The sequence below is a fragment of the Pelagicoccus sp. SDUM812002 genome (assembly GCF_031127835.1).
Lineage (GTDB): Bacteria > Verrucomicrobiota > Verrucomicrobiia > Opitutales > Opitutaceae > Pelagicoccus.
This window is the reverse complement of the sequence record NZ_JARXHX010000024.1, coordinates 1-57671: the sequence shown is the minus strand read 5'-3', so window position 1 is coordinate 57671 and position 57671 is coordinate 1. Positions and strand designations below refer to the sequence as shown.

42 protein-coding genes (1 of these 42 running past the window's edge) are annotated in these 57671 nt (G+C 53.5%); 22 read left to right on the top strand and 20 right to left on the bottom strand.

Annotation, left to right across the window (positions count from 1 at the left end):
• Positions 1–760: the 3' portion of a mechanosensitive ion channel domain-containing protein gene (locus QEH53_RS21475; protein ID WP_309025284.1), read on the top strand. 731 nt of this gene lie to the left of the window's left edge; only the last 760 of its 1491 coding nucleotides appear in the window; its start codon lies off the left edge, out of view; its stop codon occupies positions 758–760.
• A 78-nt stretch (positions 761–838) separates the two neighbouring features.
• Here the strand turns inward: QEH53_RS21475 and QEH53_RS21470 are convergent, their stop codons facing one another.
• From QEH53_RS21470 to QEH53_RS21460, 3 genes are all read right to left on the bottom strand, one after another.
• Positions 839–3193 carry a glycoside hydrolase family 127 protein gene (locus QEH53_RS21470; RefSeq protein WP_309025283.1) on the bottom strand — a complete coding sequence of 785 codons (2355 nt, stop codon included), beginning with the start codon at positions 3191–3193 and terminating at the stop codon, positions 839–841.
• Between the two features lie 274 nt (positions 3194–3467).
• Entirely contained in the window at positions 3468–4448 is a 981-nt protein-coding gene (locus tag QEH53_RS21465) for a malate dehydrogenase (protein WP_309025282.1), read from the bottom strand.
• A gap of 139 nt (positions 4449–4587) precedes the next feature.
• Positions 4588–5649: a 3-deoxy-7-phosphoheptulonate synthase gene (locus QEH53_RS21460; protein ID WP_309025281.1), complete on the bottom strand. Its 1062-nt coding sequence runs from the start codon at positions 5647–5649 to the stop codon at positions 4588–4590.
• A 257-nt stretch (positions 5650–5906) separates the two neighbouring features.
• Here QEH53_RS21460 and QEH53_RS21455 point away from each other — a divergent pair, with 257 nt between their 5' ends.
• From QEH53_RS21455 to QEH53_RS21445, 3 genes are all read left to right on the top strand, one after another.
• Complete coding sequence (locus QEH53_RS21455; RefSeq protein ID WP_309025280.1) at positions 5907–6851, top strand: hypothetical protein; 945 nt, start codon at positions 5907–5909, stop codon at positions 6849–6851.
• Complete coding sequence (locus QEH53_RS21450; protein ID WP_309025279.1) at positions 6844–7047, top strand: hypothetical protein; 204 nt, start codon at positions 6844–6846, stop codon at positions 7045–7047. Before QEH53_RS21455 ends, QEH53_RS21450 begins: the two co-directional genes overlap by 8 nt.
• A gap of 132 nt (positions 7048–7179) precedes the next feature.
• On the top strand, positions 7180–7494 hold the full coding sequence (locus QEH53_RS21445) for an HU family DNA-binding protein (RefSeq protein WP_309025278.1): 315 nt from the start codon (positions 7180–7182) through the stop codon (positions 7492–7494).
• Positions 7495–7665: 171 nt separating this feature from the next.
• Here the strand turns inward: QEH53_RS21445 and QEH53_RS21440 are convergent, their stop codons facing one another.
• From QEH53_RS21440 to QEH53_RS21430, 3 genes are read right to left on the bottom strand one after another with little or no spacing between them, the layout of a single operon-like run.
• Positions 7666–8589 carry a prepilin peptidase gene (locus tag QEH53_RS21440; RefSeq protein WP_309025277.1) on the bottom strand — a complete coding sequence of 308 codons (924 nt, stop codon included), beginning with the start codon at positions 8587–8589 and terminating at the stop codon, positions 7666–7668.
• Between the two features lie 9 nt (positions 8590–8598).
• Entirely contained in the window at positions 8599–9522 is a 924-nt protein-coding gene (gene aroE / locus QEH53_RS21435; protein WP_309025276.1) for a shikimate dehydrogenase, read from the bottom strand.
• Positions 9523–9575: 53 nt separating this feature from the next.
• Complete coding sequence (locus QEH53_RS21430; protein WP_309025275.1) at positions 9576–10535, bottom strand: transglutaminase-like domain-containing protein; 960 nt, start codon at positions 10533–10535, stop codon at positions 9576–9578.
• Positions 10536–10736: 201 nt separating this feature from the next.
• On the opposite strand from QEH53_RS21430, the gene QEH53_RS21425 reads away from it, so the two are divergent.
• The gene (locus QEH53_RS21425) at positions 10737–10946 is read left to right on the top strand and encodes a hypothetical protein (RefSeq protein ID WP_309025274.1); all 210 of its coding nucleotides are present in this window, start codon (positions 10737–10739) and stop codon (positions 10944–10946) included.
• 22 nt (positions 10947–10968) lie between these two features.
• On the opposite strand, the gene QEH53_RS21420 is transcribed toward QEH53_RS21425, so the two are convergent.
• Positions 10969–11349: a response regulator gene (locus QEH53_RS21420; RefSeq protein ID WP_309025273.1), complete on the bottom strand. Its 381-nt coding sequence runs from the start codon at positions 11347–11349 to the stop codon at positions 10969–10971.
• Between the two features lie 205 nt (positions 11350–11554).
• On the opposite strand from QEH53_RS21420, the gene QEH53_RS21415 reads away from it, so the two are divergent.
• A complete protein-coding gene (locus tag QEH53_RS21415; protein ID WP_309025272.1) occupies positions 11555–12232 on the top strand; it encodes a hypothetical protein in 678 nt (225 codons plus the stop codon).
• Positions 12222–13607, top strand: coding sequence for an exodeoxyribonuclease VII large subunit (gene xseA / locus QEH53_RS21410; protein WP_309025271.1), 1386 nt, complete (start codon positions 12222–12224; stop codon positions 13605–13607). Before QEH53_RS21415 ends, xseA begins: the two co-directional genes overlap by 11 nt.
• On the opposite strand, the gene QEH53_RS21405 is transcribed toward xseA, so the two are convergent.
• Positions 13593–14006 (bottom strand): hypothetical protein, encoded by a 414-nt coding sequence (locus tag QEH53_RS21405; RefSeq protein WP_309025270.1) that lies wholly within the window; start codon positions 14004–14006, stop codon positions 13593–13595. The genes xseA and QEH53_RS21405 overlap by 15 nt on opposite strands.
• A 523-nt stretch (positions 14007–14529) precedes the next feature.
• Between QEH53_RS21405 and QEH53_RS21400 the strand changes: the two genes are divergently transcribed.
• From QEH53_RS21400 to QEH53_RS21390, 3 genes are all read left to right on the top strand, one after another.
• Positions 14530–15105, top strand: a complete 576-nt coding sequence (locus QEH53_RS21400; RefSeq protein WP_309025269.1) for a hypothetical protein — start codon at positions 14530–14532, stop codon at positions 15103–15105.
• Positions 15106–15160: 55 nt separating this feature from the next.
• Entirely contained in the window at positions 15161–15670 is a 510-nt protein-coding gene (locus QEH53_RS21395) for a glycine zipper domain-containing protein (protein WP_309025268.1), read from the top strand.
• A 160-nt stretch (positions 15671–15830) separates the two neighbouring features.
• Positions 15831–16277: a peroxiredoxin gene (locus QEH53_RS21390; protein WP_309025267.1), complete on the top strand. Its 447-nt coding sequence runs from the start codon at positions 15831–15833 to the stop codon at positions 16275–16277.
• On the opposite strand, the gene QEH53_RS21385 is transcribed toward QEH53_RS21390, so the two are convergent.
• The 4 genes from QEH53_RS21385 to QEH53_RS21370 form a co-directional block, all read right to left on the bottom strand.
• Positions 16274–17890 carry a family 20 glycosylhydrolase gene (locus tag QEH53_RS21385; RefSeq protein WP_309025266.1) on the bottom strand — a complete coding sequence of 539 codons (1617 nt, stop codon included), beginning with the start codon at positions 17888–17890 and terminating at the stop codon, positions 16274–16276. The two genes, QEH53_RS21390 and QEH53_RS21385, sit on opposite strands and share 4 nt — an antisense overlap.
• A gap of 24 nt (positions 17891–17914) precedes the next feature.
• A complete protein-coding gene (locus QEH53_RS21380) occupies positions 17915–18613 on the bottom strand; it encodes an HAD family hydrolase (RefSeq protein WP_309025265.1) in 699 nt (232 codons plus the stop codon).
• A gap of 7 nt (positions 18614–18620) precedes the next feature.
• Positions 18621–19355 (bottom strand): pseudouridine synthase, encoded by a 735-nt coding sequence (locus QEH53_RS21375; RefSeq protein ID WP_309025264.1) that lies wholly within the window; start codon positions 19353–19355, stop codon positions 18621–18623.
• A gap of 185 nt (positions 19356–19540) precedes the next feature.
• Complete coding sequence (locus tag QEH53_RS21370) at positions 19541–20524, bottom strand: DUF4097 family beta strand repeat-containing protein (protein ID WP_309025263.1); 984 nt, start codon at positions 20522–20524, stop codon at positions 19541–19543.
• A 559-nt stretch (positions 20525–21083) separates the two neighbouring features.
• Here QEH53_RS21370 and QEH53_RS21365 point away from each other — a divergent pair.
• Positions 21084–23525 (top strand): hypothetical protein, encoded by a 2442-nt coding sequence (locus QEH53_RS21365; RefSeq protein WP_309025262.1) that lies wholly within the window; start codon positions 21084–21086, stop codon positions 23523–23525.
• A gap of 221 nt (positions 23526–23746) precedes the next feature.
• Positions 23747–26548 carry a TonB-dependent receptor plug domain-containing protein gene (locus QEH53_RS21360; RefSeq protein ID WP_309025261.1) on the top strand — a complete coding sequence of 934 codons (2802 nt, stop codon included), beginning with the start codon at positions 23747–23749 and terminating at the stop codon, positions 26546–26548.
• Between the two features lie 18 nt (positions 26549–26566).
• Here the strand turns inward: QEH53_RS21360 and QEH53_RS21355 are convergent, their stop codons facing one another.
• The gene (locus QEH53_RS21355; protein WP_309025260.1) at positions 26567–27559 is read right to left on the bottom strand and encodes a small ribosomal subunit Rsm22 family protein; all 993 of its coding nucleotides are present in this window, start codon (positions 27557–27559) and stop codon (positions 26567–26569) included.
• Positions 27560–27676: 117 nt separating this feature from the next.
• Between QEH53_RS21355 and QEH53_RS21350 the strand changes: the two genes are divergently transcribed.
• The gene (locus QEH53_RS21350; protein WP_309025259.1) at positions 27677–29413 is read left to right on the top strand and encodes an ABC transporter ATP-binding protein; all 1737 of its coding nucleotides are present in this window, start codon (positions 27677–27679) and stop codon (positions 29411–29413) included.
• 304 nt (positions 29414–29717) lie between these two features.
• Positions 29718–30638: an alpha/beta hydrolase gene (locus QEH53_RS21345; protein ID WP_309025258.1), complete on the top strand. Its 921-nt coding sequence runs from the start codon at positions 29718–29720 to the stop codon at positions 30636–30638.
• A gap of 118 nt (positions 30639–30756) precedes the next feature.
• Here the strand turns inward: QEH53_RS21345 and QEH53_RS21340 are convergent, their stop codons facing one another.
• Entirely contained in the window at positions 30757–31818 is a 1062-nt protein-coding gene (locus tag QEH53_RS21340) for a lactonase family protein (protein ID WP_309025257.1), read from the bottom strand.
• A gap of 84 nt (positions 31819–31902) precedes the next feature.
• A complete protein-coding gene (locus QEH53_RS21335; protein WP_309025256.1) occupies positions 31903–39510 on the bottom strand; it encodes a S8 family serine peptidase in 7608 nt (2535 codons plus the stop codon).
• A 274-nt stretch (positions 39511–39784) separates the two neighbouring features.
• Between QEH53_RS21335 and QEH53_RS21330 the strand changes: the two genes are divergently transcribed.
• Complete coding sequence (locus QEH53_RS21330; protein ID WP_309025255.1) at positions 39785–43609, top strand: hydantoinase B/oxoprolinase family protein; 3825 nt, start codon at positions 39785–39787, stop codon at positions 43607–43609.
• A 6-nt stretch (positions 43610–43615) separates the two neighbouring features.
• On the opposite strand, the gene QEH53_RS21325 is transcribed toward QEH53_RS21330, so the two are convergent.
• From QEH53_RS21325 to QEH53_RS21315, 3 genes are all read right to left on the bottom strand, one after another.
• Entirely contained in the window at positions 43616–45922 is a 2307-nt protein-coding gene (locus tag QEH53_RS21325) for a PAS domain S-box protein (protein ID WP_309025254.1), read from the bottom strand.
• A gap of 268 nt (positions 45923–46190) precedes the next feature.
• The gene (locus tag QEH53_RS21320; protein ID WP_309025253.1) at positions 46191–46670 is read right to left on the bottom strand and encodes a DoxX family protein; all 480 of its coding nucleotides are present in this window, start codon (positions 46668–46670) and stop codon (positions 46191–46193) included.
• A gap of 75 nt (positions 46671–46745) precedes the next feature.
• A complete protein-coding gene (locus tag QEH53_RS21315; protein WP_309025252.1) occupies positions 46746–47441 on the bottom strand; it encodes a pirin family protein in 696 nt (231 codons plus the stop codon).
• A 48-nt stretch (positions 47442–47489) separates the two neighbouring features.
• Between QEH53_RS21315 and QEH53_RS21310 the strand changes: the two genes are divergently transcribed.
• The 7 genes from QEH53_RS21310 to QEH53_RS21280 all read left to right on the top strand — a co-directional run bounded on the left by QEH53_RS21310 (position 47490) and on the right by QEH53_RS21280 (position 55938).
• Positions 47490–48425 (top strand): LysR substrate-binding domain-containing protein, encoded by a 936-nt coding sequence (locus QEH53_RS21310; RefSeq protein ID WP_309025251.1) that lies wholly within the window; start codon positions 47490–47492, stop codon positions 48423–48425.
• 88 nt (positions 48426–48513) lie between these two features.
• On the top strand, positions 48514–50919 hold the full coding sequence (locus QEH53_RS21305) for an ABC transporter permease (RefSeq protein ID WP_309025250.1): 2406 nt from the start codon (positions 48514–48516) through the stop codon (positions 50917–50919).
• A 76-nt stretch (positions 50920–50995) separates the two neighbouring features.
• Positions 50996–51568, top strand: coding sequence for an RNA polymerase sigma factor (locus tag QEH53_RS21300; protein ID WP_309025249.1), 573 nt, complete (start codon positions 50996–50998; stop codon positions 51566–51568).
• Positions 51565–52329, top strand: coding sequence for a hypothetical protein (locus QEH53_RS21295; protein WP_309025248.1), 765 nt, complete (start codon positions 51565–51567; stop codon positions 52327–52329). Before QEH53_RS21300 ends, QEH53_RS21295 begins: the two co-directional genes overlap by 4 nt.
• Before the next feature lie 30 nt (positions 52330–52359).
• A complete protein-coding gene (locus QEH53_RS21290) occupies positions 52360–53151 on the top strand; it encodes a DUF4097 family beta strand repeat-containing protein (protein WP_309025247.1) in 792 nt (263 codons plus the stop codon).
• Between the two features lie 86 nt (positions 53152–53237).
• On the top strand, positions 53238–54089 hold the full coding sequence (locus QEH53_RS21285) for an RluA family pseudouridine synthase (RefSeq protein WP_309025246.1): 852 nt from the start codon (positions 53238–53240) through the stop codon (positions 54087–54089).
• A 211-nt stretch (positions 54090–54300) separates the two neighbouring features.
• A complete protein-coding gene (locus QEH53_RS21280) occupies positions 54301–55938 on the top strand; it encodes a methyl-accepting chemotaxis protein (protein WP_309025245.1) in 1638 nt (545 codons plus the stop codon).
• 10 nt (positions 55939–55948) lie between these two features.
• Here QEH53_RS21280 and QEH53_RS21275 read toward each other — a convergent pair whose 3' ends face one another.
• Both QEH53_RS21275 and QEH53_RS21270 read right to left on the bottom strand, forming a co-directional pair.
• Entirely contained in the window at positions 55949–56668 is a 720-nt protein-coding gene (locus QEH53_RS21275; protein WP_309025244.1) for a LytTR family DNA-binding domain-containing protein, read from the bottom strand.
• Positions 56669–56750: 82 nt separating this feature from the next.
• Positions 56751–57563, bottom strand: a complete 813-nt coding sequence (locus QEH53_RS21270; RefSeq protein ID WP_309025243.1) for a DUF1080 domain-containing protein — start codon at positions 57561–57563, stop codon at positions 56751–56753.
• Positions 57564–57671: the final 108 nt, after the last annotated feature.

Sequence of the window (57671 nt, the reverse complement as noted above, 5' to 3'; positions counted from 1 at the left end):
GGGAGAGGGGCGCGTAAAAAAGGCGCCGTCTTTGACGCCTGCGCTGCAGATGCTGGTGATCAAGGTGCTGAAGGCGCTGGTCGTGGTAGGGGCGATCCTCTTTGGAATCAGTTCCATGGGGATCGATCTTTCAGCGCTTGCCTTTATGGGCGGTGCGGTCGGCCTCGGCTTAGGTTTTGGTTTCCAGAAGGTGATTTCGAATCTGATTAGCGGAGTTATTCTTTTGAGCGATCGCTCGATCAAGCCGGGTGATGTGATCGAAGTAGACAACACGTATGGATGGATAAACAAGCTGAGCGCTCGTTACGTATCGGTAATAACGCGCGACGGCATGGAGCACTTGATCCCGAACGAAACGCTGATCACGGAGAAGGTGACGAACTGGTCGTTTAGCGATGACTTGGTACGGGTCAGGATTCCGTTTGGCGTCTCCTATCACGCCGATATCCACAAAGTGATGGATCTAGCGGTGGAAGCGGGAAAGAACAGTCCGCGTGTAGTGGATGACAAACCTCCGGTTTGCTGGCTACTTGGGTTTGGCGATAGCTCGGTAGACTTTGAATTGAGAGTTTGGATACGCGACCCTGCGAATGGTTTGAACAATTTACGCAGCGGGATCTACGTGAAACTTTGGGATAAGTTTAAGGAACACGATATCGAGATCCCATTCCCTCAGCGGGACATCAACCTGCGAGGTGGAATGCCTATCGAGGTTGTTATGCGACAGCAACGTGAGCAAGCCGGGACGGACGAAGCTTGAGGAGGTCAAACTATTGGGTTCGGTTTTTGGGTATATCGATCCTGTAGCGCGGACGGCGTGGAAGCCGTCCCTCCAAAATTAGTCCTCGACGAGACGTAGGGCGATTCCGAATACCATGGGAGTGGTGCGTTCATCGATGGCTTCGATGCGTACGGTGAGGTCGTCCCTTTCGGCAGTGAGCTCCTGCGGTATATCGAAGCTGATTTCTGTGAAAGCGTCGGGGAGTTGAGCGCTTAGCTCGAGGGTGCCGATCTCAGTGCCATTGACTAGGATTTTGCAGCCTTTTCCCCACTCGCTTCCGAGGTACTTGATAGCGAGCGCTAGAGGCTCGTTACCTGGGGCACGAAGGTCATATTCAAACCATTGGGTCGTCTCGCGGAAGCGTTGTCCGAGGATTGCGCCGCTGCGGGCACCTTCGCCGCGATAGTCGTGCTCTACTTCGGACTGTTGTTCGCCGGGAGCGATGCTGTCGACGGTGCGTGCTGCGAGTGCGAGTTCGATGGCTTCTTTTTTGGCTAACTCTTCTTGTATCGAAGCATAGTGGTCTGCATCGACGGATTGCCAGTAGGTCGAATAACGGGATTCGTGGATCTGGTTGAAGGGCTCGAGGATGATGGGTTCTTCGGGCTGAGGGCGAACGTCGCCAGTGAGCTCGAAGCGAAGCGACTTTCCGTCGACGGGCTTGAGTCGGGCGGCAAGGTCGCTGGGCTCGCCTACGAGCATAGGGGCTTGGTCGAGGGGAAGGTAGGCGCCGGGGGCGACGTGTTCCATGCGTCCGGAGCCGGCGAAAAGACCGGGAGTCTCGCCTTCGGCAACCTTCTGGGCGAGGACGATGGGTCCGTAGAGGAAGGAATAAAAGGGTGAGCCGTCTGGAAGCTGCTCAGCGCGAACTTGCATGGGTAGCGCTATGTCTAGGGTGTCGCCCGCCTTCCACTTGCGGGTCACGCTGGCGTATCCGAAATCGTCGACGGGAGCTTTGACGGGTTTCCCATTGAGGGTGACGTTATAGGCGTCGGTGGCCCAGGAGGGACGTCGGATTTTCAGGGTGAATTTCTTTTTGGGAGCGGATTCGATTTTTATTGTGGAGCTCTCAGTCGCAGGAAAGTCGGTGGTTTGGCTGATGCGAAGGCCTCGTTCTTGCCAGTCAAGAGAGCTCGCCAGGAAGAGGTTTACGAAAAGGGTGTCATCTTGTTTAGCGTATACGAATTCCGAATACCGTCCTGGGTTTTCGATGCCGGAGCCGACGCAGCACCAAAACGCGTCTTCCGGTACGGAGTAGACGCGATAGTGGCGGGGGCGCATGGGTGTGAAGTAAACGAGGCCGCCAGTTTCTGGGTGTTGGGCGGAGAGGATGTGGTTGTAGAGGGCGCGCTCGTAGTAGTCGGTGAATTCTGCGGAAGGCTCGGACTGGAAGAGCAGGGTGGTGAGCCGGAGCATGTTGTGGGTGTTGCACGTCTCAGGTCCCTCGCGGGACTCTAGCATGGAGCGGAAGTCGTCGGCGGGATGGAAATGCTCGCGCACGGAGTTGCCACCGATGGTGACGGAGCGATGGTTGACGACGGTATCCCAGAAGAACTCGGAGGCTTTGTGTAGCTTTTCGTCATCTGCAGCGAGAGCGGTACGCTGGAAGCCGATGACCTTGGGGATTTGAGTGTTGGCGTGGAAGCCGGTGAGCTTGTCCTCGCCTTCGAGCAGTGGGTCGAGGAGCTCGTGGTGTGTGAAGCGATAGGCGAGTTCGAGGTATCGTTTGTCACCAAGCTTTTGATACATCTCGGCAAAAATTTCGTTCATGCCGCCGTGCTCTGTGTAGAGCATTTGTTGAAGCTGCTCTTCGGTGAGCTTGGAAGTGGCTTGGTAGGTCCAGTCGGTGAGATCGAGCAGCATGTCGCGGGCTTGCTCGCTGTTGGCTACGAGCCAAGCATCCTTAAGGCCGGCGTAGGTTTTGTGTAGATTGTACCAGGGTACCCAAGCACCATTGAGGGAGAAACGGTCAGCCTGAATTTTGCCGGCTTGAAGCTCGGCGATAAACTCCTGGGAGTTAGGAACCCCGCCAAGGTACCCAGTACCGATGGCGTCTTGGCAGCGCTTGAGCTCGTCGAGCATGTAGTTGAGACGCTCGGCGAGGAGTGGATTGTCGCTTTGGAGAGAGAGGGTGGCGTAGGCGGAGAGGAAGTGTCCGGCGGAGTGGCCGTCGAGGCCTGAGGATTCCCAGTTTCCGTATTTAGGAGCTTTTGGCTCTAAGTCAGCCGCAATTAGAAATGGGGCGAGTAAGCGGTCGGGGTCGTGGGCCAGTACGTAGTCGATGTCGGCCGCGATCGAGTCGCGGAATGGACCGTCCGCGATGGTGACGTCACTGGGGTGGAATAGCTCCGCAGAAGGCAGTGATGCGGCGTTGACGGCTGCGAGGGTGAGGGCAATGACAAGGTTTCGCATGGGGATGTGGCGTTGGTGTTGGTTTGCGAGTTTTAGGGGGCTAAATCCTAGATTGAACGCGAAAGCTATTATCGGGAGCGTCAAAACGCCAGTCGAGATGGACCGTGGTGGGCTTAAATGTTAAGTTCTGGGTAATGGGTGAAAGGTTTCAGGTTATATGGTTGTCGATCCTGCAGTGCGGACGGCGTGGAAACCTTCCTCCATAAGATGGGGGGTACGAAAAACGCCAGCCGCACGAGGCGACTGGCGTTATGAGATTTGTTGCCCTTTTCGATTAGAGGAGGTCGGAGACCATCTTCTTTTCTTCGGAAAGCTCGGCTTCGGTTTCCTTGATTTTCTGTTGGCTGAACTCGTTGATCTCAAGACTTTCGACCACAGATAATTTCGAACCGTCGCTCTTGATCGGGTAGGAGTAGATGAGGCCTGGCTCGATGCCGTATTGTCCGTCGGAGCAAATTCCTACACTGAAGACATCGTCGGAAGCGGTAGGCTTGATGATGTTGGCCACGGTATCGATAGCGGCGTTTGCTGCGGAAGCGGCGGAGGAAAGTCCGCGAGCCTTTATTATTGCGGCTCCGCGTTGCTGTACGGTTGGGATGAAATCGTCCTTGTACCATGATTCATCGGTGATGACGTCAGTGGCTGCCTTTCCACCGATGGTGGCGTCAAAGTAGTTTGGATACATGGTGGAGGAGTGGTTACCCCAGATAGCGAGGTTCTTGACATCGGTGATGTCGGCACCGGCCTTGATGGCGAGCTGGGTCTTGGCTCGGTTTTCGTCGAGCTTAGTCATGGCGAACCAGCGATCCTTGGGAATGTCTGGCGCGTTGTTCATGGCGATGAGGCAGTTAGTATTGCAGGGGTTGCCGACCACGAGGGTGCGGATGTCGGAAGCGGCGTTTTCCTGGATGGCTTTGCCTTGGGAAGTGAAGATCTTGCCGTTGATGCCAAGGAGGTCCTTACGCTCCATGCCCGCTTTGCGAGGAACGGACCCGACGAGGAGGGCCCAGCTGGCGCTGTCGAAGCCTTCGTTAAGGTCGCATGTGGGGACGATTCCCTTGAGGAGTGGGAAAGCGCAGTCCTGCAGCTCCATGACCACGCCTTCGAGCGCTTTCATTGCGGGCTCGATTTCGATGAGCCTTAGCACGACCGGCTGATCCGGTCCGAGCAGTTGTCCTGACGCGATGCGTACCAGGAGAGAGTATCCGATTTGACCGGCGGCGCCGGTGACTGCCACGTGTACTGGGTTTTTCATAGCGAATTCAAGCTATGTGAACTCGTTATGAAAGCGAATCAAAAGAACAAGCCGTGCTAATAAATAGCACGGCCTGTTGGGAGGGATTAGATATGCTTAACTCGATGTTAAGCAACTGATAGGAGAGCGGATGCTCCGACTATTTTATGGCGAAGCGGGTGCCCATCTTTTCGAAGACTGAAATCACGGCGGCTTCGGTCGTTTCCCAGTCGATGCAGGCATCGGTGATGGATACGCCGTACGCTAGCTCGTCTTTGGGGGCAGGGAACTTCTGGTTGCCGGGACCGATGTTGCTCTCGACCATGACGCCGATTATGGAGTCGTTGCCAGCGGCAATTTGCTCCATGATGTCATCGAGGACAATGGGTTGGCGGTTGTGATCTTTATTGCTGTTGCCGTGGCTGCAGTCGACCATGATGGCCGGTATGAGTCCCGCTTTCATGAGATCGGCTTCGCATTTGGCGACGTGCGCGGCGTCGTAGTTGGGGCCGCTGCTGCCGCCGCGCAGAACGACGTGGCAGTTGGGATTGCCCTTGGTCGTGACGGCCGAGGCTTGGCCGTCGGTGTTGATGCCGAGGAAGGTCTGGCAACCACTGGCCGCCTTGATAGCGTTGACGGCGACGCCGATGGTGCCGTCCATCCCGTTTTTGAAGCCGAGGGGCATGGAGAGGCCAGATGCCATTTGGCGGTGGGTCTGCGACTCCGTGGTGCGAGCGCCGATGGCGGCCCAAGATACGAGGTCCGCGATGTACTGGGGAGTGATCGGGTCCAACAATTCTGTCGAGGTGGGTATTCCGAGGTCGATGATCTTGCGAAGGAATTCGCGAGCGACGCGAAGGCCTTTGTTGATGTTTTCGCTCCCGTCAAGGTCGGGGTCCATGATGAGGCCCTTCCAGCCGAGGGAAGTACGGGGCTTCTCGAAGTAGACCCGCATGACGAGGCAGATGCGGTCTTTGACCTTCTCGCTGAGAGCCGCGAGGCGCCTGGCGTATTCGAGGCCGGCTTCGGTATCGTGGATCGAACAGGGGCCGATCACGACGAGAAGGCGCTTGTCTCCACCGAAGATGATCTCGTGGATCTCCTCGCGGGACTTTGAGATGAACTCCGCTTGCTCTTCCGTTTTTTCGTACTCTGAGAGGAGTTGACGGGGGGTTGGGAGAGCGACGGTGCGAGTGACGTTTATGTCGGAGGTGTTCTTCACTTCTGGCGTTATTGGTTGAGGTGCATTCAAATTTCAAATGCGAATTCCCCCTAATTGGCAGGAAAAACAGTGAAATTTGGGCAAGAAAAAGGCGGACCGCCTACCCCTAAGCGATCCGCCACTCGTTTTCTTAGTTACCCCAAAATCTCGCTAGGCGAGAAAGTGTTTGTTGATGCGGCGACTTGATGGAGCAATTTTTACCTCTGTCAAATATAAATTCGCCAGCAATTTGTGAATCGCGCAGGCTGTTAAATCTGATGCAAATTCCACGTTTTTTTAAGTACAACGCCCAAGCATCGTTGGGTGTCAGCGGCCCTGATGCCTTGGAGTTTTTGCAGGGCCAATTTTCGAACGACTTGTCCTCGATCGCGGTGGGGCAAGTGGTCTACGGGCTCTGGCTCGATCGAAAGGGAAAGATCGTTGCTGACAGTTTCGTGCTGCGGCGGGGCGAGGAAAGCTTCACCCTGCTAAGCTACTTTTGCGAGAGCTCCGCTATCCTCGATAGACTGGATGCTTATCTCGTAATGGAGGATGCGGAATTGGCCGCCTCGAGCGAAAGAGCGCCTGCGGTTGCGATATGGGGCGAACAGGCTCAATCGAGTGCTTGCGAAGCATTGGGGCTAGAAACGCCGGATCGCGGCGGCTTCGCGGAAAACGGAGATGTAGTGGCGTTTTGGGGACGCCGTGGTTCAGAGTCCGTGTTGGAGGTCGTAAACTTGCGTGAGGACGAATCGTCTCGATTTGTCGAATTGGTTTCTCAGCTTTCCGAAATGGGGGCCGTCGAGCTTACGCTCGACGAGGCTACTGCTTTAGCGATCGAGTCGAAGGTGCCTCAAATCGGTCGAGGCTTTGGAGACGCGGACTTGCCGCAGGAGCTGAGCTTAGAAGTAGATGCTGTGTCGTTTCGGAAAGGGTGCTACCTCGGACAGGAAGTGATGGCGCGTTTGCATGCGATGGGACGTGTTCGCAAGGGGCTGAAGGTAATGGGTATTGAAGGTTCAACTACCATTTCTGAGAAGTCTTTGCCTCTAGATCTAGTTGATGACGCTGGGAAGCGGTTTGGACAGCTGCGCTCGGTTGCGTATTCGAAGTCTGGAGGCATCGGACTAGGGGTGGTGAGTCATGGTTTTGTGGGGCAGCGCCTCTTTGCTGGAGAGGTCGAAGTCACTTTATATCAGGAGAAAGACAAGTCAGATGGGTGAAATCGAACAGGTAGCAGGCGTACTCAAGCAATTGGGCGCGGAAGATGATCAGGCCAAAGTAATGGCTGCGCAGTTGATCAAACGAGCGGAGCAGATCTCAGAAGAACGCGGCGTTGAAAAGGTGTCTGCACTGGCGGAACTTCTTCAACTCGTGAAGTCAGGAAGGGATGGCGAAACCCACGAACGCAGTAACTAAGGGGCTTCAAGGCCCATAATTATCGCGAAAACGGCGCGTTTTGTTTTGACCGTTCACCTTTGGGGTATTCAGTTATGCCTCGAATCAATTTCTGGTTCTACCCTAAACTATCTTCAACAATACTCCACATATATGAATAAAGCTGAACTAATCGCCGAAATCCAAAAGAATCTAGGAGACTCCTCCAAGGCTGAAGCTGAAAAGGCTCTCGCTGCTGTGTTGTCCTCTATCAAGACTGCTGTTAAGAAAGCGGCTAAGGACGTTAAGCTCCGTGACAAGGATTCTAAGGATGCAGTAGCTATCCAGCTCGTTGGTTTCGGTACGTTCTCTGTGGGCAAGCGCTCTGCTCGCACTGGCATCAACCCACTCACCAAGGAACCTCTCAAGATCAAGGCTAGCAAGAACGTCAAGTTCAAGGCTGGCGCTGGATTGAAGGAGCAGCTCTAGTAATCCTCCCCTAAGAATTTCAAAAGACCCGCAGCTTTTACGGCTGCGGGTTTTTTGTGTCTGGAAAATGGATACTAAGGAATGCGGAATCAGTCGTATCGCAATCGATTTGTATTCATCAAGGCGAGCACGAGCACCTAGATCCCGCTGCAGTAGATTGGGGATTGCAGGCTAGAGGCGTTGCGAGACTTCGCGGTAGAGCTCCTCGAATTGGGAAAAATAAGTGAGCACTTCTCTCTCCAAGAGGAACACGTATAGCAGCGCTCCTCCTGAGAGCATGGGACCGAATGGAATGTGCCCCTCGAATTCTTCGTTTTCTGAATCTTTCACGGGCGTGGGAGAGCTGCTTGTTTCGTTTTGCGGACGGAGCCTTTTGACAATACTCCAGACGAGTATACCGATACATCCGAGCAACGCTCCGCCGAAGATGGAGAAGATGGCTCCTTGCCATCCGAGGAAAGCCCCAATTCCACCGAGTAGCTTCACATCGCCAAAGCCCATGGCCTCCTTTTTAAGGACCGCTTCTGCGAGGAGAGCGATCCATAGGATGATTGATGATCCTATGAGGATGCCTATCGAGGAGCGGATGGCTGCATTTACGCTGGCAAAAGCGTATTCTGATCGATTGAAGTCGTGTAGTTCAGGAACCAATACGGAAACCGCGAATCCGACTGCGGCGAGGCCGATCGAAAAGCGGTCAGGAATTTCCATATGGTCAAAATCGATAAAGCTGGCGCAAACGAGTAGGGCGCTGAAGAGCATCAGGCATATTGCCTTGAGCGGAGATTGCGAAAGCCAAGCGGCGAGAAAGAAAAATCCGGTAAGCGCTTCGACAAATGGATAGCGGAAGCTGTAGTGAGCTTTGCAGCAGCGGGCTCGACCTCTTAGGATGAACCAACTGAGAATGGGGATGTTGTCGTACCATTTGATCGGTTGGCCGCAGGCACAGGTAGATCCGGGGCTGACGATCGATTTACCTGCTGGTATTCGATAGATGCATACGTTGAGGAAGCTCCCAACGATCGCTCCCATCAAAAAGGCGAAAGTGGGCATGAGCCATGGGAATTCCCCTTCGATAAACTGTAGTGTATCCATCGTTTTAGGCTAGTGGGCAGCGAGCGCTTTGTCGGCGGCTTGCTGCATGATATCCGCGGGTGCCTCGGTTTCGGTCCAGATCGAAAGGGATTTTGCTCCTTGATGGACGAGCATTGCGAGTCCGTTGCCCACTTGGCCGCCCTTCGCGGATACGGCTTTCATGAGGGCGGTGCTAGGTGGATTGTAGATCATGTCAAAACAGCTGGATTTTTCTGGGAGCCTGTCCACGGGTATCGGCGTAGGGTCGTCTGGCTTTAGTCCCAGCGAGGTCGCGTTCACCAGCAGGCAGCTCGCTGGAAGGTGTTCGATGTCAGACGGAGATAGGGATGAGAGTGAGATTCCTGCTGCCGCGGCGAGGGGAGCTAATTCGGAAACGAGTCGGCGGAGACGGTCTTGGTTTCTGTTGATGACGGTGAGGCTGGCACAACGTGATTGCAAAGCTTGAATGGCGGCTGCCCGAGCGGCTCCTCCGGCGCCAATCAGGACGAAATCAGAGCCCTCGATCTCGCGCCCGAGCTGGATCTTGATCCCCCGTGCCAAGCCGTAGCCGTCGGTATTGAAACCGAGGTAGCCTTTGGTCTGCCACCTCAGGGTGTTGACGGCTCCTATAGCTTGGGCGGCTGGGTCGACACCCTCGATCGCTGGAAACGCGATTTCCTTGTGCGGCACCGTTAGGTTAAGGCCGACGAAACCTTTTTGGTGAAAGAGGGGCAACGCTTCGACGAGCTGAACCGGATCTATCACGAATCGGAAATAGCGCCAGTCTGATAGTTTGGGGTGCGCCTGAGCGAGGTGAGCGAGCGCTGCGTTGTGCATCTGCGGGCTGATGGAGTGGCGTACTGGCTGTCCTAATACGGCGAGGCTGGTGCCTGGGAAATCCCATTCCTGCAGATCTGTGAGCGTGTAGGTTTGGTCGGCTGAGTAGCTGAGCATTTGGGCTATCGTTGCGTGCCGCTTTACTCAGGCGAGAAAATTCTCAGTCAAGATTACTGGCTTGGCGAGGTGGTATGGACTTTCTGGAATTCGCGTACGAAGCTGGCGAATAAGTTTGCCTGACCTTCTTGGCCTGCCGCCCCGTAGTGGTTGGCGAGGTTTTGGCAGCAGCGGGTGAGGACTTCTCTGATTGGACTGGGTGCAAGGTTTCCGAGCTGGGATACCGAGAGGTAGCCGCTCGAATAGTCGAGAAGTTGTCCGGGAGCGATGAATCGTCCGCGTTTGAAGGCGTCTATATAGAAAGGGAGGTCTTCTTCGAAGGAACCAACGAGAAAGTGTCCCGGGTAGGCGATAGGGTCGAGATCGGCTCCGACCCTCTGGGCTACGAGGAGGTAGAGAATGGACAAAGAGATAGGGAGACCTTTCTTTGTTTCGAGGACCCTGTTGAGGAAGCTATTGTCCGGATTTTCGTAATCTTCCGCGTTTCCTCGAAATCCGTACTCGTGGAAAAGGACGCGATTTATCATCACGCAACGTTCTCTCGGTGATATCGGATTTGCGATGAGCTCGCGGCAACGATCTGCGATGGAGTCGATTTGCGTGCAAATTTCTGCTGCGGTCACTTGAGGGTAGGCCACGCGGCATAGCATGATTATCCCTGTCTCTAGCTCGTAGTTTTGGGATCGGATGAATTTGCGGAACTCCTCGCTAGGATTGGCGTTCTCGACCTCTGCAAGGATACGCTTTGCGTGGAGGGCGAGCATTCGGTTGCTGCTGCTAACGATCTCCTCAAGGAAATTGCATGCTGGAGTGCCCATTTTCGTAAGCTCTTCGACCAGTGCTTTTTGTACGACTGGGCTCGGGTCGTCTAGCAGGCAGCGGAATGCCTCACGCCGTTCTGGAGTGATGTCGATTGGTAGCACGAATCGGAGTTTGGAGATACAGTCCGGCTTGGCAACCGGTTTGGAAAGGGAAACCGAGAAATTTTTAATATGCGGCTGGAGAGCTTCCAAATCTTTAAGAATAAGCTAGGGAACTTTGGGTAGGAAGTGAGGCTTATGCCTGCGTGATCGGTCAGCGTTTGGATGAGCGTTTGCTAAAAATGTGAAAAATGAGTCTTTCAGATTAAAGCGAAGGTCGTAGACACCGTTAGACGTAGTGGGGAGCAATAACTGCTCCTGACCAGAAAGGATTCTGACGAACACATCACGAGCATGGAACAGCTCTATCCAAGAAACATTTTAGAACGGCACTACCCGATCTTGCGCGAGAAGCGCGAGAAAGAGGAACGTGAGGAAGAGGAAGCAGCTTTTCAGTCAACGGCTGAGAGGAGCGCTTACTTTAACCCTCGCGAGGCGGCTCTGCACGAAAACGAACCGCTCCGGGGCGGTTCGGTTGGGCGTGTACTTAATACCGTAGCTTAGCGTCGCTGGCCATTAAGGCCCGTTAACCTTCGAGGCCGGCTTGTACGGTTTCGATCAGCTGGGCGGTCGAAAAGGGTTTGGATATCAAACCTGCGATTTGTCGGTCGCCGAGACGCTCTTTGATTTCCTCGCCGAAGATGCCGCTCATGGCGAAGACTTTGATATCAGGAGAGATCAACCGAAGTTTGTCGTAGAGATCCTCGCCGTAGCTGTCCTCGAGGTTCATATCCAGCATGCATGCCGCGATAGTGTCCTTGTTGTCGGCGAGTATCGAGAGAGCGGATTTTGCGTCAGAGGCTTCGAGGGTTTCGATATCGATGCTATTCAGGATCGCTTGTAGTACGGCACGGATACCTTCTTCGTCGTCAATAATTAAGATTGCTCCCTTGGGTGCGGATTGCATAGGGTTTTGTTCGGTTAAAAACTCGTTAAGTAAAGCCCTTACGCTGAGATTGTTTGAAATTTAGCGCAAACGCTTAGGTTGGAAAATCGTGAAAACCCTTACGTCACCACATGGTGAATACGGAGCGCTCAAGTTGGACGAATGAGGCGTAGCTGGATGCCTTCAGCTTGGAGATAGTTTAGTTGCTTTCCCTAGCTCCCTGTGGATGGTCGGGTTCGATATGTCGCGGCTTCGCTTCAAGTTAGTTTTCGGTTTCGGGCTGTTGTTAGCCGGAGCCCTTGCGGCGGCCCTAGTTTGGCATCATCGGGAATTCTTGAATCGGGAGCAGTTGATGCGTACGGTCGAGTCCCTCGCAGCGATGGGGCCTTGGGTCTTCTTTAGCCTGATGGCAGTGCTTCCGCTGTTTTGGATGCCGCTTTCGCCTTTCTTGGTTTTGGCACCTGCTTTCGGGATCGAAACGGCGATCTTTGGCACCGCTAGCGCTTTGACCTTCAACGTTGTGATTTCATGGTTTGTATCCGGAAAATGGTTTCGCCCGCTATTTGAACGTGTGGTTAATCGAGTTGGATATTCGGTTCCGGAGGTTCCGGCCCGTCGCATGTTGGGGTTTGCTTTGGTGTTGCGGCTTACACCTGGGATGCCTTTCCCGTTACAAAATTACTTGCTCGGGTTGGCACGAATGCCTTTAGGGCAGTACTTGATGGTTTCCTTGCCCATCATTTGGATTGTATCCACAAGTCTGATGTTATTGGGTGAGTCGATAATGAGTGGAAATATTCGCTTCGCCATAGTTGGCGTATTTTTGGCAATGATAGTCGCCTTGGCGTTCCGCTATTGGCGGGGAAAGTTGGAAGCGAAAGCAGCGATCGAAAATGTCGACTAATAAGCTCGAAGACATGTTCGACGACGTGCCACGCGTCTCAGTGTCGAAGTATACGGCTGCCATCAAGAAAACCTTGGAAGGACGAATTCCTCCAGCTTGGGTAATTGGGGAGATCTCCAACCTGCGTAGCCAGAGCTCGGGACATCTTTATTTCTCGCTTAAGGATCCCGGTGCTCAAGTGCCGGCGGTAATGTTTCGCGGGCAGGCATCGCGGCTTGGATTCATTCCCAAGGAAGGAATGCAGGTTCTCGCGTTTGGCGAGATAAGCGTCTACGAACCGCATGGCAAGTATCAGCTGGTAGTGCGGGAAATGCAGGAGAGCGGAGAAGGAAGGCTGTTCAAGGAATTCGAGCGGTTGAAGCGGAAGCTGGCAGAGGAGGGACTCTTCGATTCTGAGAGGAAGAAGCCGTTGCCGCTTCTGCCGTTGAAGGTCGCGATTGTGACCTCGCCAACGGGAGCGGCATTGCAGGATTTCATCCGAATCCTGAAGCGTCGCAACTGGGGAGGATGCCTGCACGTGTTCCCGGTAAAGGTGCAAGGATCGGGCTCCTCTCAGGAGATCGAGAATGCGATTCGTTTTGTCAACGAGCTGGGAGGCTACGAGCTGCTAGTGATCGCTCGCGGCGGGGGCAGTATCGAAGACCTGTGGGCTTTCAACGAAGAGCGAGTGGCTCGTGCAGTATCCGATAGCTCGATACCTGTGATTTCGGGTGTCGGGCATGAAATCGATTTTACCTTGGGAGACTTTGCAGCGGATGTAAGAGCGGAGACGCCCTCTGCGGCGGCGGAGATTATCAGCAGCGCTTACATCGAAACGATGGATCGTCTCGAGGTCGCGCGTCATGGTTTACACGACTCCTTAGTGGATGTGTTAGCAGAACACCGCAGAGAATTGGAGCGGTTGGGGAGGGCTCTCAAATCGGTCTCTCCGATCTCCGCTTTGGAACGGGCTTTTTTGCGTTTAGACGAGTTGAATACCCGCTTCGGTTCGGCTTTTCGTTCGGCAGTCTACGACCGGAGAAACGACTTGCGTGGTTTGGAGCGCCGTTTGAGGGACCAGGATGTAGCGAATCGTATTTCGCGCTTGAGGGAGCGGCTTGACCGCGTGGGTCGCCGCTTGGATCGCAGTTTGGTTGAGAGGGTGGTTTCTCTGCGTTCTCGATTGGACGTTGCGGGTGCGACCTTGAGAGCTATCAGTCCAGAGGCGACTTTGAAGCGTGGCTATGCGATCTTGCGAGATGAGTCGGGTGCGCCTTTGGGCTCTGCGAGCGATGCTAAAAAGGGCTCGAAGATTGCGGCTACCTTGAGAGATGGACGTCTGGCGCTTTCCGTGGATGAGGTGGAACTCGACCAAGGCGAATCAGGCGGCAACTAAGATTTCGTCGAGGATGCGGGTGGCCAGATGAATGTTCGAAACCTTCAGGATGAGGCGAGATCCAGCTCCCTCTTCGTCGACGCTGGCGTACATGTAGTCGATGTTTATACCCCCCTCGGATAGCGCCTTAGTGAGAAAGGCAAGCTTGCCTTTGCTGTCTTGCGTGCGGATCGAAAGAACTTCGTCGACCGCCACCACATGGCCGGATGACTCCAGCGAACGCTTGGCGGCGACCGGGTCGCAGGCGGTAAAGCGGAAGCGACCTTCATCGGTACCTTCGGCTATTGACAGAGCGTTGAGACTGACATTGTGGTGCGCGAGGGTGTCAGTCAGCGTAGCGATCGCTCCGGGGGTGTTCTTGATCGAGATGCTGAGCTGAGTCTTGATTTCGTAATTCATGAGTTTTGGGATGCCGATGAAAAAGGACTTGGTTGTTGTAGGGCCTTGGGAGGGGCAAAAAGAAAACCGGAGCGGTAAGCTCCGGTCGAAAAAAAGCTAGGTTTAAATTCTGAGCTCAGTCAAGGGGAGAACCGAAGGATAGCCCGCGTCGTGTGAAATAGCGGGCCACACGATCGTGGCGTACGAGACGTTGCAATTGAGGCCGCTGAAAACTAGCGGGCTGCCTAGGTCTGCTTTCGCTTGAATCCGAGAAGTTAAAGATCTGCAGAGGTGGATTGAAGAGGGGTCTTTTAGATTGGGGGTCGTTCATGTGAGGTTTAATTCGATTGGAGGAAGATCTAAGCGTAGGTCTTTGATGTGTAAACATTTTGGGAGCGGATTTGGTGTAGATCGCTGCGTTTGATTATATTTTGACTAATCAATTGTTAAGACGCGTGAAGCTAGCGTTGGTTGCGCGAGTCTTGACTAAAAGCTGCAGATTTCCTCTAATGATTATCGCTGTTACCCTACCTCCCTACCCAATATGAAAAATTTGGCTATCCTCGCTCTTTCGTTGTCCCTGCTTGTTGTCATGAGTGGCTGTGCAACAAGCAAGAGGCCCACGGTACATTTTCCCGCAGGACACTCCGGAATGGCCCATAGGCTAGAGAAAGGGAAAGTGGTCGGCACGCGTGATGTCGTTATAGATGGTCGCTCGAGTTTAACTGGCGCCACTCTTGGCGGCGCGGTTGGCACGGCGATTGGAGTTGCGGCAGTAGGCCCCATTGAGGACGAACGCGATCTCAGGCAGACGGTGGGTTCTGCCGCAGTGGGTGGAGCCGTGGGAGCGGTCGTTGGTCAAATGATCGAAAAGCGCCTCACGGAGCGCAGAGGTCAGGAGCTATCGATCGAATTGGAGAGTGGCGAACGGTTGGTAGTAGTCCAGGAGCTTGGCGAACGCTCGTTCGAAGATACCGAAACCGTATATGTTTACACGACTCACATGGGGAATTCTCGGGTCTTTCACGAGGACGAGGACCCATATGTAGATCCCGAGACTAATGCTTACATTGTCAGCGACGAGCTGGAGGAGCAAGAGCTCGAACCGGTAGAGTGGTAGCTTCGGCTTGCCTTGCTTGAATCCGAACCTCGCTTGTTCTCGTAGTAGTGAAGCGATGGACAATAACATCGCCAAAGCGACGCGTTTAACGACGCGGGTTTCGATAGCCTTGATGCTCGCCCTGTTTCTACAGGGTTGTGCTTCGAAGGGTTATCAAACCGTTCCTCGCACGACGTCTGGAAAGATCCAGCAAGTTAACAGCGGTACCGTCGTGGCGACGCGATCGGTCGTTATCGAAGGTGAGGCTGGATATCTCGGCCGCACCGGTGGAGCGATCGTAGGTTCAGCAGTGGGACAGACTGCTGGCAAAGGAACCGGACGGACTCTGGCAGCTGCAGGTGGGGCTGTAGTTGGCGGCATCGTTGGAGGAATGATAGAGAAAGAGCTTAGCAAAAAGGTAGCTCAGGAACTGACGGTAGATTTGGATGACGGGCACACGGTGGTCGTCGTCCAGGAACCCAAGGATATCGGATTTGTAGAAGGAGACCGTGTGAGCGTAACGCACACACCCTCTGGCGAAGCCAATGTTTCGCACGCCCACTACCAGACCGACGGCATATACTGAAGGTAATCCGAGAGCAACTGTGTGATTGGGAGCTGCTAGCCTCCGAGACAAGCGGAGACCGGTTTCGGCCAGTCTCCGCTTTTTCGTTTCCGTTGGAAACGGTATTGTTCCGCAAATATCAGAAACCGTTTGGCGCGATTATTCGTTATAATCCGGATACATGGCACTAAGAATAGGAGACAGCGTTCCGGATTTTCGGCTAGAAAGCACAGGAGGAAGTTTTGTCTCCCTCTCAGATTTCAAAGGGCGTGCTTTTGTGCTCTACTTTTACCCCAAGGACTTTACTTCAGTTTGCACCAAGCAGACCTGTACGTTCAGGGACCAATTTACCCATTTGAGAGAACTAGATATTCCTGTGTTCGGCGTGAGTCGCGATAAATTGGATACGCACCGACGGTTCAAGGAAGAGTATAAACTCCCATTTGAGCTGCTCGCTGATGAAGATGGCTCAGTGGCCAAATCCTTCAAGGCTCGTATCCCGCTGCTCGGGGTAAACAAGCGAATCACTTACCTAATCGATGAAGTGCAGAAAATCGCTGCGGTGCACGATGAGCTGCTAGGAGCCGAAACCCACGTTAGTGCGGTCCTCAAGGCTTTGAAGCCCTAGTTTGTCGGAAAGTGCGAGAGGCTTTCTTCGAGTCCCCCGGGTCTATTTCGGGCAAGCCAGAACTTGCTGAACGCTTCGAGGTATTCGGGAGGAATTGAGTCGGGCGTCTTCTGGTTCAACAAAGAGGAACCCTTTTGGGCAGCGTACAGGAGGAACTTTCGAGCGAGTTCGAGCTCGCCGTTAGTCTCGAAGGATGCTAAGCGATTTTTTGCTTGGTCGACCTCATCGTTTCTTAACTGCTGAGCTGTCTCTGCGAATTGTTCGCCGCGAGCAAAGAGGATCTTGCTGAGCCAGCTTTGGTTGTGCAGGTATTTCGAAAAGCTTCCCGCTATGGAGCTCAGTTGAAAAATCGTTTCGTATTCAGATTCCGATAGCGGAGTGGGAATGAGTTGCATGGCAGCTTCCTTGATTGAAACGGATGGAGAGTCGGTGTTCCACGACTTTTCTGCCGCCTGGAGAATCGGGGGAATGCTGAGTAGGTGGGATTGTTGGTGGCCATTATCCCCCCAGTCGGTAAGTAGGAGTCCTTTCGCGGAGAACCGTTTTGCGTTATCTGCGGCTTGGTCGATATTGGGCAATGCGGTGTAGAGGCGTCCGCCAATGCTGTTCCAGCTTGAAGTGCCGGGAACTACGAGAAACTTGGCCCCTGCGGCCTGCATGGCTTGGCAGTGCTCGGTGAATGGGTGATCGACTTCATAGCCCCAGAGAAGAGCGGTTACATCTGGACCCAGCTCGCTGGCGAGTTCGGGTTGGTTGATGATGATATCTCCCCAGAATTGCATGGTGCACCCATGCGCATGTACTTTACTTTGGATACGAAGAAGGTGATCGAGGTAGAGCCGTGTCTTTCCGCGTTTCGTAACTTCGGATTTCGAGAATCCTTGGCCCAGTTCCCATGGTTCGTCGCCACCGACGTTTAGCTGGCGGCTTCTGAAATTTGGGAGAAGCTCGGAGAAGAGTCTATCTACGAATTCAGCGGATTCGGCGTTAGGTTTTAGAGTGCTACCAAATGGCTTCCAACCCGAGATGGGGTGTTCGAATCCGCCGGGGCTTTCAGCGAGGTGGTGGTAGGCTGGGTGTCGCAGCCAACGCTCCATATGGCCAAAGCTGTTTTGGTTAGGTACGAGCTCGATGAAGCGTTTGGCACAATAGGCGTCCAGCTCCTTGATATCGGTCGGAGAGAGGGGCGAGGCCTCTTGCCAGACTCGATGGTGGTCTCGGTAGGCGAAGGTGTGCTCGGTGTAGAGCTGGATCTGATTGTATTTGAGAGAAGCGAGAAGGTCGATCAGCTCGAAGAGAGACTTTTGGGTGGGGACTTTGCAGCGGGAGATGTCTAGCATGTAGCCGCGAACCTCGAGGTCGGGCCAGTCTTCGATTTCCAGGCAGGGTACATGGCTGCTGGGAAATTGGGTGAGGATTTGCTGGAGTGTGGTTCGGGCGTAAAAAGCGGAGGCTTCATCGGCTGCGTCGATTCGGATGCCTTCGGAAGTGATGGACAGAGTGTATCCGTTTCTTGGAGCAAATGGTGTCAGGGTAGTCGCTGCCACTGGTGTCGGAATTGACACGTTGCCGTCTGTAAAGGTGAGCGATTTAGGTGAGGGGAGCAGCAGCATGGGTTTTAGCGAATGCAGAATCTTCTACAGGGTGGCGATAAGCTCGGGTAGTTGTTTTATGGATTCGAGTTCGTAGAAATTTGTGCTCTGGTTGGGGGCGGATGCGACACGTTCGTGCTCCCAAGTCAGCTGGTAAGGGATATGGATTCCTGTACCGCCGAGTTCGAGGACGGGTAAAATGTCCGATTTAAGCGAGTTTCCTACCATGACGAGATTCCTTGGATCGATCTGATGTTGGCGAAAAATGCGACTGTAGTCCTCTGACTTTTTATCTGAAACGACCTCCAAATGCCTGAAGAACTGGGACAGCCCAGACTTCGCGATTTTGCGTTCTTGGTCGCGAAGATCACCTTTGGTGATGAGTATGAGGTCGTGGGCGGTGCTTAACGTTTCGATCACTTCGGTGACTCCTTCGAGAAGTTCGACCGGGTGGGCGAGCATGTCTTTCCCGAAGTCGATAATGCGGCGTAGTTCATCGGAGGGTATGGCACCATCGGTGAGCTTGATGGCAGTTTCGATGCTGGAGAGGGTGAAGCTTTTGACTCCGTATCCGTAGAGTTCAAGGTTTCGCATCTCGGTGCGAAAGAGAGTGCTCTCTACGGTTTCCGCATCGTGATACTCGGAAAGGAGCTGGCAGTATTTGCGGTGGTGTTCCTCGAAGAGGTTCTCGTTATGCCAAAGAGTGTCGTCGGCATCGAAGGCAATAGTGGTCGTTTTGCTCATATCCAGTTCAAGCGAGTTTGGTCTTTCGAAGGGCGGATTGAAAGCTCTCTTCGAGGGGACAGTGGATTGTGACAGTTTTCACTTCGAATGGGTGGGGGAATTCGATGCCGGTGGCAGCGAGAAGAAGGCGGTGGATTTCGAAGTTAGCGCGAGCTAGTTTGTTGGCCTTGTTGCAGCCGTGCCGGACATCGCCTATGATGGGGTGGCGGATGTGGGCGAGATGACGACGGATTTGGTGGCGGCGGCCGGTGCGGGGGTATAGCTCGACGAGAGAATAGCGAGTTGTGTCGTATCGCTCAGTCGGATACGGATGCACGGTGGTGCCGAGGCGTTTGTAGGTGGTCTCTGCCTCTTGGGTTTCGGAGCTTTTGATATGGCCGTCTTGGTCCTCATATTTGTTTAGTCGAGAATCGATAATGCCAATTTCAGGAAGGTGGCCGCGAACGACGGCGAGGTAGGTCTTCTGGACTTTCCTCTCTTGAAAGAGGATGGAGAGAGCTGAGCCAGCGGCTTGGTCGAGCCCAAACATGAGAATTCCGGAGGTTGGGCGGTCTATGCGGTGGGCGGGGTAGACATGCTGACCGATTTGGTCGCGCAAGATTTGTATAGCGAAGCGAGTTTCGCGCCTGTCGATGGGGCTGCGGTGCACGAGTAGGCCCGAGGGCTTGTGGATAGCGATGAAGCGATCGTCTCGATACAGAATTTCGAGAGGCGGTTCGGGATTGTGTGAGAAGTCGAGCATTTGCGAGGGACGGTCTCCCACGAATGGCACAAATTTTCACGTATGAAATTAGAAAAAGCCCGCATCGTTTGATGCGGGCTTCCCTCCTACCATCAGCTGAGCTGCACTCAGCGATGACTATTTTTGACCGTACTAAAAACGATAAATTGGTTTAGGGATGTGATGCTAGGATCCGGCGGATCGGCCTAGATCTCTTTGATGTTAACGCGACCGCCGTTGGTGGTCATTTTCACAAGGGGGCCACCTCCGTTGACGTCACCTTCTATCTTTTTCTTGTCGAGACTGCCTTGGAAGCTTCCTCCGTGGTTGAGTGAGACGTCTCCGCCATTGGACTTGGCGTAGATCTGGAATGCTTGGTCGCGAGGGAGAGAGATACTGACGCTTCCGCCGGAAGTACTGAGCGAGGCGGGCGCTTTCATACCCGCGAAGAGGATGGCGTTGACGTTGCCTCCTGAGGTCTTGAGCTCCAAAGGTTCGATTAGGGCTGATTTAATGTCGGCGTTGATGTGCCCACCTGAGGTGTGGGCGGTGAGTGCGGAAATCTCTCCTGAGATATCCATATTTCCACCTGAGGTATGCAGATCCACCTTTCCTACTAGGCCTTCCACGCTGATGTTTCCGCCTGAGGTATGAGCATTGGTATCGCCCTTGATTTGCTTAAGACGGATGTTTCCGCCCGAGGTCTTTATGTCCAAGGGAGCCGATATGTCTGCAGCTGTGATATTGCCTCCAGACGTTTTGAGGCTGAGCGAGGCTGACATGGCTTCAGCCGAAACGTTTCCGCCCGAGGTCCTGATTTCGGCTAGGAGGGAGGAAGGTACGAGCAGCGTTGCTTCTTTGTATCCTTTAACCCCGTCTCCCCAGGAAAACCATGAGCTCGGCTCCTTGTCGTATTCAATTTTTATAACAAGCGTGTCGCCCTGCTGGCTCGTCGTTTGGGTGATCTTATCGGGGTCGAATCCGGTGAGCGGTTTCTCAAGGGTGAGTTCGAGGTCCGTACGGTCGGAGCCTATTAGGGTAACGTTCGACTTCGAGATGTAGAAGCTGACTTTTTTGATGCCGTCGAGCTGGTGGTTTTGGACTTCGTCTGCTGTGAAAGCTGTCGTAGTGAATACCAACGATGCGGCGGCGATAGTGAGGAGCGGTTGCAAGATACGTTTCGTGTTCATGGGATAGATTGGTGGTTCTGCCCACTAGTTACTCGGTGCTTGCGAAAAGGTTACCAGTTTCTTCGAGAAAATGCTTCTCTCGAGGAGCGTTCCCAGAAAATCGCTTCATTCGATAAAAGAGTAGGGGGCCGTTGACCGTTCGAATTTCATGATCCGTTCAAGGGGTTCTGGGGATAGTGGGGCATTGTTAACTGAGGCCCGCTCGGAGACGAATCTGGGGATGTTAGCCTGAGCACTCGTCCGATTCTTCCTACGTGGTGGTGAGGACAATTTAAGAATGGGCTTCATTACCGAAATTTAGAGTTTTCGTACTTTTCGGTCATTCTGCACCAAATCGGAGGGATATTGCGGTATTCAGTATTTGGATCTCTTTAGGTGATTTTCCAGAAAGGGAAATTGGATGATGCGAATGTCCTTTGTCCCTCATGTCATCTAGGGAATGTTACGGGGCGAAATCTCAGTCAGAAAGGGGTGGGTCTAACGGGATGAACCTTATGCCCGAAAAACGCCACTTTGTAAAAGTGGGATTAATTGAGAATTACTGGTCAAGGGCGGAGCCGTGAAGGCGTTTCAGATGGCTATTAATTATTCAATTCTGAAAGGCGTTTTTGTGGAGAATGTATTAGAAAAATGGTTACGAAATGATCGAATTTCGATTATTTCGATTGGCTCCGAGAATGCCCCGCAAGCGCGGTCGAAAAAGGGTGGGATTCTGATCGGATTACTAGTTGCCTCTCTTGCATTTAGTGCATTTCACAGTGCGAAAGCAGAGACATTGGAGCTCTCTTGGGTAGATAGTTCGCACAACGAGGACGGGTTCTGGGTCGAGAGATCCGTCGATGGCACTCATTTCGTTGAAATAGGAGAGGCAGCTGCGAACGAGTCGACTTTTCTGGATAACTCGGTCGTGCCAGGGAACCGTTACTTTTACAGAGTTCAGTCGCACAACGTGTATGGGACATCCGAATACAGCGATGTTGCCGAAATTTTGATTAGCGAGGAAAGCGTTGGTCTTCGAACTTTGAAACTTTCTTGGGACGATCGCTCGCACAACGAGGATGGGTTTTGGATCGAGAGATCTGATGATGGTATTAATTTCACTGAAATCGGTGAGTCTGCTGCAAATGAGGCGACTTTTCTAGATGACGCAGTTAGTACAGGAAATCGCTACTACTACCGGGTCCAGTCGTTTAATGCGTACGGAGCCTCTGAATACAGCGATGTAGCGGATGTGCTGGTTGGGGACGAAGATGCGGAACTTCGTATTCCGAATGAACCGGAATCGACGGTCATCGGAGAAATGTCGGTTTTAGGTGAAAGCGTCTTTGACGTCGGAGCTAGATCCTTCGTAGTTTCAGCTTCCGGTGCGGGATACGAACAGTATTTAGACGAGTTGCGCTTCACGCAGGTAGAGGCTGACGGTGACTTCGTCCTGCGAGTTAAAGTGCATGCATTTGAGGGTGATGACAGATGGGCCCGAGTCGGGCTCATGGTAAGGGAAAGTCTCGAGCAAGACGCGAGACACGAGTCAGTTGTTATGACTGGTGATGGATACATTGAGAGGCTTTCCCGACTAGCTAAGGGTATGAAGGTCGCGGAAACCCGTCAGACGGCTGCTAGCGGGAGTGTGTATTTCGGTGTAGAACGGCGAGATGGCTACGTCCATCTGAGCTACTCGCTCGACGGCCAGGTTTGGGAACCTGTGTCTGGACCAAGCAACGAATTGAGCGGGCGAGTTCACGTCGGGATCTCGATTGGCTCCCAAATCGATGGGCGACTTTCGGCGGCCCTCGTCGAGGTGCAAGAATCGGATTTGAATACGTTCAGCAAGTATTCAGCTAAGTGGCCCTACCTTCTTGGAAAACCAATCGAAGAGCACATAATCGGTGATCTCGAGGAAGTTGGTTCTTATTCCTATGATGCGAATCGTGGAGTTCATTTCCTCGAAGCATCGGGAGTTGGTTACGAGCGATTCGATGACGAGCTAAGATTCTCAAAAGTGACCGTCTCGGGAGATGTAGACTTCTCAGTCAGACTTAGCGACTTAAGGCTAGATTCAACTTGGGGTCGAGCTGGTATCATGATCCGTTCAAGCGTTGAGCAAAGTGCCGCCCACCTTTCGGTCGTCGTGAATGGTTTTGGCAAGTTCGAAACGCTCGTTAGAAAGACGGATGGAGCGCAAGTCGTGGAATCGAGGTTCAGTACAGCGCCCGAAGTCGGGTATTTGAGAATCTCGAAGACGGGGAACTTGGTTAAAGGCTACACCTCGACTGATGGTGAAGCGTGGTCATTAGTCATTGAAACTCAGATTCAGCTTGGAGAATCGTTCGATGCCGGCCTGGCCATAGGTTCTCAGTACGACGGACGCTTGTCTCGTTGCCGTTTTGAAGTGCTGTATGGGGAGGAGGCTGATGGTCCACTCGATCCTGAGGTAGTGAAGCCGGCAGGGCTGGCAATTTTGGGGCAGACTGCGGTATCCTCGATAGTGGGCGAAATGTCCGATGAGGGCAAATTTCTGCACGACGATTCGGGACTCTACTATTTCAGCGCATCTGGCCTCGGCTACGAAACTTACAAAGACGCGTTGCGCTATTCCTGGGTGCCGGCTGTCAGTGACTTTAGTTTGCGGGTAGCGCTTTACGAATATGTTGCTGACGATGATTGGAGTCGAGTGGGGTTGATGGTCCGTGAGAGTCTGAGCCCTGATGCCGCTCACGCGTCTGTTGTTTTGTGTGGGTATGGAGGTTTCGAAACTTTGGTTCGACCATCGCATCGATCCGAGGTCATTGAGTCTAAAAAGGGCACTGCTGGCTCTTACCCTCAGCTGCGCCTTGATCGAGTGAAAGAGACCATTAGGCTCTACGTCGCCGATAACGGTGGGCAGTGGCGATTGGTCGAAGAATTAGATCTTTCTCTGGGCTCTCATCCTATGATTGGTCTGTCGATCGGTTCGCAGCGAGACGGCGCTCTCTCCAGCAGCGTTGTCGAGGTACTGGACTAGCGATTTTCGGACATTTAGTGGTTTATCATGGAGGGTGCGGTTTGGAGACTGTGCCCTCTTTGCGTGTCTGCCCGTAGGTCTCAGAGGGGAGCACTGCGGTTCATGTAATTTTCTGGAACACGGGATAGGGGTAGTGCGTCTGGGGATGCTCAGGTGTTATTCGTTTCAGCGAAGGCTCCTTCTCCCAGGCAACGCACCGGTAAATTCAAACCACTACAAACATGAAAAACATACCCTGCCTGCGGGGGATGGCGTTGACTGTTTCACTCGCGCTTGTCCCGTCTCTTAACCTCTCTGCTCAAAACGATCCGGACGTCCCTCCGCGAGTCGATGCTCCTCAAGGAGATCCGATGGAAGTTTATAACCTAGATTCTTTCACGGTCACCGGGGAAACGGATGTAGGATATGTCGCGGTGGACGCACTCGCGGGGGGACGTATCAACACGCCCATTCGTCTCACGCCTTCGGCGATGTCTTCGCTAACGAGCGAGTTCCTCAAGGACGTCGCGGTTAACAATGCCCGTGATGCCCTAAGTTGGACGATCAATGTTACGCCAGCGGACCCGACTGCCGGTAAGAGCAGCCCGTTTAACGCTTGGGATTACAATTTTCGAGGAGCGGGGCAGAACCTTCAAGGGGGCAGCGGTCCGACGCGCAACTATTTCACCTTCTATCAGGTTGCTGACTCCTACAACGTCGAGCGGATGGAGTTTGACCGAGGGCCGAACGCCATTTTGTTCGGAGTTGGTTCCGTCGGCGGTGTTTTAAGCACGTATTCAAAAGTTCCACATATCGACAAGGATTTTTTCACACCGACGGTACAGGTGGACGAGCATGGCTCGCTACGAGTTTCGTTCGATGGAAATATGCACTTTGGCGAGGGAAGCGCGGTGCGTCTCAATTGGTTGCGTGACCGTAATCGCGGTTGGCGCGAAAACGATAGTAACGATACCGATGCGGTGACCTTGTCCGCTACGGTCTCCCTGAGCGAAAAGACGACGATCCGCGGTGAGTTCGAGCACAGCGAGTCCGAGCGTACGATAATTTCGAATACTTTTTCGGACGCAGTATCTCTTTGGGACGAGGAAACCTTTTCTGAGACGTGGGGGAATATTTTGGATACAGCTGACCCGCAATTCACGGATGGGGCTCCGGGTGTGCGGACCATGCATCCTTGGGGTGGTGAAAACTACAACCTTTGGATAGCTGGGCAAGGCGAGCTCGGCCTGCAAAACTGGGTACAAGGGTACAGCTCCCAAGGGACCTATCTCCCAGTCGCTCCCACCGAAACCTTCTACCCATCAGAAATGAAGGCTACTTGGCAGCCAGTTCCACATCCAGATACCTCTCGTATTCCAGTGCTCCCCAGCGGGGATTGGACCATCAGCGCGGCGGACTCGATTTCCAAGCCCGAGTTTGATGTGGGAACGCTTTGGCTCGATCATCGTTTCACAGATCAATTTGAAGTATCACTTTCTGGATACAGGTACGAGGACGGAAATACAGCCCAGAATTACGAGTCGATTCAATTTTTTGGCACGGACCTAAATAGCCAACTGCCGAATGGCCAGGCCAACCCAAACTTCGGCAAGCGTTACGGCGACTTCTTCGCGAGTCGTCAGACGCAGGAGAGAACAGTATCGGAGGTGAGGGCGTTGGCGACTTACAGGTTTGATGGCCGCATCGGCGAAATTCCGTTTGAACAAGTTTTCTCGCTGGGCGGTGGGGCTCAGGAGATCGAGTGGTCTGCCCGCCAGAACCACGCCCAAGTGATCGATGACGATCCAGAAAACTGGGCGGAGAACATGGTATGGGTTCGACTGTACGAGGATTCGCCGAATGCTGCAGTGGCGCTGCCGGACGAGATCAACGGTCAGGCGGTCGACTATGCTCCCCTGTCGATCGATTGGTTCGATTTTGACGAGACTTACGAGTTGCGCAACGGAGCCTTCGTTTCCCAGACCCGGCTTTGGGAGGATCGGTTGAACGTCATGCTCGGCGCCCGCTATGACGAATACGATTATGAACGTATGGGCGTTAACACCGACTTCCAAACGAGCCACACGGCGGATGGCACATCGTATTCAGCGGGCGCGGTCTACTATATGGGACCGATCGGCGTTTTCGGAAATTTTGCTACGAACTTCGACCCCATCGGCCCGGGGCGGGCTCCGAAACTAGATGGCTCGTCACATGAAGCAGCGGAAGGAGAAGGGACAGACTTCGGGATACGCATCTCAACGGACGACCACAATTACTATGCTACCCTCAGCCGCTACGAGAGTAAGTCGGAGGGTCGTATCACCGGAGCGAAGATTGGCTTGGCCCAGATATGGCAGCGCTACTACGACGCGACTGGCATTGATCCGGTCGAGGAGAATATCGCCCTAAGCTTCGACGACGTGGAATCGCTCGAGGTGAGTGGATACGAGTTCGAGATTGTTGCGAATCCCATCGAAGGACTTCGTTTGCAAGCGGGCTTTGCCAAACCAGATTCGGAAATAGTGGAGGCAATGGCAGGTCAACGTGTGTATTGGTCTAATAACTACAATACCTGGAACGCAGCGACTTCCGGTGGCTCGAGCGAGGCCTCGGAATTGTTGAACGCCTTGACGAATGGTCAGAACTTGCTCGATCAGAACGCGGAAGGGAAGACCAAGGTCGGACTCGTCGATTACACCGCTAACGTTTTTGTGCATTACACTTTCCGAGATGGACCTTTTGGTGGATTTTCGCTGGGTGGTGGAGCGACATTCGTCGGCGAGCAGTACGTGGGAGAGGTTTTGGATGAGGCTCGTTTCATGGACGAGCGCGTGTCCGCCAACATGGTGCTCGCGTACGAAACGCAGTTCTTTGAGACTCCTACGCGAATCGCCCTCAACGTAGACAATATTTTGGATGATTCGGACTATGTCGCGAGCAGCTACGATGGAGCATGGCTCAGCGGAGGTCAGCCTATCCTCAACGGGTTCTATTTTCCCGCTCCAAGAACGGCTCGCCTCAGTGTCAGTATGGACTTTTGATTGCAGCCGCTCTACTCGCTACTGTGCTTCGCCTGATTTAAGTCGGCCGCTGCTCGCGTCGATTTCAGTCCAGCGGTAGAGCGTGCTTTGCTCCTTTTTGAGGGATTTCCAGAGTTGTTTGTCGTCGCGTTTCTGCAGCTCAAGCTCGCGGAGGCCTGCAGAGTCGCAGCTTAGCAATCGGGTGTAGCCTTTGAACTGCCGAGGGCGTCCGATTAGGCGTGATGCGGTAGAAGACTGAATCTGCTTTTTGCTGAGGGCGAGGAAACTGTAGGGCAGGCTGCGGAGGTCTATTTCCATGGTTTGGGCGAAACGGGCCCAGAAGCCCTCAGTGAACGCTTCGATCGGCGGCTTGCCAAAGAAGTGGCACCAGTGGCGCTGGTTTTCTTCGGCGAGCATGGGGCATGTTTCGCATTGCGTACAAGGCGCGGCTATTTGGAAGTCGCCTCGCAGAGCTTCTCGCTGGGCGATGACCTTGCGACTGGAAGTGTGGTCGCCTGGCTCCACGAAAATGACTTGGGCGGCCTTGCGGATCTGGTTAGAGAGCTGTTGCTGAGCTTCGTAGCCGAGTTCGTTCAGCGCGTGGCTGACGAGGAAGAGGGTGTCTGACCGAGATTCAGAATCGCTCAAAACAGGAGCAGGTGCGATCTCGACTTTCAGGGACGGGTAAGTCGCAGCGATGGTTTTTTGGGCGAAGCGGCAAGCGAGGGTGGAGTGGTCCCAAAGCTGGACCTCGTCGAAGGCGTCGGCTCCGTAATAGGCGATGAGGCGGAGCGCTGCGATACCAGAGCCGCAGCCCCAATCGAAGATCTTTCGAACTTGTGGCTGAAAGCCTGCCTGTGCTGCGAGCTCGAGGGCATTGTCCCATTTCCAGCCAATACGCGCTGCAAAAGTAGTGTGGTAGTGGACGAGGTCCTCTTCACTTTGCCAATAGACGCCAGCCTGGGTTCCGGTTTCGAGGAAGCGGTTACGGAGGCGTTCTAGGATGTCCCAATTAATGTCGATCTCTTGCATGTCGTGGCGAATTTTCCATGCGAGAGTGCGGAAGGGAAATCGTGTGACAAGCACGCTCCCACATGATTTTTGGTTGGAGCTTGAGTCGCTGGCGGGGCTGGTCTGTATCTGGGTCGAATGAAGACGATCTGGAGAGTTTCGAGCTACTTGTTCCGTTACAAGGCGATGTTTTGGGGCACGATCGCTCTCGCGGTTGGCAGTACCCTGTTCTTTTTGGCAGTGCCGGAGATAGCGGGTGGGATCGTGGATCGGCTGACCGAGGACGCTCCTCTGGACGACTACTGGAAATGGGTCGCTGTGTTGGTTGGATGTTACGGGATGAGGGAGTTTCTGAATTCCATGCGGATTCGTCTGAACAACGTTCTTGAGCAGAGAGTTCTCATCGATTTACGCCACGATCTGCATGCGAAGTTGCTCGATTTGCCGGTGCGTTATTTCGACAGCCGTAAGTCAGGGGATATCGCTTCCAGGGTTATAGAAGATGTGCAAAATGTGGAACGTGTGATTCTCGACGGAACGGAGCAGGGCAGCTCGGCGTTTCTCCTTTTGTTCGGGGCGTCTTTCATGATGTTTTCTTCGGAACCGCGTCTGGCAATGCTGATGGTGTTGCCGATTCCTATTATTATTCTGCTCTCTCGCCTGCACTTTAAGAAACAGAGCGTCAACTGGCGCAAGGTGCGGAAGGCCTCCGGCGAGCTCAGCTCGCTTTTGATTGAAGACATTCAGGGCAATCGCTTAATCAACTCCTTCGCACTGAAGGACCGTGAAAAGAAGCGCTTCAACGAAAAGGCCGAGGAGCTGCGTCGCTACACGCTAAAGGGCATGTTCCGCTGGTCTATTCAAGGGCCGCTCAACGGCTTCATCGTTAGCATGGGTACAGTGGCGGTTATCGGCTATGGCGGTTACCTAACCGCAACCGAGCCCGAGAGTTTCGCGACCGGCGACCTAGTAACCTTTCTCCTTTACTGCTACATGCTCTATATGCCGCTGACGCAGATTTCCTCTCTCAACAACATGTTTGCCACAGGCAAGGCTTCTGCGGAGCGTGTCTTCGATTTGCTCGACTACAAGATCGATATCCAAGATCCGGATACTCCCAAAGCGTTCCCAGCTGCACCTTTAAAGATACAATTTGATTCGGTTGACTTTAAGTATTCGGAAAGAGCCAACCTACTGAGCGATTTTTCTTTGATTATGCCTGCGGGCAAGGTGACGGCCTTGGTAGGCCACACGGGGGCGGGCAAGTCGACGGTGGCTAACTTGTTGCAACGGTATTACGACGTGAGCGAAGGGTCGGTCACCGTAGGTGGAGTCGACGTACGCGATCTCAGTTTGCACTCGCTTCGATCAAATATCGGAATGGTGGCGCAAGACCCATTTCTCTTCGACGGTTCGGTGCGGGATAATCTGATGCTGGCTCGGGAAGATGCTTCGGAGACTGATTTGATTCAAGCGTTAGAGGGAGCCTGCGCATGGGAGTTTGTATCCAGGCTGCCTGACGGAATGGATACGCTGATCGGCGAGCGGGGAATTCGCTTGAGTATGGGCGAGAAACAACGCCTGACGATCGCTCGCGTGATTTTGAGGAATCCCCCTTTGGTGATTCTCGACGAAGCGACTTCGGCAGTTGATACTTTGACAGAGGCGAAGATTCAGGCTGCGGTGGACAATCTGGTGAAAGAACGCACGACGCTGGTGATCGCCCACCGTCTATCGACAGTGCTGAAAGCGGACAAGATCGTAGTTCTTGACCAAGGGCGTATCATCGAAACGGGCACGCACGACGAGCTCATCCACTTCGATGGGCATTATGCAAACCTTTGGAAGGTACAGACCGATTTGATCGCTGACTGATGAGCCGTTAGACTCTCGGGTTGATTTTTTTGGAATAGTCAGTCGTGAATTAACGTTGGGGTGAGTGATGGCATTTGCTCGAATACTAATCTCCCTGCTTTTCTTTCTGTTGTCCCTGCTAACCGTGGTGAAAGCTCCTGGCTTATTGGGTTGGAAGCTTGCGATACTCGCTACCGAGTTTGGGCAATTTCTATTTATCATCCCGCTTGGAATTAGTGTTTGGACCCTGGTGTCCCATCGCGAGATTACATATTTATCGTGGCTGGCAGTGGGGATGTGCGCAGCGAGCCTTGTGCTTCTGTCGATGCCTGCGTGGCAAGCAAGTCGGATAGCGAAAACGCTGCCTGACAGGTGGGATTCTTACGCCGGCGAAATCCGGGAGGGGGCTGCCTTTTCCTTGCTCAGCCTTTTCAGGCTGGGCGGCCAAGAAGTAGCAGTGAAGGAGTTGGTGTATCCAAGAGAGGGAAACACTAAGAACCTCGCTGTTGACCTATACTCACTCGGTACGGAGGTGGAGCGCCCTTGCGTCGTGGTCGTACATGGTGGTGGCTGGAATAATGGAGATCGTAAAGAGATCGCTTCCTTTAACCATTGGTTGGCCAACCGCGGCTACGCGGTTGCATCGATCGAGTATCGCTTGGCTCCCGAAAACGTTTGGCCGGCACCGTTGCGAGACCTTGAAGCGGCTGTGAAGTACTTGAAGTCAAATGCTGATCAATTGGGGATTGATCGGACGCGCATCGCATTGTTCGGGCGTAGCGCTGGGGGACAGATCGTTACTGCTGCCGCGTCGTCTCCTGAATTTTCAGAGATACGTGGCGCCATCGCATTCTACGCTCCCCACGACTTGGAATTCGCATGGGCGTTTGGAGACGAAGACGACGTTTTGAATTCTCTAGACCTTTTGCGAAACTACATGGGAGGCGAACCCGGTACCGTGCCCGCAAACTACCAGAGTGCGAGTGCCTATCTCCAAGAGGATGGGGCGTTACGCCGCGTCCCGACCTTGTTGGTACACGGTGCGAACGACACTCTTGTGTGGGTAGAGCAAAGTAGGCGGTACTCTGAAAGGCTCGTTCAGGCGGGCGCGAAGTCGTTTTACTTGGAGTTACCCTGGGCGACGCACGGCTTCGAATTTAACCAGAACGGCCCCGCCGGCCAGCTCGCTTTGTATTCCGTGGAACGGTTTCTCGCTTGCGAATTCGCATGCGAATCTTCGGATTGATTTTACGCTACCGTAGATAGGAAGAGAATTCGCTTAAGTTAAGCAGAAACCGAGCTGGCTGGGCGGTGTGACGATCGAATACGGGCTTCTTGGGCGATTCGAATCGCGATGATAGCCGTTAGAGAAAGGCGACGCGGGCACAGGCAGGAATCGCTAAGCTACTCGTGTGTGAGAGGTTTCCGGATACGGGGTCGATGCGGAAGAGTTCGCAATTGTCGCTATCCATGTTGGCGGCGATGAGCCAGCGCCCAGTGGGGTCGATGTTGAAGTTGCGTGGTTGTACCCCACGAGTGGATTCGTGGCCGACAGCGGTAAGTTTGCCCGAGGCAGGGTCGACGGAGAAGATGGCGATACTTTCGTGTCCTCGGTTGGAAGAGTAAACGAAGCGGCCGTCCGGGGAAACGAGGACTTCAGCTGCCCAGCGAATCTCGTCGTAGTCGGATGGGAGGGTGTCGATCACTTGGACCTCACTGAGGGCGCCGGTCGCAGAATCGTAATTGTAGACGCCCAGAGTGGACGCCATCTCGTTGAGCACATAGACGAAGCGTCCGCACGGGTGAAAGGCAAGGTGGCGCGGACCAGCTCCGGGTGTGGTATTTACGTGCCCGAATTTGGTGGATACGAGCTTGTGGTTGAGAGTATCGTTTTCGTAGACATGCACGGTGTCGGTACCGAGATCGCTCACGAGAGCGAAACGATTGTCTGGAGAAGTGAATACGGAGTGCGGGTGAGGAGCTTCCTGACGTTTTTCGTTGGGGCCGTTGCCTTCGTATCTCTTGATGTCGCTGTATTCGGCGAGTCCTCCGTCAGCCCGGACTGGGTAGGTGACGACGAAGCTGGAGTTGTAGTTTGCTCCGAAGACGTTGGCTCCGATGCGGTCGACCTGTACATGGCTGGGAGAAACGGTGGGGCAGCTCACGGTGTTTATGTGAGCGAGAGCGCCGGTTTCAGGGTTGATACGGTAGGCGGCGAGCCCTCCGTTTTGTCCTTTTTCCGCTCCTGCGACGTTTGCGAGCGTGTAGAGCACACGCTTGGAGGGATGGACGCTGAGGAATGCGCAGTTTACGGCCGTCGTAGTATCGACCAGCGCCATTGCTCCGGTCTCAAGGTCGAGACTGTAGCAGTAGATGCCTTTGCTGTGTTCAACAGGTTTTGTACCGAAATAAACGAAAGTCTTCATGACGAGTGAGCCCAACGCCTCATGGCGGGGAGTTCCACTCAAAAATAGGGCAGCGTCACAGACTCTCGCTGGGAACGGTAGATATCACTGAATGCTTGTTGAAGATAAGCGGAGACCGAGAAGACGTGCCTCTCCCGCCGTCGAGATTGGGAGTCTTACCTCGAAAATGTTTAGGTCTTGAGTCTGGTCGACCTGCTGGACCGTCAACGGATTGCTTTCCCAGTTTTTGTCTTCGGTTCTCCAAACTGGGGACGAGCTGAAGTCGGTTAGTCCATTGTAGAGAGCGTAGCGAAGCACAAGTTCGCTCCCTTCCAAACGGAACCCAAGGCCAGCCCCAGCTCGTTGTTCCGGGTAATCGAATCCAAATGCGTAGCGTTCCATGTTGGTCAATCCGGTCCCGTCGGCATCGTCCAAGGGTCCGCCAAACTCGTGATCTTCACCGTATTTGTCTGCCGACCACTGAGAGAAAAGTCGACCGAATCGCGCTTTTAGGAAGAGGTCTCGACCGACTCGAGCGGAGAGGCTTTCGGAGCGGCTTTGTCCGTAGCCATCCCATCCAATGAATACCCACCCGTCTTTAGGCGTTGCCTCGAGGAGAAACTCCTCACCGTAGAGGACTTTTCCGGAGTCGGGCAGACCGCTTATCGATCCTTGGCCACTTACCTCGATGCTGAGATTGAAAAGTCGGGGAGAAAAGGATGGGCTCACATGCGTGTCCTTGACCAATGTGACTAGAAGCGTTTCGTCTCCATGTTGCCTGTCTCCAGTCCAGCCGGAGAATTCGTATCCAAAATCTGGTATAGCAGTAAGCAGGACATTTTCCCCGAGCGGGTATTCGAGCTGGGCGGGGAAGTCTACGGAACCGTTCTCCGGGATTTCGACGGTCAGAGTGCGAGCTGGTACGATGATTGACGCTAGGCTAGATTCTATATGGAAGTCGTTGCTGGGGTTGCCATCCTCAGCGATGACCTCGCCTTCGATATGCGCGGATAGGTAGTAGTTGCCTGGGCGGATCCCACTCGGAACTGTGGTGCTGGTTTTGAAGGTTGTTGTTTTGCCAGCATCTAGCGACGAGATAGGAATGATCGTCGACCCCGAGAAGGAGAGACGTTCGGTACTATTGGTCCAGCGGTTGGGCTCCGAATTCAAGGTATAGCTGATTCGGGAGTCGCTTGGCCACATAAGATCGCTTGAGCCTGAGTTCGTTAGTTCTATTGCGATCTCGAGCGAATCACCTACAGCGTAGTCGGCGAGCGCTACGCTGGCATTGGAAATTTGTAGGTCGTCTTCTGAAAGTTCTACGAAGCAGAGGTTATCGGTATAGAAGTAGACGGAGCCCTTATGAGTGGCGCCCTTGAGCCTGTAAGGAAGGTACTTTGTCCAGCTCACGCCGTCAGTTGATTTCCAGACGGAGTCTCCAAGTAGATAGAATGCTTCATCACTAGCTAGGAGTTCGACGTATCCAGCTTCTGGTAGGGCGTGCTCGTGGAAACTTTGCCCGTCGGAGGATACTGAGATAGAAAGGTAGCCATCCGTTTGACCGGTTAGTACGGCAATGTGGCTAGCTGTGACTTCCGCGTCGATTTTGTATACTTCGCGTCCGAAGTCGGTTGTGGTCCAGCTTTGGACGTCGCTCGTGGCACGGTGTAAACTCCCGGTACCTACGATATAGGCACTTCCCTTAAATTCCAGAAGCTTCTGAAAGTAGATCAATAATTCGGGCAACTCAATCCGTGACCAATTTACACTGTCGGTCGTCCGAGCAAATGTGTATTCGTGTGTTCCAGCATCGTTGTAGCGGACCATGAGCCAAAAAGCGGTATCCCCTTCTGTATAGATCCGTTCCACGTTCGGATCTGGATCGAGCTCATACATCCACTTAGGATAGTCGATGTATGACCAGTCTTTATTGTTAGTGCTAGAGGCTAATCCGTTTTTTTGATAGCTGATATAGATCCCGTTGGCGTAGTATGACCTATGCTGGATAAGAGTCTCGGATCTTTTCCATTTCCCGTTTTCTTGGAGGCGGTAGGAGCCGTTTCGAGTCAAGGCGATCGTCTCATTTTCACCGATGATTTCTACAATATCCCTGTCGTATTCAACGCTTTCGAACGGTATACTCCCTCGTATTCCGTTTTCCGTTACGAAGCCATAGCTGATGCTCCCGTTCGTTGAAGCGATAGCAACTCCTCTCGGCGAAGCGGCGATAGTTGAGATACGATAGCTGTAGCTGCCAACATCGAGGGCAGGCCCAAATTTATTCCAAGTGATTCCGTCTTTGGATCTGGCTAGATAGTGTTTAGGTTCTCCGTTATATTCAGAAATGGTGGAGTAGTAGTAACCGTCGGGTGAGTAGGTGAGAAAGTTCTCTATATTGTCTTGGACATTAAACCATTCTTTGCCGTCTCCACTTGCTAGAACTACAGCTCTATTCGAAACTGCGAACAATAGATTGCCAATTCGTTGAAGGTCGTCGAAGGCGGAATAGTGTTCCGCGTCCACCTTGGTCCAGTTTGCGAGGTTGGCGCTCCTGTAGAGCTTGCCGTTTTGAATGCTTACGTAGGCGCTCCCGATGCGTTCTATCTTTTGAAGCCCTGTTGCATTCACCAGCGATTTGCCAGGGGAGACGTGATAAGCACCATAGGAATAGCCATTGAACACGATCGTTTCCGTCTCGTCGAAACCAGCTTGAGGTTGGAAGGCTTCCTCTTCTGAAAGTTCGTGCCAGCGCCTGCCGTCCTTGGAAATGATGGGAGTCTCTCGTGTATTGGAGATCAGTACATTGTTGCTTTGGTAAACATGGTTGGCTGAGAAGTTGCCGATGTTCAGCCAATCGATTCCATTAGTGCTGGAGAGTATGCCGTTGCCAGTGTGGCGGGCTGCAATTCCCTCGTCGGTAGCAGCGAGGTGGGTTATACTAGTAATGACAGGAGTTTGTATACCCTTCCAATCGATCCCATTCGTAGAGGTAAAGATTCGTCCTCCTGTGCTCGCTCCGTAGTATGCACCTTTCCAATACAATAGATCGTAAAACCAGAATTCACCTTCGGGAAGACTGGTGTAAATCTTCGGAGTCGTCGATACGTTAACGGTGGCAGAAGACTGATTGCCAGCTGCGTCCTTCGATCTTACTTCGATTTCCACGTTTCCTTCCTTCGTCGGAGTATAATCGAATCTACGTTCGTGAGCTTGCAGGGTTTTCCAATGTTGCCCGTCTACATAGATCTCGGTGGAGCGGAGATCTGATTCGAGCGCTTGGGCGTCGAATTCGAATGGGATCGGACTCCCTTTGCTGGCAGCTACGCGGCGAGAAGGGCTCTCTATGCTCACGTGAAGAGCTTCCGCATCAGGCGCTCCGAGCACGCCGATACCGATTTGTGTTGCGGCAAGAAGCACCTCTCCGCTGCTGGCGTATTTCGTGCGATGGCTCCAGCCGAAGGATTCAGCGGTAAAGCGCATCATTTTCCACACGGCTCCATCAGTCGACTGGAAGTAATACTCACCCCAGTAGGGAGCGATGAAATGCCCGTTTAGATAATAGCAGTCGTAGACCCAAGATTCGGAGTGATAGGGAATGCTCAACGTTCCTTTTTTGTTCCAAACCTTTCCGTCTGTGGAGGTATAGCACTGGTTCTTGTGGAATGCGATAAACATGCCTCCTCCCGCTCGAATAGTCTCGAATTCTATGAATTGTGGAAGTTTGACGAGTTCCCAGTTTATCCCATTAGTGGATCGGTATACATTTTCCCCATTGTTGATTACGAAGATGCCCGCCTGAAAAGTAACCTCCTGCTTGTTACGGAGTGTTAAACCGGAGTTATGCCAAGTCGATCCGTCCTCTGAATAGAATACACCTTGGTAGCTCAGCCCTACGAACAGGTTTTTTCCGAAGGCCAGAGATACCAAATTTTGATTGTGCTCACTCAGAGCATTGAGAGAACTGCCACTTTCGTTTTCTCCGACGTAGGTACCATTTCCATACACGAATTTTCCCCATTCAGTGTCGTAAGACTCCGTGTTTTCAAGTGCCCAATTCGTACCGTCTTTCGAGCTGTATATTTGCCCGAAGTTCGTTGCGATGAAGCGATCGTTGGCGTAGCTGAGTACCGCTTCATTCCACCAAGGTCGAGGATCGCTCCAAGCGTCCGACGATTTATATTCCGAAGCAAGAACGACCCTGTCCTTCAATGCTAAAAGGACATCTCCGCCTTTTGCCGAGATTGGAGGAGCGATCGGGTCGTATGAGTAGTGAATGTGTTTTAGCTGAACTGCAGCGTCTCCATCGATCCGGTAGAGGTAGGTGACACCTTGACGGAAGAATGGGTCGACGTCTTCATGTATTTGTCCTATGAAGTAAACCTTGTCTTCGATCGGATCGACCGCGAGGGTTCTGACGCTATCCACGGGTAGGTCGAGAGCTTTCCATGTTTCAGCGTCTGTGGAACGATAGAGTTTTTCTGATCCACCCCAGCCGTACATCCACCAGTAGCCATCTGCGAAGTGTATTCGGTACCATTCCTCCGAGGGCACCGAAACGCTTCTCCAGTTTTGACCGTCCTCGGATAGTTTCAGGTCGCCGTTGTTAGTCGCCACGAAGAGGCCGTTGCCGAAGAGAACTCTACCATTATTGTCGTAGGGAATGTGGAGACTCGGTGTCCAATTTTTGGCATCTCTGGAAACGTAGATAGCAGTATCTAGGCGAGCGAGATAGGTACCGGCTCCGTAGGCTAGGTGGCGGACCGGTTGTCCTGCGAATGCTGCAGTTGACCAACTCGCCAGATTGGAGGTTTTTTGAATTCCGTTGTCCGTGGCTGCTAGGTAGTCGCTTCCCACTTTTATTATGTGAGAGGCGTGTTGCGTTATATGTTGCCAAGCTTTTCCGTCTTTCGAAAAACTGGTCCTAGCATCTCCATAGCCGAAGAATGTATCTCCGACTGCCTCAAAGTGGTAGCCATACCCATTCTGGTGAAGTAGATTCGCGAAAGCGAAACCGTTGTATTCACTATCATCAGACACGAGTACGTAGGCGGACTTCGAGAAGCTGACGGCGTTATGTCGGGTAACGCGAAGTTGATAGAAGCCAGAGTCTTTAGCTGAAGCGTTAGGAACACGAAGGCGTGCCGCGGTTTGGGAAGGTACAGGAGTTCCGTCTTTGAACCACTGGTATTGGTCGTTCGTACTCTTATAGGCAACGATGCTCGCCAGGATGATCGTCTCTCCTTTGCGAATGGATTTGGCGGAAGGTTGTTGGACAAATGCGATATGAGAACCGAGTTTCGCTAAGGTGGCTTCCCTGGAGTAAAGGGTGTATCCAGAGATGCTGACGCGAGCTTGGTAGGTGCCCAGGTCGTTCTCAGTGACTTCTTCAATGGTTAAAGTGAGACCGGTGGCGCCGTTGATGGGAGATCCGTCTTTTAGCCACTGGATGGTAGGGGTGCCGAGGCCAAATGCCGAAACGGTGAAAGAAGTCGAATCTCCGATATTTACGAGTTGGTCGCTCGGTTGGGCGATGAGCTTAGGTTCGTTGGCAAACGCTCCTTCTAACAAGAAAGTGGAGCCGAGGGGTGACTGGGAGTCGATCGCGAAGAAGTAGTGAGCCCCAGCGGAGGCCTCGAAAAGCTGATTCGCCTGGGACAGAGGCTCGAAGATGGATTCTACCGGGGAGAGGTTACTAATCTCGGTACCTGTGAATACGCGGGCGAACATTCTGCCGGTGGCTTGGCTGAGGCTGAGGTAGAAAGGACCGTCGCTGCTAGGGGTCCATCGGAACCAGACGGTTGAACCTGCTGCTGAAATGTGAATGGGGGCCTCGTTTGCTTGCGTGGAGGCGGCGCGGTTGCTTCCGCGATGGGAAAAGGCGGCGGGGCTTAGGGAGAGAGGATTACGAAAATCGTCGTTTTGCGGAGCGATCGTGATGTCTAGGGAAAAGGGACCGTCCTCTGTGCCGACACTATCAATTTGAATGAAGTATTCAGATTCTGAATCAAAGCTTAGAGGGAGACTGACTGGAGAGCCAGGCGTATTCGATGAGGCTTTGGAGACAAAGCTCAACTGGCCCACTGCATCTCCTTGGTAGATGCTAATGCTAGCTGCGAATCCTATCGGCGTGAGGGTTGCTAGTCCGTTTTGTTCATGGCTCGGCAACCAACGGTACCAAACGGTGTGGCCTGCGTCGGACGTATCCGCCCGCGGTTCGTTTGGTTCAAGTTTCGCTTGGCTGGTGGAGCCCCTAAGCCTACCTCCGCCATACGGGATGGAGGTCGCATTTTCAAATAAGTCGTTCTCAGGAGCGTTGGATTCGCCACGAAGGGCACGTCCTATATTAAGCCGGCCACCGCTGAGGCAGGCGTTGCTAAAAGCTGGCTTCAGGTCGACTGCATCGAGGAGTCGCCCGATGATCTCAGCTGGAGAATCTGTCGGGAATTGGCTTTTCAGTAAAGCGAGAGCTCCTGCGACTTGAGGCGTGGCCATTGAAGTCCCTTCGAGGAGTTGGTAGTCCGAATCGCTCTCGATGAAGGTATTGAGGACGCGTCCCGGTGCGGCGATGTGCGCGAATTGTGTACTGAAATTTGAATACGCGCTAAGTTGGTCGTTCGAGTCTGCTGCGATGGTGACTACTTGGTTGGGAATCGTATAGCTGGCAGGATAGGTGGCTTGAGCATCGAGCGCGCTCCCTTCGTTGCCTGCCGCGGTAGCAATGAGAATTCCGTGGTCGGAAGCAGCCTTCAAGGTGTCGTGAAGGGATTGGCTGTTTTCAGATCCGCCCCAGCTGTTGTTAACAATCGCGGCGTTTTTCTCGATAGCGTAGTTCAAGCACTCGATCGCATCTGAGGTGGTGCCGAATCCAGTGGCATCGAGGAACTTCAGCGGCATAAGTTGGACGCTCCACGCGACTCCGGCGATCCCGACAGCGTTATTGCCGCGTGCTCCAGCGATCCCAGCCACATGAGTTCCGTGTCCGTTATCGTCCTCTATCGACCCGTTGCCGGATATTGCATTCAGACCGTGCAGGTCGTCTACGATCCCATTGTTGTCGTCGTCGATGCCGTTAGCGATTTCGAGCGGATTCTTCCAGAGGTTTGGGGTCAAGTCCTGGTGAGTGGCCCTGATGCCGGTGTCGAGGATCGCAATGACGATACCGGATGCATCGTGTCGAATGTCCCAAGCCTCCGGTGCATCTATGTCTGCGTCTGATGGAGTCTGGAGATTTGACTGATCGCCGAATCTAGGATCGTTCGGAGAAGTTGCCGCGGTCTGGAGGAGATAGTCTGGTTCGATGTAGCTGATAACTCTCGATGAAAGGGCGAGGGACTTGATGAGTGAGGGGAGGTTTACCAGATCGGATTCCTCAGGGAATACTATCCGCATATGGTCTAGGCTTTGGCCAATCGGAAAGCACTGTGCTCCGAAGCCGCTAGCGATTGCGACGAGCTCCGCGTAGTCCGCCTCAGGGGCGAGCCTTGCGATAAATTCGTTGGCGACAGAGAGAGTGGTGGAGAGTGGTTGCCGGGAGGCGGGGTCGTTACTGGGCAAGTACTTGGTCTCGCTCCTAAGCAATGGCTTGTGGAAGGAGGTTCTCAGGATGAGGGTCTGGACAGGAAACCCATTTATCTGCTTCTCGCTCTCTGTCACGATTTCCGTTGTGACAGAGGAAAGCCACAAGTCGCGACGTGACTTAAGAGAGGTGGCCACGGATTGAACCTCGGGTACTGAAGCAATAGGGGCCGTGCCCAATTCGGTTGAGGCGTGGTTTTGCGTTTCCGCGGGATAGACATTTTGATCTGACTCGACCTTCCTGGGGCTAGGAGGAAGGCGGAGGACGATCAGGTACGCGAGGGCGAGAAAACAAAGTGTTAGGTAAAGAGGGAGGCGAAAGTGTTTATGCACTGCAAAGCAACGTGATCCGTCAGAAGCTGTGCGAATTCGTTAGGTGTTTATGCGAAAATCGCTTCATTTGTCGAGATGAATGCGAGGGAACTTTGCGGAATGGGAAACGCTCGAAATGAATTGGACGCGGGCTGAAATGCCGCGCTACGGTGTGGGTTGTATGTGGAAATTTTGGATCGATACGGGAGGGACGTTCACAGATTGCATCGCGCTTTCGCCGGAAGGTGAAGAGCTTAGGGTTAAAACGCTGTCGTCGTCGGCTTTGAGAGGTAATGTGGTCGAAAGGATCGACGAAAAGCGATTGCGGATCGAGCTCGCGTATCCGGTTTCTGGGGATTTTTATTTAGGATACGGATTTCGCATTCTAGGTATCGAGGGCGATGCCAAGGTGGTTCGTTGGAATGTGGTTACAGGCGAGCTGACTTTGGATCGAGGGATCTCCGGCATCGAGGTGGGACAGCTCTGTGAATTGCAGTCGCCGGAAGAACCGCCGGTGTTGGCGGCACGAATTTTGACTGGGAAGCGTTTGGACGAGGCACTTCCTGAATTGGAGATGCGGTTGGCAACCACGCGGGGTACGAACGCGCTGCTGGAGTTGAAGGGGGCTAAAACTGCATTTATCGTTACAGAAGGCTTTGGCGATTTATTGCGGATCGGTAACCAGCAGCGGCCGGACTTGTTCGAGCTCGGGATCCAGAAAGCGGATCCACTACATGAGAGGGTATTTGAGGTTGCAGGTCGTATGGCGGCGGATGGTAGTGTTTTGCGGGACTTGGACGAGAGCTCGGTGCGAGAGTTTGGCCGAGAAGCACTGGCAGATGGCGTTGAGAGTTTCGCTGTGGCGTTGTTGCATAGCTATCGTAATGCGGAGCACGAAACGCGGGTAGCTCAGATTTTGCGCGAAGAGGGCGCGAAGTACGTTTCGGTTTCCAGCGAACTGAGTCCGTTTGTAAAGCTGCTGCCGCGCGCGGAAACAGCCTTGGTGGACGCATACTTAGCGCCGATCATGGACGCATACTTGGACGCGGTGGAGGTCGCGACAAAAGGAGGCTCGTCCAAGACTAGCGCCCTTCGGGTCATGACGAGTGCAGGGGGACTGGTGAGCCGAGGGAATTATCGGCCCAAGGATAGTTTGCTAAGTGGTCCGGCCGGAGGAGTGGTTGGTTCTTCGCATGCCGGAATTCAGGCGGGTGAGGGACGGAGCATCGCCTTCGATATGGGAGGTACCTCAACTGACGTATCCCGTTTTGATGGGCAGCTTGATTATCGTTTCGAACAGAAGATCGGAGCGGCTCGGGTCTTTGCTCCGAGCCTGCGGATAGAAACGGTGGCAGCGGGGGGTGGCTCGATCTGTTGGTTCGATGGAACTGCCCTGCGGGTCGGACCGCAGAGTGCGGGGGCGAATCCGGGGCCAGCGTGTTACGGAGCCGGAGGCCCTCTAGCTCTAACGGATGTGAATCTGCTATTGGGTCGTCTAGATGCATCCAGATTTGGGATACCGGTCTTCGTGGCGGCGGCGGAGGCCCGCTTGGATGCTTTGCAGAAGGAGATAAAAGCTGTAACGGGCGAGGCGATGGAGCGTGGAGCTATTTTGGAAGGCTTTCTAGCTATAGCGAATGAGACAATGGCGGAGGCGATTCGAAAGATTTCGACCGGAGAAGGCTATGATCCTGCCGACTATGCGCTTGTTGCGTTTGGCGGGGCGGGCGGTTTGCATGCTTGCTCGGTAGCATGTATCTTAGGAATGGATACGATTGTATTCCCTTCGGATGCGGGATTGCTGAGTGCAGCTGGGCTGAGGGATGCCCAGGTAGAGCAGTTTGCGGGGAGGCAGATATTACGTGCTTTAGACGCCTGTACTGACGACCTAAAGGGTTGGCTCGAGCAGTTGTCGCGTGAGGCGATGGAGGGGATGAGTACCGATGGAATAGAAGCGTCTGAGGCGCAGTTACGCGAACCGCGATTTGAACTCCGGTTTCGCGGGCAGGAATCAATTATCACCTTAGAAGGTGGGGAAGCAAGTTCGTTGGGAGAGCGTTTTGAGAAGGCCTACGAGGAGCAATTTGGGTTTTTACCTGAGGGGTTGGAGACCGAACTGGTGGCGATTCGGGTGGCTGCGGTTAGCGGGGCGAGCGAGGGAAAAGAAGAGAGCTTCGATGAAAGTGAAACAGAATCGCGAGCGGAGGGAGGTTTTTTGGATCGAGATTCTTTGATATACGGCCAGGTCCTGGCAGGACCCGTTGTGATTCAAGACTCCTACAGTACAGTTTTTGTGGATACGGGTTGGATCGCTCAAGTAGGGAGTGAGGGAACGCTTCGTCTCTCAGAGCAGGAAACCGTATCGAAAACGGCTGAGCGAGGTGATGTGGTTGATCTGGAACTTTTTACGAACCGGTTCTTGTCTATCGTGGATGAGATGGGGGCCTTGCTAGAGCGGGCAGCTTTTTCTACTAACGTAAAGGATCGAAAGGATTTTTCCTGTGCCCTTCTTGATCCGGACGGCTACCTGCTCGCGAATGCGCCGCACATACCAGTGCACTTGGGAGCACTGGGCGTATGTTTGCGAACAGTGCTAGCCAATTTGAAACTAGATCCGGGTGATGTGGTCGTAACGAACCATCCGGCTTTTGGAGGGTCCCATTTGCCAGACGTGACGCTGCTTGCTCCGGTGTATTCAGACTCTGGGGATACACTTCTTGGTTATGTAGCGAACCGCGCTCACCACGCAGAGCTAGGAGGCATCTCTCCTGGAAGCATGCCGCCCAATGCAAAGAATCTTTATGAGGAAGGCATTGTTATCACCCCACTCAAATTGGTGTCGAGAGGTAGTGTGAATTGGGAGCCTCTCCGGGAGTTATTGGCGGGAGGTCGGTACCCGAGTAGATCGATCGACGAAAATGTGGCCGACCTTTCAGCCCAGTTGGCTTCGATACGGCGTGGGCAGACTACTCTTGCTCAGCTAGCTGCGAAAGAAGGTACCGAGCGAGTTTCTCGTTTCATGTCACTTTTGAAGGAGCGGGCCGCGACCGCCTTAAGGAAGGCCTTGAGTTCCAGCGATGGAGATGGTGCTCTGCACCGGGAGAGTTTGGATAACGGAGCGGAGGTTTGCGTAAAGGTTTCGACGCAAGAGTCGGGAAATTGGTTGATCGATTTTTCGGGTAGTGCCGATGTCCAGCTTGACAATTACAATGCCACCCCAGCGATTGCTACGAGTGCGGTCATTTATGTGCTGCGACTCTTGGCTAACGTGGATGTCCCGTTGAATGAGGGTTTTTTGGATGTAGTAGATATTAGGATACCGGAAGGGATGTTAAATCCTGTCTTTGACCAGAATCCGGAAAAGTGTCCTGCAGTTGTTGCTGGGAATGTTGAGGTCAGCCAATTGGTAGTTTCAGTGTTGTTAAAGGCCTTCGGTTTAGCGGCTTGCGGCCAGTCCACTATGAACAACCTGATTTTTGGTACCAATTCGTTTGGCTACTATGAAACGATTGCGGGCGGCGAAGGAGCTTCGCCCAAACGCCCAGGAGCGAGCGGGGTACATACGCACATGACGAATACAGCGATGACCGATTCGGAAGTTATGGAATTGCGTTATCCCGTACGGGTAGAAGCGTTTTCCCTTCGCCGCAGTTCGGGGGGGTGCGGCAAGCATGCGGGAGGTGACGGTCTGGTGAAGCGTATACGCTTCTTAGATGATGTAACGCTCTCGCTATTAACGCAGCGTCGCAAGGTGGCACCTTTTGGAATGCTGGGAGGAGACGCAGGAAGGTGCGGAGAACAAGTACTCATTGATCCTTCAGGCTTGGCATCGCGGTTGCCCGGGAATGGGAGTTGGGACTTGAAAGCTGGAAGCGTTCTGGAGATGAGGACTCCCGGTGGCGGGGCTTGGGGCGCCCCGAGCTAGACGGGGTTAGGTCTTCGTTTTTTCGTTTGCTCGGTCCAGTGCCTGTTGCAGAGCAGGTATCGAGATCGGCTTCGAGATGTAGTCGTCCATTCCTTGCGCAAGGAATCGTTCTCTTTGTTCGGACATAGCGAAGGCGCTTTGAGCGATGACCCAAACGGGTAATTTTCCCGCTAGACTTTTGATGCGTCGAGTTGCCGTAACGCCATCAATTTTTGGAAGCTTCACGTCCATAAGAACGATCGGATAGCGATGGGTCTTCCATAGCTCGATTGCTTCTTCGCCGCTTTCTGCAATGTCATGTGGGTACTTCAAGTGCTTGAGGATCGCGCTTGTCACCAGCTTGTTGTTAGGTTCGTCCTCGACGAGCAGAATCCTGGCGGAGTCCTGTCGTGGCTCAGGCATGGCCTCTTCTCTCTGTTGGACTGGAGATGATCCTTTTCGGGCTTTCATCAATCCTGGTAGGTTGACTTGAAACATACTACCTGAACCGTCGAGGTTTTTATATTTTATCTCTCCGTTCAGGAGTTCGACGATCCGTTTGGAAATAGCCAGGCCTAGACCAGAGCCTTGTTGCGATTTGCTGAGGGATTCTCTTCCTTGGCGGAATGGTTCGAACAGCGATTCCTTGCAAAGATCGGGAATGCCGGGGCCCGTATCGGAAACCGTGATACAGAGAGAATTGTTATCAGCACTCGCGGTCACCACCACGGAACCCGAATCGGTAAACTTGATCGCGTTTCCGACTATATTGAACAGAACTTGTAGCAAGAGCTGCCCATCCGTTCGGATAACGCTTTCGCAAGGCGTGCGGTTTTCCAAGGTGTAGCTGAGACCTTTTTTTCTGGCGCTTGAAGCAAGCGGTAAGAGTCGTCGCTCGAGGAATGGTTCGATTTCGATTGTTTCATATTCCGGCTCGAGCGTACCGCTTTCGATCTTCGAAAGCTCGAGTATGCTGTTGATCAATTCGAGTAGGTGCGAAGAGGAGGCCAGCATCACGTCGACGAGCGGAAGCTTTGTCTCGTCGTCGATTTGCATCTTCAGAAGCTCGCAGGGCCCGACGATGGAGTTTAGAGGGGTCCTTAATTCGTGGCTCATCATAGACAGAAATTCGGACTTAGCTTTGTTCGCTTTTTCGGCTGCGATTTTAGCTCGCTTTAGCTCATCTTTCCTTTGCTCGGCATCGGTCACATCTAGAACTAGGCTGGCGACGCCCACTACTTCGCCTTTCCGGTCTACCAGAGGTGTGTTGTGCCATTCGCAAATGAGTTCCGAAGCGTCCTTGTGCACATTTTTGTTAATTGAGCGCTTTCCTCCTGTTTTCGAAACTAATTTGTCCCAAGTGAATTTCACTTTGTCATGGGCCTCCTCGGGGACGATGAAGGTTGCTTTCTTTCCGATGGCTTCCTCTCTCGTGTATCCAAAAATTTGGGTCGCCGCTTGGTTCCACTCCGTTATTCGGAAGTCTAGTCCCCATTCAATTACGCCGAGCGGCGTTTGCTCGACGTGGAGCCGCATTCGTTGGTTCTGTGCTTGCAGCTTCTCTTCGAACCATTTTCGTTCGGAAATGTCATGGGCGACGGCGTAGACGATGCTCTTTTCGGGCAAGGGTCGTGAGCTCCAGTCGAGCCAAACGTAGTGCCCGGCTTTGTGTCTAATGCGGTTTTGAAAGGAGGAGTTTGTTTGGTTTCGCTCGATCAGGGCGTCTATGAGGCTCTTGGTGGGTTCACGGTCGTCCGGGTGGATGAATTCGATAAGAGGCTTGGAAAGCAGCTCCTCTTTGGTGTAGCCGAGTGTGGCTTCGAAAGCGGGGTTTATGTCGAGGTAGTAACCTGTTTGCAGGTCCGCCACGCAGATGAGACTGATCGTGTTTTCGAAAATGGCGCGGTAGTGGGTTTCCGCCTTTTCGATTCGGTGTTCGGTATTTAGCCGTTCCTTAAGATCTCTGCAAATCGCTATGAATATGTTTCGCCCTTCGAGCTCGCGAAAAATCGTGTGCATCTCAACGGGGAAGGTATGGCCGTCTTTGCTCCGGTGTTCGGTGTGGTAGACCACGGAGCCTTGCTCCTTGAGCTTGTCGATTTTGGGAGCGAGCTCGACTTCGGAATAGGGAGCTTCGATGTCCCAGGGACCCATCTGTCGAAACTCATTCTCGGTGAAGCCGTACTTCTGGACGGCCGCCTCGTTGGAGAGGATGATTTTTCGGTCGGTGTGATCGTAGATTAAAACCGGATCGGGCAGGTTGTAAAACGCCGCTTCGAATCCGAGTCCTTCGGAGAAGGGCGATTGTCGAGATTGGGGATCGGGGCTCGGCATGCGGGCTTTGTTCGGAGGGGAAGTGTGACACCAGGCAACGCGTGCGAACGGAGGTTTAACGCACATCGTCACTTTATTTAACTGACGTCATTAAAAACTAATTGAGTTTATCAGGATTGGCAAACCGCAAATCAACCTCGCCGCTGCGCAAACATCGATTCACCTAGGTACGGAATGTAAAAGCCCGCAAAGATTCTGCTCGAATCTGTGCGGGCTGGAAACTCGGGAACCGTGATCTGATTTGTATCAGTTCTCAGGCAATTGTTGATCAGACAGTTTGCTTATCGGCCTTCTGTTCTGATTGGGAGGCAAATTTGTCGACCGATAACGCTCCGCCGCCGGATATGACTCCGATCAATGCGAGGCCGATTGTGAGCAGGTGGTATTCGACGCCTTCGCCTGCTTGGTTGCCGTACCAATTCATAAAGAAGCCATTGGTGGTATGCCCCATGAACATGGCGACTGTCATCGTAAAGCCGATACCGAAGGCAGAGATGCGGGTGAGCGCCCCGACGAATAGCGCGACGGCTCCCAGCGATTCGGCTATGATGGCTAGGAAGGCGAATACGGCGGGGATTCCAAGGTTTTCAGTAAAGTAACCCATGGTGCCGCTGAACCCGTTGCCTCCGAACCAGCCGAGTAGCTTTTGAGCCCCGTGGGGAAAGATAACGATAGCCAGAGTTAGGCGAGCTATGAGTGGAGCGACGCTGTTGGAAGTCGCTAGGATTGTTTTGATAGTTGTATTCATAAGTTGGTGATGTTTTGCCGAACGAGCCCATTGCAGGACCGTCTGGATTTGACTTTGATTCTTGTGAGGTTCGAGTTAAGCGAGGTCGAAGAGGAGGACTTGTGCGTTGGTGGTGGCTTTGATTTGGAGGCGTTCCTCTCCGCTGAGATAGGCGGCGTCGCCAGCCTCTAGGACTTTGCCGTTTAGCTCTATGCTGCCCTCTGCGAGGTGGAGCCAAGCGTGGCGATCGCTCCCGAGGCTATATCCAATCTTTTGGTCCTTTTCGAGGCGAGCGAGCGAGAGGTCGGCGTCTTGGTGGATAGCCATAGAGTCGTCTCGGCCGTCCTTACTAGCAGCGAGGTGCCAGAGACCGGTTTCCGCGTCTGCCATCTGGCGTTCGGCGTAGCGTGGTGTGACGCCGCTCTTGTCAGGCTGTATCCAGATTTGCAGGAGGTGTACCGCTTCGTCGTCAGATGGGTTGAACTCGCTGTGGAGAATTCCCGTTCCGGCAGCCATGTATTGGAAGTCGCCCGGCTTGATTACGCGACCGTTTCCCATGGAGTCCTTGTGCTCGAGCTGACCGCTGAGCACGTAGGTGATGATTTCCATGTCTTGGTGCGGGTGGGTGCCGAAGCCTTTGCCGGGCATAACGATATCGTCGTTGATCACGCGTAGGCTGCGATAGCCCATCCAGTCTGGTTCGTAGTAGCTGGCGAAGCTGAAGCTATGGTAGGATTCGAGCCAGCCGTGGTTAGCGTGGCCGCGTTCGTTGGATCTGCGTATTTGTGTCATGGATGCAGTATGCCATGGCTGGACCCGTTTTGTGAAAGACTATGATTCTTGCCTGAGCATAACTTTCGCGCATGCTCGCTGCGAATGGAGCTGAGGCATTTGAGGTATTTTATCGAGGTGGCATTGGAAGAGAATGTGACGCGTGCGGCGGAGAAGCTGCATGTATCGCAACCAGCTTTGAGTCGACAGGTTAAGGATCTGGAGGAGGAGCTCGGATTTCTGCTGCTGGAGCGTAGCGCGAAGTCGGTGGCCCTGACGGAAGCGGGGCGGGTGTTTCTGGAGGAAGCGAGTTCCGTCCTGGAACGATTGGATGAGGGGGTCGAGCGTGCACGGAGGGTAGCGGAGTCGAGTGGTGGGGAATTGCATGTTGGCTATGCACCGTCGCTAACCGTGAAGCTCTTGCCGCCGACAATTCGGGCCTTTCAAGCGAAGTTCCCGAAAGTGAAGGTGAAGCTGCACGACATGTCCTCGGAGGAGATGTTAGGCGGCTTGCGAAGCGGTACGCTGAGCTTTGCCCTAATGTTGGAGGGCAAGTCGCGTTCGGCCGGCGGTTGTCAGTTTAAGCCTTTGCGAAAGGAGGCTATTCGTTTGGCGGTTGGCCGGGGGCATGCATTTCTTGGTCGTGCCCAGGTATCGGTTGCGGATTTGAAAGGAGAGTCATTGATAGGATTCTCTAAGGAGGAGTATCCGGAGTATGGAGACATGGTGGGACGATTGCTGAAAGCGGCTAATTTGAGAAAGAAGCTTACCGAGGAGCACGAGAGCGTGAGCAGTTTGGTCGCCGCGGTGGAAGCGGGCATGGGCGTATCGGTAGTAACGGAGTCGCTCCGTTGCTTGGTTGGGGATCGAGTGCAACTGCTTGAGCTTGACCCCGCACCTGAGTCTCTAGTGGTGGGAATTGCTTGGAAGGAACGGAAGCTGACGTCAGCGGAACGGAGCTTTGTGGAATTGGCAGTTTTGGCAGCAAAGGAAGAGGGTGAGTGATTTTGAGCGAAATGAAAGTCGTGCGAGCACGAATTCCTCAAAAAAACTGTAACGTAAGTCGTCGTTGAGAGTTTGAATAGGAAACGCTATGATCTCTGACTTTCGCCTTACCTTTCGACACTTACTGAAATCGCGTGGTTTCGCTCTGGTTGCGATCCTTACGCTTGGGGTCGGTATTTGCTCGGTGACTACAATATATAGCGTGTTGCGGGCGTTGGTGCTAGAACCATTTGAATATCCGGAATCGCAGGAGCTGGCCCAAGTTTGGTCGGGAGACTATTGGCCACTTTCGCCGGCGGACTATTTGAGCCTGAAGGAGGAGAACCAGTCGTTTGAGAGCCTGGGGGTATACCAGCCAAGCTCTTTTAATGTAGGGGAGGAGAATGCGATCGCGGTGGATGGAGTGCAGGCAACGGCCGACGTGTTGGTGGCGTTTGGAGTGAATCCGCAGCGTGGGCGTTTGCTTAAGGAGGAAGACGAATTGGAAGGAGCTGAGCCGGTGGCGGTAATCAGTCATGGGCTTTGGCAGACTTATTTCGGAGCGAGGGAAGATATTGTGGGATCGACGGTTCGCTTGAGTGGAGAGAACCGGACAGTGGTTGGGGTCATGCCAGCTGGATTCGAGTTTAGCGGGCCTTGGATACGGACGCAGGACTGCAAGGTTTGGCTGCCGTTTCGGATGAGCGAGAAGAACCGCAGCGAGCGCGGCAGTCATTGGTTGTGTGGCATCGGGCGACTGAAGGATGGCGTGACAGTCGAAATGGCGGACCAAGATATAAAGGCGATCGGAAAACGTCTGAGCGAACTGTATCCAAACACTAACTTCAGCAAGAAGTTTTTAGTGCGTTCCTTGAATTTCGAAATGACGCGCGACTTGAGCAAACAAGTCTGGTTGTTGTTCGCGGCGGTAGGCTTGGTGCTGTTGGTGGCATGCTCGAATGTGGCGAGTATGCAGCTCTCGCGTGGAGCTAAGCGACAAGGAGAGTTCGCGGTGCGACTGGCTTTGGGTGCGACGCGTCGTGACTTAGTTCGTTTGGCGTTTGCGGAGAGTTTGGTTCTGGCATTGGGAGGAGCTCTGCTGGGGCTCGCTATGGCGTTTGGAGGGTTAGAAGTATTGAAGGCGATATCTCCGGCGAGCGCGGCGCGAAAGGCGGCGATGACGATCGACGGGTCGATTATGTTGTTCGTTGTGATCGCGACTTTGCTGACTGCATTGCTGGCAGGATTGCCGCCGGTCTATGCGACCTTGCGGTCGTCGCTGGCAACCGTGATACGTAACGACGGGCGGGGAGCGGTGGGGTCGGTATCGCGGAACAGGATGCTCCGCGCGCTGGTGATTGGACAGGTTGCGGTGGCGTTCATCCTGGCAAATGGGGCGGTGTTGTTTTCGGCGGGATATTTCCGGCTGCTTGATGAGAACAAACTGCTGTCTACTGAATCGGTCTTGGTGGCTCAGGTGACGCTACAGGGGGAGCGTTATAGAGAGAACGAGGATCGGGTGAAGTTTTGGGATCTGCTGGAAGAGCGACTGAGCGGCTTGCCCGGAGTGAGAGAAGCCGCGATTTCTTCCAAGTTGCCGCTCAATGGAGGGAGTAACACGAATGGCTTGGTTAACGATGAAGTTTACGATCCCAGCCAGCAGCGGATAAGCATCGAGCGGAGTTCGGTGACAGAGGGATATTTCGAGGCGATGGGTTTGCAGCTGCAGCAAGGGCGGGGACTACGGCCTGAGGACGATATGGCGGAGGACGGCCAGTTGGGAGTCGTGGTGAACCGCGCTATGGTTGAAAAAGCTTGGCCGGACGAGAATCCCCTGGGTCAGGTTATTCGAGCTAATATGCCGAGCGATCCATGGTACACGGCGACGGTGGTCGGCGTGGTAGAAGACGTGAAGCAGTGGAGCGCCAGCGCTGAAGTACAACCGGAGATGTACACGACGCCTCCGGGGCATTGGGGAAGTCGGATTTACCTCGTTTTACGAGCAAGCAAAGGTGCTCAGGTCCAGGCTGAGAATTTGCGGGCAACGGTGGCAGGTCTCGATTCGGAGTTGGCTCTCGAGCGAATCCGAACAATGCGTCAGGTCGTGGACGACTCGACCCAAGGAGAGAGAGCGTTAGCCGGACTGGTGAACGCTTTCATGGGAATCGCCCTAGGTTTAGTGGCGGTGGGGCTTTATGGGACCCTGTCATATAACACGCTGCAGCGGACGCGTGAAATCGGAGTTAGGCGAGCCCTGGGTGCTTTGGAACGCGACATAGGAATATTGGTGTTTCGTCAGGGAACAATTTGGGTTTCAATCGGGCTGGTGATAGGCGTGGGTGGAATATACAGCCTGACGACTGTCTTGAATTCTATGGTACACGGGATGGAAGGTCTGTCTGGGGGCGTGTTGGCATTGTCTGGCGGAGTTGTATTAGCGGCTGCATTGAGCTCTTGTTGGTTGCCGGCTAGACGAGCTTCCAAACTGGATCCCTTGGAGGCTTTGCGGCGTTAAGGTTCGTGTGCCGGCTGGCTGCTTTTTGTGTAACCTTGCGGCGGCAGCGCAGTTTGCTAACAAAAGGACGTAGCAAGTGGACGCATTTGAAGCAGAGCAACTGATGGTGGCGGTGAGGGGTGGCGAGCTAGATAAGCTCGGGACTTTGTTCGAGCAGTATCACGCCCACCTAATCGGTTTTTTTAGGAAGAGTGGGTATGCTCTTCCGGTGAGCGAAGATTTGGCTCAGGAGACATTTTGGAGGGTGATGAAGTACCGTAGCAGTTACGACTCGCAACGATCGTTTCGGGCGTGGTTGTTCAAGATAGCGAGGAATGCTATGTATGATGAATCGAGGAAAAGCAGTCGAAGGGGAGAGTTGATCCATTCGGCAATGGAAAGTGGAGTGGTTCAGCTTTCCGTTGAAGGCAGACAGGTTTCGGCAGCGATCGAGGGTGAGGAGCGAAAGCTGCTGTTGCAGTCGGCTCTATCGCGCTTACCTGCGGAAAAGCGGGATTTGATCGTGATGTGTCGCTTCGAGGAGCTGCCTCAGGTGGAGGTGGCGGAAGTGTTTGGCTGCAGCGTCGGAGCGTTGAAGGTACGCCTGTTTCGGGCCCTGCAGGATTTGAAAAAGGAATTTGTAGAGATAGGAGGAGAAGCTGCGTTATGAGCGAGAAGGATAGGGAACGATTTATCGACGGCCTGGATTTGAGCGGTAACGGCCGCAGCGTGAAGGACGGGCAGAATCAGGAAGAGCGTGAGCTTGCGTTGCTCTGGGACGAGCTTGGGGAATTAGGAACTCAACCTGTGAGCGATACCGCGCTTGTATCCAATTTTAGGGACAAGTTGGAAGCGTACACGAGGGGATTGAGCGAAGGGAAACGTGTAGGCGGAAACGATACAGCCATGCGTAAAAGCGAAAGTCAGCTTGTATCGTTTTTCCGGTACTGCGCGGTGGCAGGCACAGCGGCTGTACTGGCACTGACGAGCTTCATCGCGTACCAGCAATATGATCGCAACGAGAGGCTCGAGGGCGAGCTGAATCGTTCTCGGGAATCGTTGGCTTTGGCCTTGTTGGAACAGGGATCAGCTGCCAAGCGACTCGCTGGATTGACGGCTGCTAGCCAAGTGATTTCGCCAAGCGACCAGCTGCGGGATTCGATGGTACGTACTTTTGATTCGGATACGAATTTAAATGTGCGGCTAGCTGCAGTTTCGGCATTGACGGCGCTGCCGCGAGAGAAGGCTCTTGCTCTGTTATTGGAGCGGATGGAGAACGAGTCGTCGCCGCTTGTGCAATATGAAATATTGAACAAGGTATTGGAGCTCGTGGATGATGGAAGCGAATCGAGAGTGATGGCTCGCTTGAACGAGTTGTCCCTAGAGCCACGTGTACGCTCAGCCTTGGTGAAACGGGACGAAAAAATTTAAGGGAGGAATGAGAAATTGAATACAAGTGGAATGGGATCTTTTAGAAAAGTAGTTGCCGGTTTTATCGCGTTGGCCGCGGGATTGTCGTGTATGGCGGAGCCGGTTGAAATTCCGATCACGTCAGGGCATACGGATGTGGAACTGACCAAAGGGACCGCGATTCTGGTAACGGTGGTAGTTGAAGATATGGACTTGAGGATTGTGGGAGACGACTGTCTTAACGTGATCTTGGATATCGAGAAATTTGAATACGATGGGCGTGGCCATCGGAAGCCTCACATTTTTTTGGACGAAGACGAGAAATTGCTGTCAGTGTACTTGGGGCGACATGTTGAAGGAAAGCGGCTGACACTGACGGTGCCGAGGGAAGTCTCCGTAAAAGCTCGCGGGCAGGATAGTAGTGCGGAAATTGAATTCATCGACGGAGAGATCGAAATCAACACAGTGGATGGGGATATCGTGCTAAAGGGTCTTAAAGGTGGAATTGTAGCTAATACGGTTGATGGAGATATCAGTATACAGATGTCGAATACGGGTATGAAGAATCCGATTTCGCTGGCGACTGTCGATGGTGAGGTTTTTGTGGAAACGCAGGTGGAGATCGATGCAGACCTATTCGCGTCTTCCATTGATGGGGCCCTGAAGACGGAACTGCCTATTCAAGTAAAAGTCGGCGGTTTTCGCTCGAATTGGGGCGGGGTCAACGTTCAGACGAAACTAGGAAAAGGGGGAGCTCTCTTGTCGCTGCGAACGATCGATGGCGACATCGTGATCAAGGGCGGCAAAGCTGCCGAGCAAACCGCTGCCGAGGCGGAAGACTAAGACGGAGGTTAACTCTTTTCGCAGGGTCGATTTTGGAAGTCGACAAGCGGGACGGGAAGAAGCAATGGATTCGCTCAAAAGATTGTATGGCAAATCGAATTTTGCCCAGCCCCAGCGAATCGACTGGTCTGCTGGCCCACCTGTTTCTTGCGTTGAAAGACTCCAAGCGTACGCGAGTGAAGGAGTTGCTGCGAAGCGGGCTCGTGCACGTGAACGGAGCTTCCGTTACGCGACATGACGCGTTGGTCGATCGCGGAGACAGGATCGAGATACGGGCCGAGCGGGTGGCGCCTAAGAGGATCTTACCCTTTGAGGTATTGTTTGAGGACGCCTACCTGCTGGCGATCGTGAAGCCGAATGGTTTGTTGACGGTTCCAAGTAAGCATGAGCGGACGCGTAATGTCTTGAGCTTAGTAAATGCGGCTTTGAAGGCGACGCGGGAGCGGGCTTACATCGTGCACCGCTTGGATCTCTACACTTCAGGCGTATTGGTTCTGGTGAAGAGCGAGGAGCACCAATCGAAGGTGATGAAGCATTGGGCGTCGGCGAAAAAGGTGTATCATGCATTGGTTGAGGGAACACCTCAGAGGGCTAGCGGTAACTTGACGCACTTCTTGCGGGAAGACGAACGGCTTGTCATGCATGCCTCGGCGACGGAAGCGAAAGGAAGCGTGAAAGCCGAGCTGAGTTACAAGGTCTTAACGACGCGGGGTGAGAACAGCCTGGTGAGTGTGCAGCTGAAAACCGGGAAAAAGAACCAGATTCGCGCTCAGCTGGCTGCGATCGGGAATCCAGTGGCAGGGGACGTCAAGTATGGCGCGAGGACCAATCCCCTCGGAAGACTCGCTCTACACGCATCACAACTATGGATACCGCATCCAAAAACAGGAGTCATGATTGAGTTCAAAGCACCGCTGCCCCGTGGAATGGAAGTTTAGATTCCGGTTCGGATGGATTTATTCGGCTCTGATTAGGTTATTTGTATGAGTTTGGTTGAGGTGTTTTCGCCTCCTGATTTGAAAGGGCCGTCAAAAACCAGTTTGAAGCGGTGCAACGGCTTACGTCGGATTTAGTTCCAGACGATGGGTGGAGGAATGAACCTAGAGCGGGCACCGTATTCTCCGCAATAGATCTGAATGCTAACGCTCAATGAAACTCACTTCTAAAATTCTCACTGGTGGCTCGTTACTCGTCGGCCTTGTCGTTGCAACCTCTTTGGCAGTCATGTATCGTTCGATCGAAAGCCAAGGGCTGGACATGGGGAGGGATCGTATGAAGTCGATTCTGCGCCAGGCCGTAGCAGTCAAAGAGCACATGGCGGGGCTGGTGGAAAGTCGGGCGTATGACCGTGAAAAGTTGGTGGGTGAGCTGAAGGAACAGAGCGATTTCCGAAAGACGACTTATTACCGGACGATTCCTGTGGTGGCCTCCTGGCAAACGATCGAAGACATCGCTGAAGAAGAGGGATTCAGCCTTCGTACGCCGAAGTTCGACGCGCGAAACCCAGATAATGAGCCAACGGATGCTGAGGCCAAGATTCTGCGATACTTCGAAGAGACGAGTGGTAAGGAGTATTTCGAGAACGACAAGGATAACGGCGTCATGGTTTACGCGAGTCCAGTGGTGCTCGAGCAGAGTTGCCTTTTCTGCCACGGCGATCCTAGCACGAGTCTCTCGGGCGACGGTAAGGACGTGCTAGGCTTTGACATCGAAGGTTGGAAAGAAGGCGAAGTGCACGGAGCATTCATTCTCAAGTCCAGCACGGCACCTATTTACGATGCGGTGCTTGCAAGTTTTGGGGACGTGCTGATCTGGATCCTGCCAATGTGCCTGATCTTTGGATACGTAGCCTTCAGGGTCTTGCGCTATCGAGTGGTTCAACCAATTGAAAAGGCGATTTCTGAGATAGCCGATTCTACTCGGGCAGCAGTGGGAGCTTCCGGCGAAGTGACGGATTCCAGCGTTACCTTGGCTGAAGGCGCATCTCGCCAAGCGTCCGCTCTTGAGCAGACGAACGCCTCTATCGTAGAGATCTCCAGCGCGATCCAGCTAAACCTTTCGAACATGAACGAAGCGGTAGGTGTTGCTCAACAAACGCGCGATGGGACAGACAAAGTGTTCGAGCGAATGCAAGAGTTGCGTGGTGCCATGGGAAGCATTGCCGAATCGGGCGCTGAAATTTCCAACATCATAAAGACGATTGAGGAGGTTGCCTTTCAGACGAACATCCTGGCCTTGAATGCGGCTGTCGAAGCAGCGCGAGCGGGTGAAGCCGGAGCCGGTTTCTCGGTGGTAGCCGACGAAGTGCGCCAGCTAGCAATGCGAGCCTCCTCTGCGGCGAAGGACTCTTCTACGCGAATCCAGCGTTCGGTAGAGGCCAGCTCGAGAGGCGACCAGATTTCAATGGCTGTGAATACAGATTTGGAATCGATACGAACGCAGGTTCATAACATCGACGATCTCTTGGAGGAATTGCAGAAGAGTTCCACTCGGCAGTCGATGGGTATCGAACAAGTGAGTACAGCGATATCGGATATTGATGGTGTTACCCAGCGGTCGGCTTCCAGTAGCGAGGAGCTTGCAGCTGCTTCAGTTGAAATGTCTGGACAAGTTTCTACTTTGGAACGTGCCATTAATTCCCTAAGAAGCGTAGTAAATGGCGAGCATAGCGATGTTGTCAGTGCCTCCAGCTCGGAAGCATCAAAGCCTGAAAAAGGTGACAGTCAGCGTCCAACCACTCCATCTCGGAATAATGAGGAGAGTTCGGTCACTTCCTTATGGAATTAGAGGAAAGCTTCTAAAGGCTTGTGAGCTTTTTAAACTTGCTGGCTTGGCGTCGTGAAATTTCGACTTCCGTACCGCAAGACAGTGTTAGCTTCAGGCCACCGGAGAACCAAGGTTCTATGCTCTGGATGGCCTTAAGGTTGATGATTTGCTGGCGGTTTGCTCGAAAGAAGGAGAGTGGATCGAGGCGCATCTCTAGCTGATTGAGCGTTTTCGGAATCATCGGAGTCTGATCCGAAAAATGGATACGGGTGTAACTGCCGTCGATCTCGAAGAGTCTGATGTTGGAGAGCTTCACGAACCAACAGCGCTCGCCATCTTTTACGAATACTTGGGATGAAAAGGCGAGGGGCGTTGCGTCAGAGGAAGGCGTGGACTCCACCCGCGCGCTTGCCGTTACTTTCTCGATGGCGGCCGTGAGGCGATCTTTTTGGATCGGCTTTTGCAGGTAGTCGAGGGCGTTGTAGTCGAAGGCCTTGAGGGCGTATTGATCGTAGGCGGTTGTGAAGACAACGGCTGGCGCCTCGTCGAGCGACTCCAGAAGCTCGAAACCATCTTTGCCTGGAATTTGGATATCTAGGAAAAGCAGTTCAGGCTTAAGGCTGTCGATGAGTTCGAGAGCTTGTTCGGCGTTTTCGGCTTCGCCAACGAGATCTATTTCAGGAAACGCCTCGAGTAGGTGCTTGAGCTCTTGGCGAGCGAGGCGGGAGTCTTCGACGATTAAGCAGCGCATGTGGGGTAGCGAGTCTTGTAACGGGAGTATTGAGTTTCTGGATTCACTACTCCCGCACGGCAATTCGTCGGCTGACTTTGCCTTACTTTTTTAGTTCGGGTAGGACTGTGCGATCGTTGATTTCTTCGCCATCCAGTTCGCGTAGCCAGATGTTGCGAAAGGATACGAGGTCGCCGTGGTCTTGCAGGGAGATGGGGAGCTTGACGGGGTGGGCAGAATACTCGGGAAGGCCGCGGAAGGTAGTAGGGCCAAAGAGTTCTGCGTCGAGTTGGGTGAGTACGCCGTTGATGAAGGTGGTGATGCGAGCGGGGGACTTGAGGGAGCCGTCGTCGTTGAACCGAGGCGCGATGTAGACGATATCGTACGTGGACCATTCACCGGGTTTACGCGCGGGGTTGGCGAGAGGTGGGTATTGCTTGTATATGGAACCCAGTTGGCCGTTGGCGTAGGTCTCGTTTTGGTAGGAGTCGAGGATTTGGGTCTCGTAACGTCCGTCGCCGAAAAAGAGACCGCTGTTGCCCCGTCCTTGACCGTCGCTTTCGACTCCAGCGGGCGAACGGAATTCGAGATGGAGTTGCACGTCCCCGAAGGAATCCTTGGTGCGGATGCCATTGCTGGTTTTGGGCTTTTGCTTGGAGACAGTAAAGCTTCCATCGGCGATGGTCCAAGGTTCGCCTTCGGGGTTGGAATATTCCCATGCTTCGAGATCGCTGCCGTCAAAGAGTACGATCGCATCCGAAGGGATTCCGTTTACGGGGGATGTTACGACCGGAACCTTAGGTTCCCACTGTTCGGTAAGCTGTGGTTCAGGGAGCTCTTCCTGGTCTTGTGCGGTGCAGGATGCCCCTAGAGCGAGGCTCAGGGTGGCGATTAGGGCGGGGGCTATTTTGTACATAGGTCTTTGAAGTCGCAGGTCTTTATCGTTTTTTCAAGGAATTTGCTAGGCGGTTCGGGGTAATTCGATACGAGCCGAAACCATGCCGTCGGCCTCGCTGAGAAGGAG

Bases quoted from the DNA above. Each gene is read 5' to 3' on its own strand.
- QEH53_RS21470 (WP_309025283.1), bottom strand. From the start codon at position 3,193: ATGCGAAACCTTGTCATTGCCCTCACCCTCGCAGCCGTCAACGCCGCA.
- QEH53_RS21465 (WP_309025282.1), bottom strand. From the start codon at position 4,448: ATGAAAAACCCAGTACACGTGGCAGTCACCGGCGCCGCCGGTCAAATC.
- QEH53_RS21455 (WP_309025280.1), top strand. From the start codon at position 5,907: ATGCAAATTCCACGTTTTTTTAAGTACAACGCCCAAGCATCGTTGGGT.
- QEH53_RS21450 (WP_309025279.1), top strand. From the start codon at position 6,844: ATGGGTGAAATCGAACAGGTAGCAGGCGTACTCAAGCAATTGGGCGCG.
- QEH53_RS21445 (WP_309025278.1), top strand. From the start codon at position 7,180: ATGAATAAAGCTGAACTAATCGCCGAAATCCAAAAGAATCTAGGAGAC.
- QEH53_RS21440 (WP_309025277.1), bottom strand. From the start codon at position 8,589: ATGGATACACTACAGTTTATCGAAGGGGAATTCCCATGGCTCATGCCC.
- aroE (WP_309025276.1), bottom strand. From the start codon at position 9,522: ATGCTCAGCTACTCAGCCGACCAAACCTACACGCTCACAGATCTGCAG.
- QEH53_RS21425 (WP_309025274.1), top strand. From the start codon at position 10,737: ATGGAACAGCTCTATCCAAGAAACATTTTAGAACGGCACTACCCGATC.
- QEH53_RS21420 (WP_309025273.1), bottom strand. From the start codon at position 11,349: ATGCAATCCGCACCCAAGGGAGCAATCTTAATTATTGACGACGAAGAA.
- QEH53_RS21415 (WP_309025272.1), top strand. From the start codon at position 11,555: ATGGTCGGGTTCGATATGTCGCGGCTTCGCTTCAAGTTAGTTTTCGGT.
- xseA (WP_309025271.1), top strand. From the start codon at position 12,222: ATGTCGACTAATAAGCTCGAAGACATGTTCGACGACGTGCCACGCGTC.
- QEH53_RS21405 (WP_309025270.1), bottom strand. From the start codon at position 14,006: ATGAATTACGAAATCAAGACTCAGCTCAGCATCTCGATCAAGAACACC.
- QEH53_RS21400 (WP_309025269.1), top strand. From the start codon at position 14,530: ATGAAAAATTTGGCTATCCTCGCTCTTTCGTTGTCCCTGCTTGTTGTC.
- QEH53_RS21395 (WP_309025268.1), top strand. From the start codon at position 15,161: ATGGACAATAACATCGCCAAAGCGACGCGTTTAACGACGCGGGTTTCG.
- QEH53_RS21390 (WP_309025267.1), top strand. From the start codon at position 15,831: ATGGCACTAAGAATAGGAGACAGCGTTCCGGATTTTCGGCTAGAAAGC.
- QEH53_RS21385 (WP_309025266.1), bottom strand. From the start codon at position 17,890: ATGCTGCTGCTCCCCTCACCTAAATCGCTCACCTTTACAGACGGCAAC.
- QEH53_RS21380 (WP_309025265.1), bottom strand. From the start codon at position 18,613: ATGAGCAAAACGACCACTATTGCCTTCGATGCCGACGACACTCTTTGG.
- QEH53_RS21375 (WP_309025264.1), bottom strand. From the start codon at position 19,355: ATGCTCGACTTCTCACACAATCCCGAACCGCCTCTCGAAATTCTGTAT.
- QEH53_RS21370 (WP_309025263.1), bottom strand. From the start codon at position 20,524: ATGAACACGAAACGTATCTTGCAACCGCTCCTCACTATCGCCGCCGCA.
- QEH53_RS21360 (WP_309025261.1), top strand. From the start codon at position 23,747: ATGAAAAACATACCCTGCCTGCGGGGGATGGCGTTGACTGTTTCACTC.
- QEH53_RS21355 (WP_309025260.1), bottom strand. From the start codon at position 27,559: ATGCAAGAGATCGACATTAATTGGGACATCCTAGAACGCCTCCGTAAC.
- QEH53_RS21350 (WP_309025259.1), top strand. From the start codon at position 27,677: ATGAAGACGATCTGGAGAGTTTCGAGCTACTTGTTCCGTTACAAGGCG.
- QEH53_RS21345 (WP_309025258.1), top strand. From the start codon at position 29,718: ATGCCTGCGTGGCAAGCAAGTCGGATAGCGAAAACGCTGCCTGACAGG.
- QEH53_RS21340 (WP_309025257.1), bottom strand. From the start codon at position 31,818: ATGAAGACTTTCGTTTATTTCGGTACAAAACCTGTTGAACACAGCAAA.
- QEH53_RS21330 (WP_309025255.1), top strand. From the start codon at position 39,785: ATGCGAGGGAACTTTGCGGAATGGGAAACGCTCGAAATGAATTGGACG.
- QEH53_RS21325 (WP_309025254.1), bottom strand. From the start codon at position 45,922: ATGCCGAGCCCCGATCCCCAATCTCGACAATCGCCCTTCTCCGAAGGA.
- QEH53_RS21320 (WP_309025253.1), bottom strand. From the start codon at position 46,670: ATGAATACAACTATCAAAACAATCCTAGCGACTTCCAACAGCGTCGCT.
- QEH53_RS21315 (WP_309025252.1), bottom strand. From the start codon at position 47,441: ATGACACAAATACGCAGATCCAACGAACGCGGCCACGCTAACCACGGC.
- QEH53_RS21305 (WP_309025250.1), top strand. From the start codon at position 48,514: ATGATCTCTGACTTTCGCCTTACCTTTCGACACTTACTGAAATCGCGT.
- QEH53_RS21295 (WP_309025248.1), top strand. From the start codon at position 51,565: ATGAGCGAGAAGGATAGGGAACGATTTATCGACGGCCTGGATTTGAGC.
- QEH53_RS21290 (WP_309025247.1), top strand. From the start codon at position 52,360: ATGGGATCTTTTAGAAAAGTAGTTGCCGGTTTTATCGCGTTGGCCGCG.
- QEH53_RS21285 (WP_309025246.1), top strand. From the start codon at position 53,238: ATGGCAAATCGAATTTTGCCCAGCCCCAGCGAATCGACTGGTCTGCTG.
- QEH53_RS21280 (WP_309025245.1), top strand. From the start codon at position 54,301: ATGAAACTCACTTCTAAAATTCTCACTGGTGGCTCGTTACTCGTCGGC.
- QEH53_RS21275 (WP_309025244.1), bottom strand. From the start codon at position 56,668: ATGCGCTGCTTAATCGTCGAAGACTCCCGCCTCGCTCGCCAAGAGCTC.
- QEH53_RS21270 (WP_309025243.1), bottom strand. From the start codon at position 57,563: ATGTACAAAATAGCCCCCGCCCTAATCGCCACCCTGAGCCTCGCTCTA.